Origin of the sequence: Streptomyces sp. NPDC058045, from assembly GCF_042885635.1 — a bacterium.
Lineage (GTDB): Bacteria > Actinomycetota > Actinomycetes > Streptomycetales > Streptomycetaceae > Streptomyces.
The window spans coordinates 55,229-111,292 of record NZ_JBHVRR010000012.1 but is presented as its reverse complement, the minus strand read 5'-3'; the positions used below and the strand labels follow the sequence as shown (position 1 = coordinate 111,292).

At 71.0% G+C, this 56,064-nt stretch carries 55 protein-coding genes and 1 pseudogene (2 of these 56 only partly in view); 25 read left to right on the top strand and 31 right to left on the bottom strand.

Annotated features, from left to right (window positions below; all coding sequences use genetic code 11):
- The 6 genes from ACFVST_RS10700 to ACFVST_RS10675 form a co-directional block, all read left to right on the top strand.
- On the top strand, positions 1–849 hold the 3' portion of the coding sequence (locus tag ACFVST_RS10700) for a fumarate hydratase (protein WP_390148959.1). The gene continues 819 nt to the left of window position 1, outside the view; 849 of the gene's 1,668 nt are visible here — the last part of the coding sequence; the start codon falls outside the window, past its left edge; its stop codon occupies positions 847–849.
- 103 nt (positions 850–952) lie between these two features.
- Positions 953–2,347, top strand: coding sequence for a class II fumarate hydratase (locus ACFVST_RS10695; RefSeq protein WP_390148957.1), 1,395 nt, complete (start codon positions 953–955; stop codon positions 2,345–2,347).
- A 92-nt stretch (positions 2,348–2,439) separates the two neighbouring features.
- Positions 2,440–3,126: a DUF402 domain-containing protein gene (locus ACFVST_RS10690; RefSeq protein ID WP_390148955.1), complete on the top strand. Its 687-nt coding sequence runs from the start codon at positions 2,440–2,442 to the stop codon at positions 3,124–3,126.
- 117 nt (positions 3,127–3,243) lie between these two features.
- Positions 3,244–3,924 (top strand): class I SAM-dependent DNA methyltransferase, encoded by a 681-nt coding sequence (locus ACFVST_RS10685; protein WP_390148953.1) that lies wholly within the window; start codon positions 3,244–3,246, stop codon positions 3,922–3,924.
- A gap of 78 nt (positions 3,925–4,002) precedes the next feature.
- Positions 4,003–6,009, top strand: coding sequence for a SpoIIE family protein phosphatase (locus ACFVST_RS10680; RefSeq protein ID WP_390148951.1), 2,007 nt, complete (start codon positions 4,003–4,005; stop codon positions 6,007–6,009).
- A 163-nt stretch (positions 6,010–6,172) separates the two neighbouring features.
- Positions 6,173–7,636, top strand: coding sequence for a catalase (locus ACFVST_RS10675; protein WP_390148949.1), 1,464 nt, complete (start codon positions 6,173–6,175; stop codon positions 7,634–7,636).
- Here the strand turns inward: ACFVST_RS10675 and ACFVST_RS10670 are convergent.
- Positions 7,623–9,863, bottom strand: a complete 2,241-nt coding sequence (locus ACFVST_RS10670) for a transglycosylase domain-containing protein (protein ID WP_390148948.1) — start codon at positions 9,861–9,863, stop codon at positions 7,623–7,625. The genes ACFVST_RS10675 and ACFVST_RS10670 overlap by 14 nt on opposite strands.
- Before the next feature lie 338 nt (positions 9,864–10,201).
- Here ACFVST_RS10670 and ACFVST_RS10665 point away from each other — a divergent pair, with 338 nt between their 5' ends.
- The 5 genes from ACFVST_RS10665 to ACFVST_RS10645 all read left to right on the top strand — a co-directional run bounded on the left by ACFVST_RS10665 (position 10,202) and on the right by ACFVST_RS10645 (position 15,047).
- Positions 10,202–11,095, top strand: a complete 894-nt coding sequence (locus tag ACFVST_RS10665; protein ID WP_390149049.1) for an SPFH domain-containing protein — start codon at positions 10,202–10,204, stop codon at positions 11,093–11,095.
- Complete coding sequence (locus tag ACFVST_RS10660) at positions 11,092–11,343, top strand: hypothetical protein (RefSeq protein ID WP_390148946.1); 252 nt, start codon at positions 11,092–11,094, stop codon at positions 11,341–11,343. Before ACFVST_RS10665 ends, ACFVST_RS10660 begins: the two co-directional genes overlap by 4 nt.
- 91 nt (positions 11,344–11,434) lie before the next feature.
- Complete coding sequence (locus ACFVST_RS10655) at positions 11,435–11,968, top strand: PadR family transcriptional regulator (RefSeq protein WP_390148944.1); 534 nt, start codon at positions 11,435–11,437, stop codon at positions 11,966–11,968.
- Positions 11,965–12,651: an ABC transporter ATP-binding protein gene (locus ACFVST_RS10650; RefSeq protein ID WP_390148943.1), complete on the top strand. Its 687-nt coding sequence runs from the start codon at positions 11,965–11,967 to the stop codon at positions 12,649–12,651. The genes ACFVST_RS10655 and ACFVST_RS10650 overlap by 4 nt, the downstream gene beginning before the upstream one ends.
- A 92-nt stretch (positions 12,652–12,743) precedes the next feature.
- A complete protein-coding gene (locus tag ACFVST_RS10645) occupies positions 12,744–15,047 on the top strand; it encodes an FtsX-like permease family protein (RefSeq protein WP_390149047.1) in 2,304 nt (767 codons plus the stop codon).
- A 19-nt stretch (positions 15,048–15,066) separates the two neighbouring features.
- Here ACFVST_RS10645 and ACFVST_RS10640 read toward each other — a convergent pair whose 3' ends face one another.
- Positions 15,067–16,020: a hydrogen peroxide-inducible genes activator gene (locus ACFVST_RS10640; RefSeq protein ID WP_390148941.1), complete on the bottom strand. Its 954-nt coding sequence runs from the start codon at positions 16,018–16,020 to the stop codon at positions 15,067–15,069.
- A 192-nt stretch (positions 16,021–16,212) separates the two neighbouring features.
- Between ACFVST_RS10640 and ACFVST_RS10635 the strand changes: the two genes are divergently transcribed.
- Positions 16,213–16,767, top strand: a complete 555-nt coding sequence (locus ACFVST_RS10635; RefSeq protein WP_390148939.1) for a peroxiredoxin — start codon at positions 16,213–16,215, stop codon at positions 16,765–16,767.
- Between the two features lie 24 nt (positions 16,768–16,791).
- Complete coding sequence (locus ACFVST_RS10630; protein WP_390148937.1) at positions 16,792–17,325, top strand: alkyl hydroperoxide reductase; 534 nt, start codon at positions 16,792–16,794, stop codon at positions 17,323–17,325.
- Between the two features lie 81 nt (positions 17,326–17,406).
- Here the strand turns inward: ACFVST_RS10630 and ACFVST_RS10625 are convergent, their stop codons facing one another.
- The 4 genes from ACFVST_RS10625 to ACFVST_RS10610 form a co-directional block, all read right to left on the bottom strand.
- Positions 17,407–18,906, bottom strand: coding sequence for an AI-2E family transporter (locus tag ACFVST_RS10625; protein ID WP_390148935.1), 1,500 nt, complete (start codon positions 18,904–18,906; stop codon positions 17,407–17,409).
- Positions 18,907–19,063: 157 nt separating this feature from the next.
- Positions 19,064–19,813 carry a transglycosylase SLT domain-containing protein gene (locus ACFVST_RS10620; protein ID WP_390148933.1) on the bottom strand — a complete coding sequence of 250 codons (750 nt, stop codon included), beginning with the start codon at positions 19,811–19,813 and terminating at the stop codon, positions 19,064–19,066.
- Between the two features lie 447 nt (positions 19,814–20,260).
- On the bottom strand, positions 20,261–21,583 hold the full coding sequence (locus ACFVST_RS10615; RefSeq protein ID WP_390148931.1) for a PhoH family protein: 1,323 nt from the start codon (positions 21,581–21,583) through the stop codon (positions 20,261–20,263).
- 343 nt (positions 21,584–21,926) lie between these two features.
- Complete coding sequence (locus ACFVST_RS10610; RefSeq protein ID WP_390148929.1) at positions 21,927–22,688, bottom strand: isoprenyl transferase; 762 nt, start codon at positions 22,686–22,688, stop codon at positions 21,927–21,929.
- Positions 22,689–22,796: 108 nt separating this feature from the next.
- On the opposite strand from ACFVST_RS10610, the gene mgrA reads away from it, so the two are divergent.
- Positions 22,797–23,834 carry an L-glyceraldehyde 3-phosphate reductase gene (mgrA, locus tag ACFVST_RS10605; RefSeq protein ID WP_390148927.1) on the top strand — a complete coding sequence of 346 codons (1,038 nt, stop codon included), beginning with the start codon at positions 22,797–22,799 and terminating at the stop codon, positions 23,832–23,834.
- A 376-nt stretch (positions 23,835–24,210) separates the two neighbouring features.
- Here mgrA and ACFVST_RS10600 read toward each other — a convergent pair whose 3' ends face one another.
- The gene (locus ACFVST_RS10600) at positions 24,211–24,969 is read right to left on the bottom strand and encodes a prepilin peptidase (RefSeq protein WP_390148925.1); all 759 of its coding nucleotides are present in this window, start codon (positions 24,967–24,969) and stop codon (positions 24,211–24,213) included.
- Positions 24,970–25,176: 207 nt separating this feature from the next.
- On the opposite strand from ACFVST_RS10600, the gene ACFVST_RS10595 reads away from it, so the two are divergent.
- A complete protein-coding gene (locus ACFVST_RS10595; protein WP_390148923.1) occupies positions 25,177–25,557 on the top strand; it encodes a DUF192 domain-containing protein in 381 nt (126 codons plus the stop codon).
- Between the two features lie 20 nt (positions 25,558–25,577).
- On the opposite strand, the gene ACFVST_RS10590 is transcribed toward ACFVST_RS10595, so the two are convergent.
- From ACFVST_RS10590 to ACFVST_RS10490, 21 genes and pseudogenes are all read right to left on the bottom strand, one after another.
- A complete protein-coding gene (locus ACFVST_RS10590) occupies positions 25,578–26,861 on the bottom strand; it encodes an MFS transporter (RefSeq protein WP_390148921.1) in 1,284 nt (427 codons plus the stop codon).
- An 84-nt stretch (positions 26,862–26,945) separates the two neighbouring features.
- A complete protein-coding gene (locus ACFVST_RS10585) occupies positions 26,946–29,048 on the bottom strand; it encodes a serine/threonine protein kinase (protein ID WP_390148919.1) in 2,103 nt (700 codons plus the stop codon).
- Positions 29,049–29,149: 101 nt separating this feature from the next.
- A pseudogene (locus ACFVST_RS10580) lies at positions 29,150–29,424 on the bottom strand (MarR family transcriptional regulator); the annotation flags it as partial.
- Between the two features lie 81 nt (positions 29,425–29,505).
- Entirely contained in the window at positions 29,506–30,084 is a 579-nt protein-coding gene (locus ACFVST_RS10575; RefSeq protein WP_390148918.1) for a hypothetical protein, read from the bottom strand.
- A gap of 116 nt (positions 30,085–30,200) precedes the next feature.
- Complete coding sequence (locus ACFVST_RS10570) at positions 30,201–30,800, bottom strand: TetR/AcrR family transcriptional regulator (RefSeq protein WP_390148916.1); 600 nt, start codon at positions 30,798–30,800, stop codon at positions 30,201–30,203.
- Between the two features lie 324 nt (positions 30,801–31,124).
- Complete coding sequence (locus ACFVST_RS10565; protein ID WP_390148914.1) at positions 31,125–31,847, bottom strand: hypothetical protein; 723 nt, start codon at positions 31,845–31,847, stop codon at positions 31,125–31,127.
- 136 nt (positions 31,848–31,983) lie between these two features.
- Positions 31,984–32,451 carry a DUF4231 domain-containing protein gene (locus tag ACFVST_RS10560; protein ID WP_390148912.1) on the bottom strand — a complete coding sequence of 156 codons (468 nt, stop codon included), beginning with the start codon at positions 32,449–32,451 and terminating at the stop codon, positions 31,984–31,986.
- Positions 32,452–32,696: 245 nt separating this feature from the next.
- Entirely contained in the window at positions 32,697–33,299 is a 603-nt protein-coding gene (locus ACFVST_RS10555; protein ID WP_390148910.1) for an OmpA family protein, read from the bottom strand.
- Positions 33,300–33,366: 67 nt separating this feature from the next.
- Positions 33,367–33,939: a hypothetical protein gene (locus ACFVST_RS10550; protein ID WP_390148909.1), complete on the bottom strand. Its 573-nt coding sequence runs from the start codon at positions 33,937–33,939 to the stop codon at positions 33,367–33,369.
- A gap of 31 nt (positions 33,940–33,970) precedes the next feature.
- Complete coding sequence (locus tag ACFVST_RS10545) at positions 33,971–34,621, bottom strand: pilus assembly protein TadG-related protein (RefSeq protein ID WP_390148907.1); 651 nt, start codon at positions 34,619–34,621, stop codon at positions 33,971–33,973.
- Positions 34,621–34,854, bottom strand: a complete 234-nt coding sequence (locus ACFVST_RS10540) for a Flp family type IVb pilin (RefSeq protein ID WP_390148905.1) — start codon at positions 34,852–34,854, stop codon at positions 34,621–34,623. Before ACFVST_RS10540 ends, ACFVST_RS10545 begins: the two co-directional genes overlap by 1 nt.
- Before the next feature lie 230 nt (positions 34,855–35,084).
- The gene (locus ACFVST_RS10535; RefSeq protein WP_390148903.1) at positions 35,085–36,239 is read right to left on the bottom strand and encodes a response regulator; all 1,155 of its coding nucleotides are present in this window, start codon (positions 36,237–36,239) and stop codon (positions 35,085–35,087) included.
- A gap of 63 nt (positions 36,240–36,302) precedes the next feature.
- Positions 36,303–37,736, bottom strand: a complete 1,434-nt coding sequence (locus ACFVST_RS10530) for a sensor histidine kinase (protein ID WP_390148901.1) — start codon at positions 37,734–37,736, stop codon at positions 36,303–36,305.
- A 10-nt stretch (positions 37,737–37,746) separates the two neighbouring features.
- Positions 37,747–38,634 carry a DUF5936 domain-containing protein gene (locus tag ACFVST_RS10525; protein WP_390148899.1) on the bottom strand — a complete coding sequence of 296 codons (888 nt, stop codon included), beginning with the start codon at positions 38,632–38,634 and terminating at the stop codon, positions 37,747–37,749.
- A gap of 17 nt (positions 38,635–38,651) precedes the next feature.
- A complete protein-coding gene (locus ACFVST_RS10520; RefSeq protein ID WP_390148897.1) occupies positions 38,652–39,596 on the bottom strand; it encodes a type II secretion system F family protein in 945 nt (314 codons plus the stop codon).
- Between the two features lie 7 nt (positions 39,597–39,603).
- Positions 39,604–40,941 carry a CpaF family protein gene (locus tag ACFVST_RS10515; RefSeq protein WP_390148895.1) on the bottom strand — a complete coding sequence of 446 codons (1,338 nt, stop codon included), beginning with the start codon at positions 40,939–40,941 and terminating at the stop codon, positions 39,604–39,606.
- A gap of 60 nt (positions 40,942–41,001) precedes the next feature.
- Complete coding sequence (locus ACFVST_RS10510) at positions 41,002–41,433, bottom strand: TadE/TadG family type IV pilus assembly protein (protein ID WP_390148893.1); 432 nt, start codon at positions 41,431–41,433, stop codon at positions 41,002–41,004.
- A 3-nt stretch (positions 41,434–41,436) separates the two neighbouring features.
- Entirely contained in the window at positions 41,437–41,766 is a 330-nt protein-coding gene (locus ACFVST_RS10505; RefSeq protein WP_390149045.1) for a pilus assembly protein, read from the bottom strand.
- A gap of 143 nt (positions 41,767–41,909) precedes the next feature.
- A complete protein-coding gene (locus ACFVST_RS10500) occupies positions 41,910–43,181 on the bottom strand; it encodes a CpaE family protein (protein WP_390148891.1) in 1,272 nt (423 codons plus the stop codon).
- Between the two features lie 7 nt (positions 43,182–43,188).
- Positions 43,189–43,896: a Flp pilus assembly protein CpaB gene (cpaB, locus tag ACFVST_RS10495; RefSeq protein WP_390148889.1), complete on the bottom strand. Its 708-nt coding sequence runs from the start codon at positions 43,894–43,896 to the stop codon at positions 43,189–43,191.
- Between the two features lie 108 nt (positions 43,897–44,004).
- Positions 44,005–44,892 carry a hypothetical protein gene (locus tag ACFVST_RS10490; RefSeq protein WP_390148887.1) on the bottom strand — a complete coding sequence of 296 codons (888 nt, stop codon included), beginning with the start codon at positions 44,890–44,892 and terminating at the stop codon, positions 44,005–44,007.
- A 578-nt stretch (positions 44,893–45,470) separates the two neighbouring features.
- Here ACFVST_RS10490 and ACFVST_RS10485 point away from each other — a divergent pair.
- The 7 genes from ACFVST_RS10485 (at position 45,471) to ACFVST_RS10455 (ending at position 50,777) form a co-directional block, all read left to right on the top strand.
- Positions 45,471–47,030: a hypothetical protein gene (locus tag ACFVST_RS10485; RefSeq protein WP_390148886.1), complete on the top strand. Its 1,560-nt coding sequence runs from the start codon at positions 45,471–45,473 to the stop codon at positions 47,028–47,030.
- 62 nt (positions 47,031–47,092) lie between these two features.
- Positions 47,093–47,695, top strand: a complete 603-nt coding sequence (locus ACFVST_RS10480; protein WP_390148884.1) for a hypothetical protein — start codon at positions 47,093–47,095, stop codon at positions 47,693–47,695.
- A gap of 2 nt (positions 47,696–47,697) precedes the next feature.
- Positions 47,698–48,129 carry a DUF3592 domain-containing protein gene (locus ACFVST_RS10475; RefSeq protein ID WP_390148882.1) on the top strand — a complete coding sequence of 144 codons (432 nt, stop codon included), beginning with the start codon at positions 47,698–47,700 and terminating at the stop codon, positions 48,127–48,129.
- Complete coding sequence (locus ACFVST_RS10470) at positions 48,129–48,596, top strand: hypothetical protein (RefSeq protein ID WP_390148880.1); 468 nt, start codon at positions 48,129–48,131, stop codon at positions 48,594–48,596. Before ACFVST_RS10475 ends, ACFVST_RS10470 begins: the two co-directional genes overlap by 1 nt.
- A 177-nt stretch (positions 48,597–48,773) precedes the next feature.
- Positions 48,774–49,394: a DUF2975 domain-containing protein gene (locus ACFVST_RS10465; protein WP_390148878.1), complete on the top strand. Its 621-nt coding sequence runs from the start codon at positions 48,774–48,776 to the stop codon at positions 49,392–49,394.
- A complete protein-coding gene (locus tag ACFVST_RS10460; RefSeq protein ID WP_390148876.1) occupies positions 49,394–49,618 on the top strand; it encodes a helix-turn-helix domain-containing protein in 225 nt (74 codons plus the stop codon). The genes ACFVST_RS10465 and ACFVST_RS10460 overlap by 1 nt, the downstream gene beginning before the upstream one ends.
- Positions 49,619–49,754: 136 nt before the next feature.
- Positions 49,755–50,777, top strand: coding sequence for a chitinase (locus ACFVST_RS10455; RefSeq protein WP_390148874.1), 1,023 nt, complete (start codon positions 49,755–49,757; stop codon positions 50,775–50,777).
- A gap of 91 nt (positions 50,778–50,868) precedes the next feature.
- Here ACFVST_RS10455 and ACFVST_RS10450 read toward each other — a convergent pair whose 3' ends face one another.
- Positions 50,869–51,543, bottom strand: a complete 675-nt coding sequence (locus tag ACFVST_RS10450) for a hypothetical protein (protein ID WP_390148872.1) — start codon at positions 51,541–51,543, stop codon at positions 50,869–50,871.
- 222 nt (positions 51,544–51,765) lie between these two features.
- On the opposite strand from ACFVST_RS10450, the gene ACFVST_RS10445 reads away from it, so the two are divergent.
- Entirely contained in the window at positions 51,766–53,097 is a 1,332-nt protein-coding gene (locus tag ACFVST_RS10445; RefSeq protein ID WP_390148870.1) for an amino acid deaminase, read from the top strand.
- Positions 53,098–53,146: 49 nt separating this feature from the next.
- Here ACFVST_RS10445 and ACFVST_RS10440 read toward each other — a convergent pair whose 3' ends face one another.
- Both ACFVST_RS10440 and ACFVST_RS10435 read right to left on the bottom strand, forming a co-directional pair.
- Entirely contained in the window at positions 53,147–53,773 is a 627-nt protein-coding gene (locus ACFVST_RS10440; RefSeq protein ID WP_390148868.1) for an alpha-ketoglutarate-dependent dioxygenase AlkB family protein, read from the bottom strand.
- Positions 53,774–53,888: 115 nt separating this feature from the next.
- A complete protein-coding gene (locus tag ACFVST_RS10435; protein ID WP_390148866.1) occupies positions 53,889–54,017 on the bottom strand; it encodes a hypothetical protein in 129 nt (42 codons plus the stop codon).
- A gap of 343 nt (positions 54,018–54,360) precedes the next feature.
- Here ACFVST_RS10435 and ACFVST_RS10430 point away from each other — a divergent pair, with 343 nt between their 5' ends.
- Both ACFVST_RS10430 and ACFVST_RS10425 read left to right on the top strand, forming a co-directional pair.
- The gene (locus ACFVST_RS10430) at positions 54,361–55,572 is read left to right on the top strand and encodes a pyridoxal phosphate-dependent aminotransferase (protein WP_390148864.1); all 1,212 of its coding nucleotides are present in this window, start codon (positions 54,361–54,363) and stop codon (positions 55,570–55,572) included.
- Positions 55,573–55,682: 110 nt separating this feature from the next.
- A protein-coding gene (locus ACFVST_RS10425) for a hypothetical protein (protein WP_390148862.1) crosses the window boundary here: on the top strand, positions 55,683–56,064 show its 5' portion. Its footprint extends 26 nt past the window's final position; only the first 382 of its 408 coding nucleotides appear in the window; its start codon is at positions 55,683–55,685; its stop codon lies off the right edge, out of view.

Sequence of the window (56,064 nt, the reverse complement as noted above, 5' to 3'; positions counted from 1 at the left end):
GTCTTCGAGCTGACCCAGAAGATCGGTATCGGCGCGCAGTTCGGCGGCAAGTACTTCTGCCACGACGTGCGGGTGGTGCGGCTGCCGCGGCACGGCGCCTCCTGCCCGGTGGCCATCGCCGTGTCCTGCTCCGCGGACCGCCAGGCGGTGGCGAAGATCACCGCCGAGGGCGTCTTCCTGGAGCAGTTGGAGACCGACCCGGCACGCTTCCTCCCCGAGACCACGGACGAGCACCTGGACGCGGAGGACAACGCCGTCCGGATCGACCTCAACCAGCCGATGGACGCGATCCTCGCCGAGCTGACCAAGTACCCGGTGAAGACCCGGCTCTCGCTGACCGGACCGCTGGTGGTGGCGCGGGACATCGCCCACGCCAAGATCAAGGAACGGCTGGACGCGGGCGAGGAGATGCCGCAGTACCTGAAGGACCACCCGGTCTACTACGCGGGCCCGGCGAAGACGCCCGAGGGCTATGCCTCCGGTTCCTTCGGGCCGACGACCGCGGGCCGGATGGACTCCTATGTGGAGCAGTTCCAGGCGGCCGGCGGCTCCCGGGTGATGCTCGCCAAGGGCAACCGCAGCAAGCAGGTCACCGACGCCTGCGCCGGGCACGGCGGCTTCTACCTGGGCTCCATCGGCGGCCCCGCGGCCCGCCTCGCCCAGGACTGCATCAAGAAGGTCGAGGCGGTCGAGTACGAGGAGCTGGGCATGGAGGCGGTCTGGAAGATCGAGGTGGAGGACTTCCCGGCGTTCGTCGTCGTCGACGACAAGGGCAACGACTTCTTCACCGAGCCGGCTCCCAGCCCCACCTTCACCAGCATCCCGGTACGCGGCCCCGGCCTGGGCTGATCCCGGTTCCGCGGCGGCCCCGGGGAGTGTCTCGACGGGCCGCCGCGGAACAGCCGCGGTGCCGGCGGCGTTCCCGTCAACAGCGACAGGAAGGGCGATCACCATGGCGACCGACGGCGGATTCCGGATCGAGCACGACTCGATGGGCGAGGTACGGGTGCCCGTGGACGCGAAGTGGCGGGCGCAGACCCAGCGGGCGGTGGAGAACTTCCCGGTCTCCGGGCAGCGCCTGGAGCGCGCCCATATCGAGGCCCTGGCCCGGATCAAGGCGGCCGCGGCCAAGGTCAACGCCGAGCTCGGGGTGATCGACGCGGAGGTCGCCGCGGCGATCCGGGAGGCGGCGGAGGAGGTCGCGGAGGGCCGCTGGGACGAGCAGTTCCCGGTGGACGTCTTCCAGACCGGTTCCGGCACCTCGTCCAACATGAACACCAACGAGGTGCTGGCCACCCTGGCGAGCGAGCGCCTGGGCCGCCCCGTCCACCCCAACGACGAGGTCAACGCCTCGCAGAGCTCCAACGACGTCTTCCCGTCCAGCATCCATATCGCCGCGACGGCCGCCGTCACCCGCGATCTGCTGCCCGCTCTGGACCACCTGGCGGCGGCCCTGGAGCGGAAGTCGGCGGAGTTCGCCGAGGTGGTGAAGTCGGGGCGGACGCATCTGATGGACGCCACCCCGGTCACCCTGGGCCAGGAGTTCGGCGGGTACGCGGCGCAGGTGCGGTACGCGCAGGAGCGGCTGGCGGCCTCGCTGCCGCGGCTGGCCGAACTGCCGCTGGGCGGTACCGCGGTGGGCACCGGCATCAACACCCCGCCCGGCTTCCCGGCGGCGGTGATCGCCGAGGTCGCGCGGGACACCGGGCTGCCGCTGACCGAGGCGCGCAACCACTTCGAGGCGCAGGGCGCGCGGGACGGCGTGGTGGAGACCTCGGGGCAGTTGCGCACCCTCGCCGTCTCCCTCACCAAGATCGCCAACGATCTGCGCTGGATGGCCTCGGGCCCCCGTACCGGCCTGGCCGAGATCAGCCTGCCCGACCTCCAGCCCGGGTCCTCGATCATGCCGGGCAAGGTCAACCCGGTGATCCCGGAGGCGGTGCTCCAGGTCGCCGCGCAGGTCACCGGGAACGACGCGGCGGTCGCGGCGGCGGGCGCGGCCGGCAACTTCGAGCTGAACGTGATGCTCCCGGTGATCGCCCGCAACGTACTGGAGTCGGTGCGGCTGCTGGCCAATGTGTCCCGGCTGCTCGCGGACCGCACGGTGGACGGGATCACGGCGCATGTGGAGCGGGCCCGCGAGTACGCCGAGTCCTCCCCGTCGGTGGTCACCCCGCTCAACCGGTACCTCGGCTACGAGGAGGCCGCGAAGGTCGCCAAGCGGTCCCTGGCGGAGCGGAAGACCATCCGCGAGGTGGTCCTGGAGTCCGGCTATGTGGAACGCGGCGACCTCACCCTGCAACAGCTCGACGAGGCCCTGGACGTGCTGCGGATGACCCGGCCCTGAGACGGCGGGCACCACGGGCCACCCTCCCGCCGAATGTCCGGTTTTCGACTTGTCTCACAGCGGCTGTCACCCACGGCACCTAAAATCAGCCCATGCCAGCCGACGACGGAACGACCACCCCGGCCCCGGACCCGGACCGCTGGGCCCCCGGCACGCCCATCCTGTGGCGGTACCGCGAGAACGCCGGCGAGCAGATCCACATCTGCCGCCCGGTGACCGTCGTCCAGGACACCGCGGACCTGCTCGCCGTCTGGCTGGCCCCCGGCACCGAGTGCGTCCACCCCGTCATCGCCGACGGCACCCCGCTGAACGCCGAACCCCTCGCCACCCGCTACACCCGCCCCCGCGCCCTGCGCCACGCCCCCTGGTACGGGACCGGCCTGCTCAAGCTGGCGCGACCCGGCGAGCCGTGGTCGGTCTGGCTGTTCTGGCGGCCGGACTGGGAGTTCAAGAACTGGTACGTGAACCTGGAGGAACCGCTGGCCCGCACCGCGTACGGGGTCGACTCCGAGGATCACTTCCTGGACATCTCCGTTGCCCAGGACCGGAGTTGGCGGTGGCTGGACGAGGACGAGTTCGCCGCGGCGCAGCAGGCCGGGCTGATGGGCGCGGAGCAGGCCGCGGCGGTCCGCCGGGCCGGGGAGGACGCGGTACGGAGCATCCGCTCCTGGGGTGCGCCGTTCTGTGACGGATGGCAGTGGTTTCGGCCGGATCCTGACTGGCCCAGACCGCTGCTGCCGGATGACTGGGACCGTACGCCCGCGCATGTGTCGTCATGAGACCCTTGATGCGCCCCCATGGTTCAAACGTAGGATCGTCCTCCGCAAGAGCGCACAGCAGCAACTCCCTTGGCTTGCGCGAGGCCTGACACGAACTCATCGAGGAGCGGCAGGGACGTGAGCGAAGGTAGCGAGGCATTTCTGGAGTACGGCACGCTGGTGCCGGACCGCACCGGCCAGGCGGACGCGTTCGACGCCATCGGAGAGCGCTACGACGACGCCTTCCCGCACAAGGAAGGCCAGATCGCGGCGGCGAAATGGCTGGCGGAGGAGCTGGCGCCGGGTTCCCGGGTCCTGGACCTGGGCTGCGGCACCGGCCTGCCCACCGCCCGTCAACTGGTCGCCGCCGGCCACCGGGTGCTGGGCGTCGACCTCTCCCCCGGCATGGTGGAGCAGGCCCGGCGGAACGTGCCGGAGGCCGAGTTCCGTGCTGTGGACCTGGCCGAACTGCGGCCCGGCGGCCCTGACGGCGTCGGCGAGTTCGACGGGGTGGCCGCCTTCTTCTCCCTGCTGATGCTGCCGCGGGACGAGATCCCGTACGCGCTGCGGCTGGTGCACCGACTGCTGCGCCCGGGTGGCTTGTTCGCGCTGTCCATGGTCGAGGCCGACCTGGACGACGAGGAGATCCCGTTCCTGGGCCACCCGATCCGGGTATCGGGATTCCTACGGGACGACCTGCTCCGGGTCGTGCGCGACGCGGGGTTCGAGGTGGTCGGGGAGGACGCTTTCGCGTACGCTCCGGCAACCACCGGCGCCCCACCCGAGCACCAGTTGTTCCTCAACTGCCGACGCGCCTGACCCGCTGGCCTGACGCACCCTGGTGACGCACGAACGGCGCGCTCGGCGCGCCGCCCCGGACGGACGGATTCGACTCGCGTGACGGAGCACCCCACCTCCCACGACGGACCGCAGCCCAGCACCGCGCGGCCCGGCACCCCCGCTGACCCGCGGGGGTCGCTGCTGCGCGCCCAGGGCGCCGTACCGCAGGGTGAAGGCCCCGCCAGGGCACGCCCGGCCGCCCACCCGCAGCCCCCGGCCGTGCAGGACCCGCCGCCGGCCCCCGCCGCGGCAGCCGACGGAGCCGCGCCCGCCCCGCATCCCGACGGGGCGGCACCGCACCCGGGGGCCGGGCAGAGCGCGGCGCAGGCCGCGATGCGCCGGGACGGGGACCGGCTGAGGTTCGTCGGCGCCGCCACCCGGCGTATCGCCCGCGGGATGGACCTGGACGAGATCGTGATGGGCCTGTGCCGGGCCACCGTCCCCACCTTCGCGGACGCGATCCTGGTGTATCTGCGCGATCCGCTGCCGGTCGGCGACGAGCGCACCAGCAACGGCCCGGTGGTGCTGCGGCTGCGCCGTACCGACCGGCTGCGGATGCTCACCGAGGGCGGGGAGCCGGACGCGGAGGGCAATCCGCTGCTGGTACCGCAGTTGCCGCCGCTGCCGGCGGATCTGGCCGCCACCGCCGAGCTGTGCGAGGTGGAGCCCGGCGGCGCCCTCGCCGAGGTGCTGCGCGGGGTGCGGCCCGTCTTCGCGGACTCCCCCGCGGCGCACGAGGCGCTGCCCGAACTGCTGGGCGAGACACGGGCGTTGCCCGGCGGGCGGCGCGCCGTCCTGGCGCCGCTGCGGGGCCGGCGCCGGGTGATCGGCGCGGCGCTCTTCCTGCGCCGCCCGGACCGCCCGGCCTTCGAGACCGAGGACCTGCTGGTCGCCGCCCAGTTGGCCACCCACAGCGCCCTCGGTATCGACAAGGCGATGCTGTACGGCCGCGAGGCCTATATCGCCGACGAGTTGCAGCGCACCATGCTGCCCGAGACCCTGCCCCGGCCCACCGGGGTCCGCCTCGCCTCCCGCTATCTGCCCGCCGCGGAGACCGCCCGGGTCGGCGGCGACTGGTACGACGCGATCCCGCTGCCGGGCAGCCGGGTCGCCCTGGTCGTGGGCGATGTGATGGGGCACTCCATGACCTCGGCCGCGATCATGGGCCAGCTTCGGACCACCGCGCAGACCCTGGCCGGGCTCGACCTGCCGCCGCAGGAGGTGCTGCACCACCTGGACGAGCAGGCCCAGCGGCTCGGCTCGGACCGCATGGCGACCTGCCTCTACGCGGTCTACGACCCGGTGTCGCACCGCATCACCGTCGCCAACGCGGGGCATCCGCCGCCGGTGCTGCTGCACCTGGGCGGCCGCGCCGAGGTGCTGCGGGTGCCGGCGGGGGCGCCGATCGGGGTGGGCGGGGTGGACTTCGAGGCGGTGGAACTGGACGCGCCGGCCGGGGCCACGCTTCTGCTGTACACCGACGGGCTGGTGGAGTCCCGGCTGCGGGACGTCTGGTCCGGGATAGAGCAGTTGCGGGAGCGGCTCGCCGCGACCGCGCAGCTCACCGGCCCGGATCACGCCCCTCCGCTGGAAGCGCTCTGCGACGAGGTGCTGGACATGCTGGGCCCGGGCGACCGGGACGACGACATCGCGCTGCTCGCCGCCCGCTTCGACGGGATCGCGCCCAGCGATGTCGCGTACTGGTTCCTGGAGCCGGAGGACGCGGCGCCCGGGCGGGCCCGGCGGCTGACCCGCAGCGCGCTCGCCCGCTGGGATCTGGAGGAGCTGTCCGACTCGGTGGAGCTGCTGGTCAGCGAGGTGGTGACCAATGCGGTGCGGTACACCTCGCGGCCGGTGACACTGCGGCTGCTGCGGACCGATGTACTGCGCTGCGAGGTCGGGGACGATGTGCCGCAGTTGCCGCGGCTGCGGCAGGCGCGGGCCACCGACGAGGGCGGGCGCGGGCTCTATCTGGTGAACAAGCTGGCCCGCCGCTGGGGCGCGACCCGGCTCTCCACCGGCAAGGTCGTCTGGTTCGAGGTGCCCCGCCCGGACGCTCCGTAGCCGTTCCCCCGCCCCGGATCACCCCGCCCCGGAATGCGACTTTCGTCCCGGATTCGGTGGCGGACGCCCTCCCTCGGTTGCTGACCGGAGGGGGTCGGAGTTGACTCGTGCAGTGACGTAGCGACCTGACCCCACCCCCTCACGCACGACGGGAGGCTCGCTCGTGAGCCAGGCATCGCCGAAGTATCCGCGGACCACCACCAACGCCGGGATTCCGGTGGAGAGCGACGAGCATTCGCTGACGGTGGGCCCCGACGGCCCGATCCTGCTGCACGACCACTACGTGGTCGAGAAGATGGCCCAGTTCAACCGGGAGCGCGTCCCGGAGCGTGTGGTGCACGCCAAGGGCAGCGGCGCGTACGGCTTCTTCCAAGTGACCAATGACGTCAGCCAGTTCACCAAGGCCGACCTGTTCCAGCCGGGGCGGCGGACCGAGATGCTGGCGCGGTTCTCGACCGTGGCCGGGGAGCAGGGCTCGCCCGACACCTGGCGCGACCCGCGCGGTTTCGCGCTGAAGTTCTACACCGAGCAGGGCAACTACGACCTGGTCGGCAACAACACCCCGGTCTTCTTCGTCCGCGACACCATCAAGTTCCAGGACTTCATCCGCTCCCAGAAGCGCCGCCCCGACAACGGGCTGCGCGACAACGACATGCAGTGGGACTTCTGGACGCTGTCGCCGGAGTCGGCCCACCAGGTCACCTGGCTGATGGGCGACCGCGGCATCCCCAAGACGTACCGGCACATGAACGGCTACAGCTCGCACACCTATATGTGGATCAACGCGGGCGGCGAGCGGTTCTGGGTCAAGTACCACATGAAGACCGACCAGGGCATCGACTTCCTGACCCAGTCGGAGGCCGACGAACTCGCCGGTACCGACGGCGATCTGCACCGGCGGGACCTCTACGACTCGATCGCCACCGGCAGCGCGCCCTCCTGGACGATGCATGTGCAGGTGATGCCGTTCGAGGACGCGGCGGACTACCGGTTCAACCCGTTCGACCTGACCAAGGTGTGGCCGCACAGCGACTACCCGCTGATCGAGGTCGGCCGGATGACCCTGGACCGCAATCCGGAGGACTACTTCGTCCATATCGAGCAGGCCGCGTTCGAGCCGTCCAACATGGTGCCCGGAATCGGCCCCTCCCCGGACAAGATGCTGCTCGGCCGGATCTTCTCCTACCCGGACACCCATCGGTACCGGATCGGCCCCAACTACATGCAGCTCCCGCCCAACAGGCCGCAGGTACAGGTGAATTCATACGCCAAGGACGGCCCGATGCGCTTCGAGCCGGCCCGGGTGGGCGCCCCGTACGCGCCCAACTCCTACGGCGGCCCGGCCGCGGACACGGCGCACTTCGGCGAGCCGGCGAGCTGGCACACCGCGGGTGAGCTGGTGCGCGAGGCGTACGCGCCGCACCGGGAGGACGACGACTTCGGGCAGGCCGGCACCATGGTGCGCCAGGTCCTGGACGACGCGGCGCGGGACCGGCTGGTGTCCAACATCAGCGGCCATCTGAAGGCCGGCGTCTCCCGCCCGGTGCTGGACCGCGCGGTGCAGTACTGGCGCAGTGTCGACAAGGAGTTGGGCGACCGGGTGGGCCGCGAGGTCAACGGGGGCTGACCGACCGCGACGGGGCCACCCCAGCCGCCGCACCGGGCGGCCGGGCCGCGACGCCACCGGTTCTGTTGGGACCGGGCTCCTCCGGGGGCCGCTGGGTGCTGGGCCCGCCGGACGGGAGGTCCGCCGAGGGGCTCGGCGGCCCGGTCTCGGACGGCGGCGGTGAGGACGGCGGCTGACTGGACGGCTGCTCCGACGGGGGCGGCGAGTGGTCCGGAGTGGCGCTGTTCTCCGGGGTGCTGGTGGCGGGCGGCGGGGTGATCGCGGCGCCCATGTCGGTGTCCAGCTCGAAGGTGCTGGGCGCGCCCATCGCGGCGAAGGTGTACTCGGCCCAGATCGAGGCGGGGATGCCGCCGCCGTTGACCCGGCCGCCGCCGGTGGCGCCCGTCAGCGACACCTGCTTGCCGGTCTTGGGCTGCTCGCCGAAGAGGCCGACGGAGGTGACCAGGTTCGGTGTGTAGCCGGTGAACCAGGCGGACTTGTTGTCGTCGGAGGTGCCGGTCTTGCCGGCGACCTGCTGACCGGCGCGCTGCGGCGAGTTGCGTACCGACTCGCGGGCGGTGCCGTCGTCGACGACGCCGGTGAGGACGGAGGTCACCGAGTCGGCGGCCTGCCGGGAGATCGCCTGGTCGCCGACGGCCTCGGGCAGTTCGATGGGGGCGCCGCCCTCCTTGCTGGCGGACTTGACGATCTGCGGGGTGACCAGCTTGCCGTGGTGGTCGAGGGTGGCGTAGACGCCGGCCATCTCCATCGGGCTGGCGCCCATCGAGCCGAGCGTCATCGCGGGTACCGCCTCGGTGTTCTTGACGTCCATGCCGAGCTTTCCGGCGGTCTCGATCACCTTGTCCATGCCGACGTCGGCGCCCATCTGCGCGAAGACCGAGTTGACCGACTTGTTCATGGCGGTCTGCACGGTGACCGGGCCGTAGTCGACGTGGTCCTCGTTGGGCGGGGCGTAGGGGACGGGGCTGCCCTTGATGGGGCGGTCGCTGGTCCCGTCGTAGACCGTGTTGGCGGTGATGGGGGCGCCGTTCTGGGTGACGGCGGCGCGGTCCAGGGCGGCGGCGAGGATGACCGGCTTGAAGGTGGAGGCGGGCTGGTAGTCGGCGCGGGTGGCGTTGGACGTCCAGTGCTCGGCGAGGCCCGGACCGCCGTAGAGCGCCTTCACCGCACCGGAGCCGGGGTCGACGGAGACGGCGCCGGCCTGGACGTCCCGGTCGACGCCGCGGGCCTTGGGGTCGAGCCGGTCCGTCAGCCGGGTACGGACGGCCTGCTCCAGCTTCTGCTGCTGCCTGCGGTCGATGGTGACGGTGATGGTCCAGCCGCCGCGCTCGAACTGCTCGCGGGTGAGGTGCTGTTGCTTCATCACCATGGCGCGGGCGGCCTCCACGATGTAGCCCTTCTGCCCCTCCAGGCCGCGGTCCGGCTTGGGCCGGTGCGGCACCGGGAAGCTGAGGCCGCGGCGCTTGCCGGCGTCCAGCCAGTGCTGGCCGACCATGTTGTCCAGCACGTAGTTCCAGCGGGCCTTGGCGAGCCGCTTGCCCTCGGGGGAGGCGATGGCCCAGTCGTACTGGTTGGGGGCCTGGAGCAGGGCGGCGAGATAGGCGCCCTCGGCGACGTCGAGTTCCTTGGCGTCCTTGCCGTAGTAGGCCTGGGCGGCGGCCTGGATGCCGTACGCGCCGCGGCCGTAGTAGCTGGTGTTGATGTAGCCGGCGAGTATCTCGTCCTTGCTCTTGCGCTGGTCCACCTTGAGCGAGATGACCAGTTCCTTGAGCTTGCGGGTGACGGTCTGGTCCTGGTCCAGGTAGTAGTTCTTCACGTACTGCTGGGTGATGGTGGAGCCGCCCTGCTTGCCGCGTCCGGAGAGGGTGTTGAACACCCCGCGGGCGGTGCCCTTGAGGTCGATGCCCTTGTCCGTGTAGAAGCTCTTGTTCTCCGCGGCGACGAAGGTGCGCTGGACGTCCTTGGGCACCTCGGCCAGGTCCACGATCTCCCGGTTGACGGTGCCGGTACGGGCGAGCAGGGTGCCGTCGCTGTACCGGTAGACGTTGGACTGGCGGGTGGCGTCGGCCTTGCCCTCGGGGACGTCGACCACCATGTACAGGACGGCGAATCCGGCCATGCCCAGCAGGCAGAGGCCGAAGAAGGTGCCGAGGATCTTCCGCCAGCCGAAGAAGCGGCGTATGCCGCGGGGCGAGCCGCGCTGTGCCTGCCTTGCTGCTCGTCCCATGGGCCCGATCGCTCCGCTTCCTTCGAGGTCGTGTGCCACCGGTCGGAGCCCGGCGGCCCAGCAAGCTAACACCGCACTCGGGGACAAAGCTCACCCGATCCGGTCGTATGGGGCGTGACAATCAGCACCGCCCCTATGGGAACCGACGATCAGACGGCCGGGAAGGTTGCCGCCACCACCCTTCCGGGTTTAATCTGCTATCACTTAGATAAAATCCAGCTAGACGGGGGACCGACATGTCCGAACAAACTCCTGGCTCCGTAGACACCACGGGCGGCACCGACACCGCGGGTACTCCCACCGTCCCGCCGCCCCCCGCACCCGACGGCGGCCCGGAGATGCCGCGGCCGCAGGTGCGGGAGTTCACCGCGCACAGCATCGGCGGCGGGCTCGCCCTGCTGCTCGGGCTGGTGGGGCTGGTGATCGGGGCGGGACTGCTCGCGGTGGCCACGGTGAGCGACTCGAACGGGACCAAGGCGGTGCTGATCATCCTGGGCGTCCTGGTGGCGCTCGGCTCGGGGCTGTCGATGTCCGGGCTGAACATGGTGGCGCCCGGCGAGGCCCGCGTGCTCCAGCTCTTCGGGCGGTACCGCGGCACCATCCGCCACGACGGCCTGCGCTGGGTCAACCCCCTCACCACCCGCACCAAGGTCTCCACCCGGGTGCGGAACCACGAGACGGCCGTACTCAAGGTCAACGACGCCTACGGCAATCCGATCGAGCTGGCCGCGGTCGTGGTGTGGAAGGTGGAGGACACCGCGCAGGCCACCTTCGAGGTGGACGACTTCCTGGAGTTCGTCTCCACCCAGACCGAGGCCGCCGTCCGCCATATCGCCATCGAGTACCCCTATGACGCACACGACGAGGACGGCCTCTCGCTGCGCGGCAACGCCCAGGAGATCACCGAGAAGCTGGCCGTGGAGCTGTACGCCCGGGTCGAGGCGGCCGGGGTGCAGATCATCGAGTCCCGCTTCACCCACCTCGCCTACGCGCCGGAGATCGCCTCCGCGATGCTCCAGCGGCAGCAGGCCGGTGCGGTGGTCGCGGCCCGGCGGCAGATCGTGGACGGGGCGGTCGGCATGGTGGAGGCGGCGCTCGCCCGGATCGCCGAGCAGGACATCGTGGAGCTGGACAGCGACCGCAAGGCCGCGATGGTCTCCAACCTGATGGTGGTGCTCTGCGGTGACCGGGCGGCGCAGCCCGTACTCAACACCGGGACGCTCTACCAGTGAGCGCGGAGGAGGCCGGCGCCGTGCCTCGGCGCCGGCCGCAGCAGCGCAAGCAGGTCCTGCTGCGCCTCGACCCGCTGGTCCACGAGGCGCTGGCGCGCTGGGCGGGCGAGGAACTGCGCAGCACCAACGCGCAGATCGAGTTCCTGCTGCGCCGCGCCCTCGGTGAGACGGGCCGGCTGCCGGGCGCGGCCGGCCCCATCCCCCGCCGCGGCCGCCCCCCGCGGGACGGGGCCGAGGAGCGCGACTGAGAAGCCCGAACAGGGCCTGGGAGAAGGCGAGTTCACCGACCGGGACCCGAGCTATACACGCCGCGTATACGCCACGTGTATAGTGCTCGGCATGTCCAGTGGTTCCATCAGTCACACCCTCCTCGGCCTGCTCGAAGCAGGCCCCCGCCACGGCTACGACCTCAAGCGGGCCTTCGACGAACGCTTCGGCCACGACCGGCCGTTGCACTACGGCCAGGTCTACTCGACCATGTCCCGGCTGCTGAAGCACGGGCTCGTCGAGGTCGACGGCGTCGAAGCCGGCGGCGGCCCCGAACGCAAGCGGTACGCCATCACCGACGCCGGTGTCACCGACGTCAACGAGTGGCTCGCCACCCCCGAGAAGCCCGAGCCGTACCTCCAGTCCACCCTCTACACGAAGATCGTCCTCGCGCTGCTCACCGAGCGGGACGCCGCGGGGATACTCGACACCCAGCGCTCCGAGCACCTGCGGCTGATGCGCATCCTCACCGACCGCAAACGCAAGGGCGACCTCGCCGACCAACTCATCTGCGACCACGCCCTGTTCCACCTCGACGCCGATCTGCGCTGGCTGGAAGTCACCGCCGCCCGCCTCGACCGCCTCGCCGGGGAGGTCCGCCGATGACCCCCGCCGGCGCCCTCCTCAGTGCCGAGGACCTGCACAAGGCCTACGGACCGACCAAAGCCCTCGACGGCGCGTCCTTCTCCGTCCACCGCGGTGAGATCGTCGCCGTGATGGGCCCGTCCGGCTCCGGCAAGTCCACCCTGCTGCACTGCCTCGCCGGGATCGTCCTCCCCGACTCCGGCACCCTCACCTACGACGGCCGCTCCCTGGAGTCGGCGAGCGACGCGGAGCGCAGCGCGCTGCGCCGTAGCGAGTTCGGCTTCGTCTTCCAATTCGGCCAACTGGTACCGGAGTTGAGCTGCCTGGAGAATGTGGCGCTGCCGCTGCGGCTGAACGGCACCGGGCGCCGCCCGGCCGAGCGGACCGCGCGGTCCTGGCTGGAGCGCCTGGAGGTGGACGACCTCGCGGACAAGCGGCCCGGCGAGGTGTCCGGCGGGCAGGGGCAGCGGGTCGCCGTGGCCCGCGCCCTCGTCACCGGCCCCCGCGTCCTCTTCGCCGACGAACCCACCGGCGCCCTCGACTCCCTCAACGGCGAGCACGTCATGGAACTCCTCACCGAGGCCGCCCGCTCCGCCGACTCCGCGGTGGTGCTGGTCACCCACGAGCCCCGGGTCGCCGCCTACTCGGACCGGGAGGTCGTGGTCCGCGACGGCCGCTCCCGCGACATGGAGCGCCTGGTATGAGCGCCCGCACCGAACAGCCCGCACCGCAGGCACCCGCCGCGCCCCTCCCCCCGGCCAGCGCTCCAGGCCGCCTCGGCTGGTGGGGCGAGCTGATGATGGGCGCCCGCTTCGCCGTCACCGGCGGCCGGGCGGGCTGGACCCGGGCCCTGCTCACCGGCGTCGGCGTCGGCCTCGGCGTGGGCCTGCTGCTGCTCGCCACGGCGCTGCCCGACGCCCTGACCCAACGCGACCAGCGCCAGCACGCCCGCGACGACAACTCCACCGCCACCAACGTCCAGCACCGCGACGACCGCACCCTGCGCGTCGCGGACACCGACACCGTCTACCGGAACACCGACGTACGCGGCCGGCTCCTCCAGCCCGACGGCGAGCACCCGCCCGTACCGCCCGGCCTCCAACGGCTGCCCCGGCCCGGCGAGATGGCGGTCTCCCCCGCCCTCGGACGCCTCCTCGACTCGGCGGACGGCGCCCTGCTCCGCGCCCGGCTGCCGTACCGCGTCACGGCCACCATCGCCGCCCCCGGCCTCGTCACCCCCGGCGAACTCAGCTACTACGCCGCCACCGACGACCTGCCCCCGAGCGGCGAGGGCCAGTTGTCCCGGCTGCGGCGGATCGACAGGTTCGGCACCGGCCAGCGCGCCACGGACCTCGACCCGGTACTGCTGCTGCTGGTGGTCGTCATCCTGGTCGTGCTGCTGCTGCCGGTCGGCGTCTTCATCGCGGCCGCCGTGCGCTTCGGCGGGGAGCGGCGCGACCAGCGGCTCGCCGCACTGCGGCTGGTCGGGGCCGACGCCGCCACCACCCGCCGGATCGCCGCCGGAGAGGCCCTCACCGGCACCCTCCTCGGGCTGGCCTTCGGCACCGGTTTCTTCCTCCTCGGGCGCTCCCTCGCCGGCCGCGTCACCGTCTTCGGCACCGGCGTCTTCCCCTCCGACCTCAACCCCTCACCCGCGCTGGCCGCGCTGGTGGCCGCGGCGGTGGCGGTGGCCGCCGTGGTGGTCACCCTGCTCGCGCTGCGCGGCGTGGCGATCGAACCGCTGGGCGTGGTCCGCGCCGCACGCCCCGCCCGGCGCCGCCTCTGGTGGCGGCTGCTGCCACCGGTCGCCGGTCTCGCCCTGCTGTACCCGATGGTCGGCCAGGGCGCGCGGAACGGGGACTTCAACGAGTGGCTGGTGGTCAGTGGCACCGTACTGCTGCTGATCGGGGTGACCGCCCTGCTGCCGTGGCTGGTGGAAGCCGTCGTCTCCCGGTTGCACGGCGGCGATGTCGCCTGGCAACTGGCGGTGCGGCGGCTCCAGTTGAGCAGTGGCAGCGCCGCCCGGATGGTCAACGGCATCGCGGTGGCGGTGGCCGGCGCCATCGCCCTCCAGATGTTCTTCTCCTCCGTCCAGAACGACTACACGGAGGAGGCTGGAAGCTTCGCGACCCGCGCCCAGATGAACGTCCTGCTGTCACCCGGCACGTCCCGGGAGCACGCCGACCGGACCCTGCGCGCCACCCCCGGCGTCCGCGGCACGGTGCCGCTCGGCAACCTCAGCGCCGGGGAGAAGGCCAGGGACCCGGACGCCATCATCTCGGTGACCGTCGGCACCTGCGCCGACCTGACCGAGGTGGCCCGACTGCGCTCCTGCCGTGACGGCGACGTGTTCGTGGTCCGGGGCGCGCCCTACGACGCGGCGAACGTCCGCCACGCCAAGCCGGGCGCGCTGCTGCGGGTGGATCCCACCTACGGCAGCGACAAGGGGGCCGCGGTCCCCTGGCGGCTGCCGCGAACGCTGCACCGTGCCACCAGCCGGCACGACCCCATGGGCATGGAACGCGGCGGCGTCCTGGTCACTCCGTCCGCCCTCCCAAGGGAGTTGGAGAGGTTCGTCGAGCAGGACATCTACGTCCGCACCGACCCCGGCGTGGCCAAGGCCGCCGACGAGGTCCGCACCGTCGCCGCCCGGATCGATCCGCTCGGCGAGGTCATCTCCGCCTCCTCGCCCGGGTTCACCAGCACCTTCACCACCGTCCGCACCGGCCTGTTCGTGGGCGCGAGCTGCGTACTGGGGCTGATCGGGCTGAGCCTGCTGGTGGCGCAACTGGAGCAACTACGGGAGCGGCGGCGGCTGTTGTCGGCGCTGGTGGCCTGCGGCACCCGGCGGCGCACCCTCGGCCTTTCCGTGCTGTGGCAGACGGCCGTCCCGGTGGCGCTCGGGCTGCTGCTGGCTATCGCGGTGGGGGTGGCCCTCGGCTCGATCCTGCTGGGCATGGCGGACATCCCGTTCTCGGTGGACTGGGGAAGCGTGGCGGCCATGGCGGGCGTCGGCGCGGGAGTCGTCCTGCTGGTGACGGCCCTCAGCCTCCCTCTCCTCTGGCGGCTGATGCGCCCGGACGGACTCCGTACGGAGTAGGCCGACGGGCCGCCGGGGGTCACAGCGGGCGGACCGGGAGCGGGGTGAGGGCCTGCTTGAGGGCGGCGGCCAACTCCCCGTACTCGGCGGCGTGGGCCGCCCCGGAGCGCATCGCCAGCGCCACCCGGCGGGTCGGGGCCGGCTCGGCGAAGGAGCCGGTGAGGAGTTGGCTGCTGCGGCTGGTCTCCACCCGAACCGCGGTCCGCGGCAGCAGCGTCACCCCGAGCCCGCCGGCCACCAGTTGCACCAGTGTGGACAGCCCGGCCGCGGTGGTGGTGACCGGCGCGTCCCGGCGGCCGGCCTCCCGGCAGATGTCCAGGGCCTGGTCCCGCAGGCAGTGTCCCTCGTCCAGCAGCAGCAGCCGCTGCTCGCGCAGCGCCTCGACCGCGATGCCCTCCCGGCCGCCCAGCGGATGGTCCAGCGGGGTCACCAGGACGAAGTCCTCGTCGAAGAGCGGGAGTTCGACCACCCAGGGCACCCCCAGCGGCACGGCGAGCAGCAGCAGGTCGAGGCGCCCGCCGCCGAGCCCGTCCAGCAGCGAGGCGGTCTGCTCCTCGTGCACCTCCAGATCGAGCTGCGGATACCGCTCATGCACCAGCCGCAGCACGGTCGGCAGCAGATACGGCGCCACGGTGGGGATGGTGCCGAGCCGCAGCACCCCGGTGAACGGGGCGCGGACCGCCGCCGCCTCCGCCAGCAGCGCCCCGACCTCGTCCAGGACCCCGCCGGCCCGTACCGCGAGGCGTTCGCCGGCGGGTGAGAGCAGCACCTTGCGGGTGGTGCGCTCCAGCAACCGCACCCCCAGCACCTCCTCCAGCGCCGAGACCGCCCCGGAGAGCGCGGGCTGGCTCACACCGAGGGCGGCGGCCGCGTCCCGGAAGTGCAGATGCTCGGCGACGGCGGCGAAGGCCCGCAGTTGGGAGAGGGTGGGCTGGCGTCCACGCCCGGCCCGGCGGTCCCTTCCGACGATCACGGGCGCTCACTCACCGCCCGTCGACCGGGGCGCACTGATAGGGACTGCTGATCAACCCCGGCGAGTATAGCTATTTCACTGATCAATCCACTCCGTGTCACGATCACGCTCGTCCAACCCGAGGGGACTCCCACCGGCCCACACCCCGGACCGGGAGGTTTCCCCCTGCGCAAGCCCGAACAAGGAGAGCGTGTGCTCACTGTCGGTGACAAGTTCCCCGCGTACGACCTGACCGCCTGTGTGTCGCTGGAGAGCGGCAGGGAGTTCGCGCAGATCGACCACAAGTCCTACGAGGGCAAGTGGCGTGTGGTGTTCTTCTGGCCGAAGGACTTCACCTTCGTCTGCCCCACCGAGATCGCCGCCTTCGGCAAGCTGAACGACGAGTTCGCCGACCGCGACACCCAGGTCCTCGGCGCCTCCGGCGACTCCGAGTTCGTGCACCACGCCTGGCGCAAGGACCACCCCGACCTGCGCGACCTGCCGTTCCCGATGCTGGCGGACTCCCGGCACGACCTGATGCGGGAGTGCGGCGTGGAGGGCGAGGACGGCTTCGCGCAGCGCGCCGTCTTCATCGTCGACCCGAACAACGAGATCCAGTTCACCATGGTGACCGCGGGCTCCGTCGGCCGTAACCCGAAGGAGGTCCTCCGGGTCCTCGACGCGCTCCAGACCGACGAGCTGTGCCCCTGCAACTGGACGCAGGGCGAAGACACCCTCGACCCGGTCAAGCTGCTCTCCGGCGAGTGACCGGAATCCAAGGAGAGCACTGATATGGCACTCGACGAACTCAAGGCAGCCGTACCGGACTTCGCGAAGGACCTGCGCCTCAACCTCGGCTCGGTCATCGGCAACTCCGACCTCCCCGAGCAGCAGCTCTGGGGGACGGTACTGGTGTGCGCCATCGCCTCCCGCTCGCCGATCGTGCTGCGCGAGCTGGAGCCGGAGGCCAGGTCCCGGCTGACGCCCGAGGCGTACCGGGCGGCCAAGTCCGCGGCCGCCGTGATGGCGATGAACAACGTCTTCTACCGCACCCGGCATCTGCTCTCCGACCCGGAGTACGGCCATCTCCGTGCCGGTCTGCGGATGAACGTCATCGGCAACCCGGGCGTGGAGAAGGCCGACTTCGAGCTGTGGTCGCTGGCGGTGTCCGCGATCAACGGCTGCGGTCAGTGCCTCGACTCGCATGAACAGGTGCTGCGCAAGGCCGGCGTGGACCGGGAGACCGTACAGGAGGCCGTCAGGATCGCCGCGGTGATCCAGGCCGTCGGCACCACCCTGGATGCGGAGTCCGTCCTGGCCGACTGACGCCGCCCGCACCCGCAGGTGCCCCCGCCCGGTCACTTCCGGACGGGGGCGCCCCGGCGTCAACTGCCGTACGGGCCAGGGCTATTCGTCCCGCCCCGAGTCCCCGTCCGCTGCGCCGCTCTGCGGTGGCAGGACGGGGCGTTCGGTGCCCGCGGAGGCCGAGCCCAGCGCGGTGGCACCGTGCGGCGCGGGCGAGGTCCGCAGCAGCGACTCCCGCGAGTACGCCCGCAGATAGCCGACGACCGTATTGGCCACCGCGACCAGCGGCACCGCGACCACCGCACCCCCGATCCCGGCCACCATGCCGCCGGCGGCCACCGAGAGCACCACCGCCAGCGGGTGCACCCGGACCGCCCGGCCCAGGATGAACGGCTGGAGCACATGCCCCTCTATCTGCTGCACCAGCAGCACCACCACCAGCGTCATCAGCCCGGTGAACACGCCCTGGGTGACCAGCGCCACCACCACCGCCAGCGCCCCCGACATCACCGCGCCGACCAGCGGGATGAACGCGAACAGGAAGATGAACACGGCGAGCGGCACCGCCATCGGCACCCCGAGCCCGTAGATGCCGAGGCCGATGCAGACGGCGTCGATGAGGGCGACGATGACGGTGCCGCGGACATAGGCGGTGAGGGTGCGCCAGGCGCGCGGCCCGGCGCCCGCGATACCGGGGCGGGCCTGCGCCGGCACCAGCTTCAGCGTCCACTCCCAGATGCGGCGGCCGTCGTAGAGCAGGAAGAGGGTGGAGAACATCGCCAGCAGGATGCCGGTGAGGGCCTCCACGATGACGGTGACGCCTTCCAGTCCGGCGGAGGTGATCTCCTCGGTGTTGGCACCGATGGCGTCCCGCAGCGACTTGGCGATCTTGTTGATCTGGTCCTCGGTGACATGGAACGGGCTGTTGAGCAGCCAGCGCCTCAACTCGTCGATACCGTCCTGGACTTGGCCGGCCAGATTGTCCAGGTTGTCCATGACCTGCCACACCACGAACCAGCCCATCAGGCCCATGATGACGAAGCCGCAGATCGCGGTGAGCGCGGTGGCGAGCCCGCGGGGCACCCCGTAGCGCTTCAGCCGGGCCACGGTCGGTTGCAGCAGGGCGGTGACGAGCAGCGCGGCGACAAAGGCCAGCACCACCAGTTGGACGGCGCTGATCACCTTCATCAGCACCCAGACCGTGCCCGCCAGCACCAGCAGCCGCCAGCCCGCCGCGGCCGCGACCCGTACGCCCCACGGCATCGCCTCCGCCGGATCCGGCTTGGCGGCGACGGCCGGGGCGTAGGCGGGCGGCGCGGGGACCGGGCGGTCCTTGGCGGGCGGCGCGTCCTGCGGGCCGCCGACCGGGGCCGCGGCTGTGTGGGCACCGTACTCCTCGTGCTCGCCAGGGAGGCTGTGCGAGCCCTGCTCGCCGGGGAGGCCGTGCTCGCTGTGGTGTCCGTGGTGGGCGAAGAGGCCGTGATGCCCGTGGGCATGGTCCTCTTCGCGTTCCGCTGCGGCGCGGCGCTCCTCCAGCCGCTCCCCCATGGCCGTCAGCCGGTCCCCCATACGGCTGATCCAGCCCGGCAGTCCTCGCTCCATCTCGCCCTCTCCCCCGTCCCGAGTGCACCCCCGAACGTCGTCCGCACGCGCTCCCGCGTCACATTCTGCTGACACGACGGTACATGCCCGGGGAAACTGCGAAACCCCCCACCGTCAGAACGGTGAGGGGCCGCGTGGAGTCGAGCGGGGAGCCGGCTCAGTACCAGTGGTTGGCCTGCCAGAAGGACCAGGCGCCGCACGGGCTGCCGTAGCGGCCGTCCATGTAGCTGAGGCCCCACTTGATCTGGGTGGCCGGGTTGGTCTGCCAGTCGGAGCCGGCGGAGGACATCTTGGAGCCGGGGAGGGCCTGGAAGAGACCGTAGGCACCGGAAGAGGCGTTCACCGCACGGTAGTTCCAGCTCGACTCGTGGTTCACGATGTTGCTGAAGCACTGGAACTGGTCGCCGGGCACCATCGAGCGAGCCATCGCCTGGATCTGCCCCACGGAGTACGAGCCCTGGACCGGGAAGTCGGAGGGATCGCGGTTCTCGGAGCGGCTGGCCTTCTCCCTGGCCTTGCGCTCCTTGGCCTCCTTCTCGGCCCTGGCCTTGGCCTCCTTCTCCGCCTTCGCCTGCTTCTCGGCCGCGTCGCGCTTGGCGACGGCGGTCTCGGCGGCAGCCTTGCGGGCCGACTCCTCGGCGGACTTCTTCGCCGCGGAGTCCGCGGCGTTGAGCTGTGCGTCCGCCTGCTGAGTCAGTGAGGAGGTCTGAACCTGGGCCTGCTGGCCTGTGGGAATGTCGGCGAGAAGCGTGGCGTCGTTGGCCGTTGCCTCGAAGTCGTTCGAGTCATGCTGCTGGGGCGCGCCCGAGGCAACACCCACGACGGCGCCTACAGTGGTGACCGCCGTGGCCGAGGCCACTGCGAATCCCCGGACCGAGATCCGGCTCACACGGTTTCCTTCCAGCATCGCCCGCTTAGCTGACCCTCGCGGACGCAATCTTGCCCCTGGCACTGGCCTCCCAACTGCGGGTCACGGGAGACACGGGCCCGGTGGGCAACTCCCCTGCGGGAGCGCCGCGTGGTGCTCGGGCGGCATACGACGGCCGGTATGGAGTTCTGTGTTTCTGACTGGCTGCGTACCGCTGGCGGGACGCAAGTGTCGTATGCGGGGCCTGACAGGACTGAGACTCTGCCGTAGCGAGACGCCGCAAGGCAATTCTGCGTTGCGTGGGAAAGCTCACACCCCGTTTGGCCCTACAGATTCCCGGAAAGACGCGCACACGCCGACGCCGCCCCGCTAGGCTCTTCGCCTTCGCCGGGCGGCGCCAACTCCCGTGCACCACAAGGGCCTAGGGCACTCGCGGAGGAGTGCGTGCGAATCGGGCCCATCGCCCGAATCCGCGTCAGATCCGGATCAGAGCTGGCCCTCCTCCAGCATCTCGGTCACCAGTGCGGCGATCTGGCTGCGCTCTGAACGAGTGAGCGTGACATGGGCGAAGAGCGGATGCCCCTTCAGTTTCTCGACCACGGCCACGACTCCGTCGTAGCGGCCGACGCGCAGATTGTCCCGTTGCGCCACGTCGTGGGTGAGAACGACCCGTGAGTCGGCCCCGATCCGGGAGAGCACGGTGAGCAGGACGTTCCGCTCCAGCGACTGGGCCTCGTCCACGACGACGAACGCGTCGTGCAGGGAGCGCCCCCGGATATGGGTGAGCGGCAGCACCTCCAACATGCCGCGGGCGGTGACCTCCTCGATGACCTCGCGTGAGGTGACCGCGGACAGGGTGTCGAAGACGGCCTGTGCCCAGGGGCTCATCTTCTCCGACTCGCTGCCCGGCAGATACCCCAGCTCCTGCCCGCCCACCGCGTACAGCGGCCGGAAGACCATCACCTTCTGGTGCTGCCGCCGCTCCAGTACGGACTCCAGGCCCGCGCAGAGTGCCAGCGCCGACTTGCCGGTACCGGCCCGGCCGCCCAGCGAGACGATGCCGACCGCCGGATCCAGCAGCAGGTCCAGTGCGATGCGCTGCTCGGCGCTGCGGCCCTTGATGCCGAACGCCTCCCGGTCGCCGCGCACCAGCCGGACGTTGCCGTCCGCGGTGATCCGGCCGAGCGCCTTGCCGCGTTCCGACTGGATGGTGAGGCCGGTGTGCACGGGCAGGTCGGACGCCTCGGGCAGATGGAGCGTCTCCTCTTCGAAGAGGAGGTCCACCTGCTCGCCGGGGAGGGCTAGTTCGGACATTCCGGTCCAGCCGGAGTCCGTGATGGCGAGCTCCGCCCGGTACTCCTCCGCGAGCAGCCCCACCGAGGACGCCTTGATGCGCAGCGGCAGGTCCTTCGACACGACGGTGACGTCGAACCCCTCGGCCTGGAGGTTGCGGGCCACGGCGAGGATGCGCGAGTCGTTGTCGCCGAGACGGTAGCCCGCGGGCAGCACCGCCTGGTCGGAGTGGTTCAGCTCGACCCGCAGGGTGCCGCCCATCTCGCCGGTGGGCAGCGGGGCGTCGAGGCGGCCGAATCTGACCCGGTAGTCGTCCAGCAGGCGCAGGGCCTGCCGGGCGAAGTAGCCCAGCTCCGGGTGGTGCCGTTTCGCCTCCAGTTCCGTGACGACGACGAGCGGGAGCACCACCTCGTGCTCGTCGAAGCGGGACAGGGCTCCTGGATCGGCCAGCAGGACGCTGGTGTCCAGGACGTAGGTGCGCCGGTCGGGCATTCGGCGCTTGATGCTGGTCACCACGGAAGGACGTACCCCCTCGGCTGAGAAGGGACCGGGTCGGGACGGTGCCAGGGTCCTCTCGGTCTGGCTGTCCCGGGGCCGCGTTGCGGGGCCGGGTGCCGGCCGGCCGCTTCGTCCGTGTGACCCGCAGGTGCTGTCCTGCGGACGGTGCGGTGGTCCATCTGATGCAACGGGCCTCCCGGGCGGACGGCCCGATGCCGTCCGCTGAGACGCGGCACCCTCCTGGGACCGGGTGCCGACCTGGGATTGTTATTCCCTGCATCCTGCGCCGCCATGCCCGACCGCGGGACCACGGCTGTGTGAACTCCCGGTGGCGCGCCGGGGGATCAGGAGGTACCGGCGGTCAGCCGCCGTAACGGCGGTGCCGGGCGGCGTAGTCGCGCAGGGCCCGCAGGAAGTCGACCTTGCGGAAGGCCGGCCAGAAGACCTCGCAGAAGTAGTACTCGGAGTGGGCCGACTGCCAGAGCATGAAGCCGGAGAGGCGCTGCTCGCCGCTGGTGCGGATGACGAGGTCCGGGTCGGGCTGGCCGCGGGTGTAGAGGTGCTCGGAGATGACGTCGACGTCGACCACTTCGGCGAGTTCCTCGAAGCTGGTGCCGCGCTCGGCGTGGTCGAGGAGGAGGGAGCGGACCGCGTCGGCGATCTCCTGGCGGCCGCCGTAGCCGACGGCGACGTTGACCAGTATCCCGGGGTTGTCCGCGGTGGCCTCCGCGGCTTCCTTGAGGACGGTCTGGGTGCGGGCGGGCAGCAGGTCGAGGGTGCCCACGTGGTGGACGCGCCAGCGGCCGTCGGCGGCGAGGCCGCGTACCGAGTCCTCGATGATGCCGAGGAGGGGGATGAGTTCTTCCTCGGGCCGGTCGAAGTTGTCCGTGGAGAGCATCCACAGGGTGACCACCTCGACGTCGGTCTCGGCGCACCAGCCGAGGAACTCGGTGATCTTGTCGGCTCCGGCCCGGTGGCCCTGTGCGGTGGTGCCGCCAGAGGCCTTGGCCCAGCGGCGGTTGCCGTCGAGGATGACGCCGATGTGCTTGGGGATCTGGTCGTGGTCGAGACGGCCTTCCACCCGGCGTGCGTACAGCCCGTACACCAGGTCGCGCAGGTTCACCTTCGTCAGCCCCTCCGTGGAATCGCCATCTCCGAGGGCGAAAGCCTACCGCCGTCCGAACCCCCCGCCGCTGTCTGAGAGGCCCGCGACTGACGTATTTTCGGACACATGAACAGCACCTCCCCCTATAAGGCCACCCCTGACCGGTACGAGTCGATGGAGTACCGGCGCTCCGGACGCAGCGGTCTCAAGCTGCCCGCGATCTCCCTCGGCCTCTGGCACAACTTCGGCGACGACCGGGCGCTGAGCACCCAGCGGGCGATCCTGCGCCGCGCCTTCGACCTCGGCGTGACGCACTTCGACCTGGCCAACAACTACGGCCCGCCGCCCGGTTCGGCCGAGTTGAACTTCGGCAAGCTGTTCGCGCAGGACTTCGCCCCGTACCGGGATGAACTGGTCATCTCGACCAAGGCCGGCTATCTGATGCACCCGGGCCCGTACGGCGAGTGGGGCTCCCGCAAGTACCTGCTGTCCTCGCTGGACGCCTCGCTGAAGCGGATGGGCCTCGACTACGTCGACATCTTCTACTCGCACCGCTTCGACCCGCACACCCCGCTGGAGGAGACCATGGGCGCCCTGGCGTCAGCGGTCCAGCAGGGCAAGGCGCTCTACGTCGGCATCTCCTCGTACACCGCCGAGCAGTCGCGGGAGGCGGCGCGGATCCTCGAAGGGATGGGGGTGCGGCCGCTGATCCACCAGCCCTCGTACTCGATGATCAACCGCTGGACCGAGGAGGACGGGCTGCTGGATGTGCTGGAGTCGGCCGGTATGGGCTGTATCTCCTTTGTGCCGCTGGCCCAGGGCCTGCTGACGGACAAGTATCTGAAGGGCATTCCGGAGGGGTCGCGGGCCACGCAGGGCAAGTCGCTGGACCCGGGGCTGCTCTCCGAGGAGGTGCTGCGCCGGCTGCGCGGACTGCACGCGATCGCGGAGCGCCGCGGCCAGTCGCTGGCACAACTGGCGCTCTCCTGGGTGCTGCGCGATCCGCGGATGACCTCAGCGCTGATCGGTGCGTCCAGCACCCGGCAGGTGGAGGAGAACGTGGCCGCCCTGTCCGCCCCGCCGCTCACCACCGAGGAGCTGGCGGAGATCGACCAGTACGCGGTCTCCACGCCCGGCACCAACATCTGGGCGGGCCGCAGCTAGGGACCTTCTCCCCCGAGGCCGCGTCCGGAAAGCCGGAGGGCAAAAGAAATCGGGCCGGTCCATGGGGGGGGAGATGGACCGGCCCGAGGGGGGGTTTCCACCATAACCCTTTGTATGTGCCGACACATGCGACACGGCGAAACAACTACGCTCCGAAGTCGCCCGGGGCGGATGGGTGCGGACGCGCGGCGGGGATCCGATGCGGCTTCCGGCACCGCGCAGTCCCCTCCGGCTGCGCGGTGCCGCCCGCGTAGCCGGACAGACCTCCCGGGTCTTTGCTGACGCGAATTACCTTGGTCTGAACTTACGTGACGGAGTACGGAGAAGGCGAGCCGGGGCCGATAACGATGCGGACACCCGCCTGGCGGGCGGCCGTTCAGCCCGCGCCGATCCCGCCCAGCAGCAGCCCCAGGAAGGCGCCGCCCAGCATGAACGGGCCGAGCGGGATGCTGGAGCGGCGCCCCGCCTTGCGCAGCGCCATCAGACCGATCCCGTAGACCCCGCCCAGCAGCAGCCCCAGGGCCGCGCCGGTGACCAGGATCGACCAGCCGTACCAGCCGAGGGCGGCGCCGAGGGCGAGGGCGAGTTTCACATCGCCGAAGCCCATTCCGCTCGGGTTGATCAGGAAGAGCAGGAAGTAGGCGGCGCCGAGCACCAGGCCGCCGAGCAGGGCGAGCGGCCAGGAGCCGCCGCTGCCCGGGAGCAGCGCGGCAACACCGAGCAGTACGGCGACGGCGGCGGCCAGCGGCAGCGTCAGCAGATCGGGCAGCCGGTGCACGGACTTGTCGACCAGGGCCAGCAGTACGCCGACGGGCACCGCGAGCAGCCAGACCGCCAGTTCGGGGCGCGGCCCCACGGCGGCGGCCAGCGCCGCGGCGATCAGCGCACCGATCACGGCGACGCCCGCGGTGCCGGGGCCGAATCCGGAGCGGGCGGCGCAGGCGGGGGCGCCGGGGTCGGCGCAGCGGGAGCGGCCCAGCCAACCTCCCGCGGGCCCGGTGATGGGGTGGCCGGCGGGGCAGGCGCCGCGCCAGGGCTCCTCGGGTTCCACGGCGAGCCGGTACGCGGCGCGCGGCACGAGCAGCCCCGTCCCCGCGCCCCACAGGGCGGCCACCGCTGTCAGCAGTACGTGCACGCCGCGACCCTACGCAGCGCCGCGCACCCCGGCATAGGCCCCAGGACCCACAAGGGGACCCACCGGGGCATTCGGGATCCGCGGCCGGTGGCACCGCGGCGAGCCCTGGGACCCGTGCCGCCGGGCGGATACCGTCGTCCGGGGTCCGCGCCGCGGGCGCCGTACCCGGCCGTCGGTGGCCGGTCACCGTACGAGGGAGGGGGCGCCATGGGGCGCTGGCGCAACGGGCGGGGCAGGCTGCATATCGAGGGCGGCGGGGCGGACGGCACCGGGGGCGCGGTGCCGCTGGAGATCGCCACGTCCTACCGGGCCCGTACCCGGGGGCTGCTGGGACGGGACGGGATCGAGGGGGCGCTGCTGCTGTCCCCGGCAAGCAGTGTGCACACCTTCCGGATGCGGTTCCCGATCGATGTGGCGTATCTGGATGGGAAGTTGAGGGTGATCGGGGTGCACACCATGAAGCCGGGGCGGATGGGGGCGCCGCGGCTGCGGGCCCGGCATGTGCTGGAGTCGGAGGCCGGGACCATGGCCGGCTGGGGGCTGCGGCCGGGCACCCGCGTCCATGTGGAGGAGCGGAACTCGGGCTGATACGGCGGGAGTTGGACCGGTCAGGCGGCCGGGGTGAGGTCCTGCCGCGGGTCGATCCGGTTGATGCGGTACACCTGCGGCACACAGAGGTTGAGGACGGTGGTGGCGGCGATGGCCGCGGCGCACACCAGCAGTACGCCGGCGGGGTCCCAGCGGGACGCGGCGAAGCCGGTGACCAGATAGCCGAGCGGCAGCGCCAGCCGCTCCCCCACGTCGTTGAACGCGCCCATCCGCCCCAACTCGCCCTCGGGAACGTGCTGTTGGAAGGCCGTACTCCAGGTGACCACCGCCACGTCCAGGCCGATCCCGGCGAGCACCGCGGACCCGAGCACCCAGGGCAGTGCCAGGCCGAGGCCCATCGCCGTCAGCGGTAGCAGCAGGGCCGCGCCGGTGGTGACGGCGACGGCGAGCAGCCGGTAGGGCCGCAGCCGCAGGCACACCAGGGTGCCGACCAGCAGCCCCAGCGCGAACGCGCCCTGCACCAGGCCCCAGTCGCGGGCCCCCGCGTACTGCCGGTCGGCGATGACGGGACCGAGGAGCTGGTACCCGGCGAGCCAGGCCGCGACCACGGCGGTACCCGCGGCGGTGTACGTCCACAGCCAGGTGCGGGACCAGAACGCCCGCCAGCCGGACCGCAGTTGGGCCACGGCACTCTCGGCGGCGACCGGTGCCGGGAGCCGCATCCCGAGCAGCAGAAGAGCCGCGACGAGGAAGCTGATGGCGTCCCAGCCGAGCGCCCAGGCCGGTCCGGCGAACGCGACGATCAGTCCCGCGATGACCGGTCCGAGCACCTTCACCGCGTTGCCCGGTAGCCGCAGCAGCGCGTTGGCCTGCTGGAGGGCTTCGGCGGGGACCAGTTGGGGTACGGCGCCCCGGGCGGCGGGGACGGTGAGCGCGGTGGCCACCCCGGAGACGAAACCGCAGGCCGCGATGGTGGCCGTGGTGGCGTGCCCGGACCCCACCAGCACCGCGACCACACCCTGCGCGCCGGCCGCCAGCAGATTGCCGGCGAACAGCAGCCGGCTGCGGGAGAACCGGTCGGCGAGGACACCCCCGGCGAGGACGAAGACGATGGTGGGCACCGTGTTGGTGGCCAGCACCACCCCCAGCGAGCCCGCCCCGCCGCCCTCCCCCAGCACCGCGTACGCCAGTGCCAGCGGGGCCATGGCGGTGCCGGTGGCCGAGATCAGGCTGGCCAGTACATAGCGCCGGAACGCTGGGATCCGCAGTGGGTTCTGCCGTCGGCCCCCGTCCTCCCCCTGATCTGCGTCTTTCCCCTTGCCCGCCGCTGCCCCGCCCGCCATGCCCACCCGGTCCTCCCGTCGCCGAGTGCGTGAGGGTAGTGCAGCGGTGCCGGGGTACCGAACCCGCCTGGCCGGGTGGCGAGTTCAGATGCTGGGGAGTTCGGTGCGCTTCCACACCGGTCTGCCGCAGAACGTCCCGCCGTTGTCCGGGGTCCACACCCGGTCGCTGCCGCAGGCCCCGTCCGGAGCGCCGTTCGGGAAGACACGGGTGACCTGCACGATGTACTCGTACTTGTCGGGGAAGGAGGCGTGGCAGCCGGTGACCTGGTTCCAGTAGGTGTGCAGCCGGCCGCTGTCGCGTTTGGCGAACATGCACTGGCCGGGCTGGTAGTTGCGGTCCAGGCAGAGGTCGGTCTCGGAGCCGTCGGCGTTGTCGTGGTACCGGGTCAGGTCGGCGGAGTCGCAGTGGCCCGAGTCGGAGACGGAGACGACCCGGTAGTACGAGCCGGTGTCGGAGCAGGAGGCGACGCTGGGGGTGTCGGAGGTCCAGTCGCCGTCCCGGCCGTTCCGGTCGCTCAGGCAGTCGTCGACGGCGATCGCGGCGAACGCCTCGTCCTCGGGGCTCGGCGGGGTGGACGTGGGCTCCTCGCTGTCGCCGGTGGTGTCCTCTGTGGTGTCGTTCGTGGTGTCCTCGGTGGGGTCGTCCGTCGCGGTGTCAGTGGGTTCGGTGGTGGCGACGGCGGGCGGGGTGCCGGAGGACTTCGCGTCCTCGTGCTTCGCCCCGTCCTCGATCAACGTACCCACGACCAGGATCACGGCCATCACCACAATGATGAAGGCCGTGACCCCCGCCGCCGCCTGCCAGGAGACGTTCGATCCGCTTCCGCCGGTCGCCTTCCTGGGCGTGACCCCGGGCCGCTCGACGTACAACTGCCCTTTCCGCGCGCTTACTTCGAGTGCCAGGGTCTGGTCCCGCCGCAGTCCGTAGATACGGAAGGCGTCCTGGTGGTCAGGCGCGGTCACCTGGAGGTTCCGGGAGCCGGGTGCGAGGGGGAAGTCCTTGCTCTCCCCGGGGTCGAGCGCGCCGAGCGCGTTCCCGCCGGAGAGGACGCGCACCGTCACGGTGGCACGACTGGTGAGCCGGACGACGGCCTTCGGCCCTTGTGTCTTCGGCCCCTGCGTCTCCGAACTCTGTTGCTTCTCGGGCGTCTTCGGTTTCTTCGGTTTCTTCTCGGGCTGGCGCTGTCCGGCCGGGGTCTCGGTGAGGACGCGGGTGGGCGGGGTCGTCCAGTCGCGGACCACGGTCTCCGCTTCGGAGAGGCCGCCGGCGTTCTGGAGGCGCCGGCCCTCCGCCTCGTAGGTGCCGATCAGGGTGGACCAGTCGGCGGGCAGGACGGTGGTGCCACCGGCGAGGACATCGAGGAGTTCCCGGGCCGTCGGACGGTCGCCGGGGCTGCGGGCGAGGCAGGCGCCGATCGGCTCGGCCAGCCCGTCCGGCAGCCCGCCCAGGTCGATCTCCGCCCGCCGTACGTAGTTGAGTTGCTGGAGCGGTTCGACGGTCTCCGGGTACGGGAGGTGGCCGGCGGCGATGTAGTAGAGGGTCACGCCGAGCGAGTAGACGTCGGAGGCGGGGGTGCAGGACTCGCCCTCGGCCTGCTCCGGTGCGGCGAACGCGATGGTGCTGAGGGTGAGCCGGGTGCTGGTGAGGTCGCCGGCGTGCGAGATGCCGAAGTCGATGACCTTGGGGCCGTCCCGGGTGAGCAGGATGTTGAGCGGTTTGACGTCGCGGTGCACGATCTTGCGGCGGTGGAGCTCGACCAGGGCCTCCGCGGTGCCCCGGCCGACGCCGCGCACCCCTGCCCCGTCCGCGAGCGCCCCGGACCGCACCACCAGCGCCTCCAGTGAGGGCGCCGGGATGTACTCCATCGCCATCCACGGTCTGGTCTCGTCGGCGTCGGAGGCGAGTACCCGGACGGTGCGGGGGCTGGTGACGCGGCCGGCGAGTTCGACCTCGCGGCGGAAGCGCCTACGGGCCTCGGCGCTGACTCCACCGGGCGCCAACACCGTTTTGAGAGCGGCGAGTTGACCGGTCCGCTGGTCCCGGCCCAGATAGATCAGTCCCATCCCGCCGGTGGCCAACTGCCCGAGCAGCCGGTACGGGCCGAGGGCGCGCTCCTCGCCGCTCAGCTCGACGAGCCCCATGGTGAACCGCTCCGTCACAGGCTCCGCCTCCTCGCGCTCAGGCATCACCGGGAGGGTGACGCGGCCCCCGGCAGGCCGGTTCCGCGCCGCCGGGAATCTCCGCAACACCCTCTCAACACCCGATACAGGGAGGGAAGTTGGCATCGGGGGCGGCCCCAGGGGCGGCCGCCCGGGCGTTCGATATCGGCGTTGAAGCGACGCAGACAGGCGGCGAAGGCGGCGATGTCCTCGTCGTCCCAGTCGACCGTCACCCGGTCCAGGCCCGCCACGATGCCCTCGCGCTCCGCGTCCAACTGCCGGGCCCCTCCTCGGTGATGCGGAACTTGCGTGCCATTTCGCCGGCCAGGTCGGGGATGCGTTCGACCAGTCCGGCGCGCAGGGTGGCGGTCTGCCGGTCGAGGGTGGAGGTGTCGAGACCGAAGCATGTCCTGTCCCAGATGACCATCGACCTCGGCGGGCGTCGAGTCCTGAGCCGGACCGCCGGGGAGTACGGGGGCGGCTGTCAGACGAGCCCCAGTCCTGCGAGGTCGGTGAAGAGGGCGTCCAGGGCGCCCTTGCTCCGGCCCCAGTCGAGGAGTTGACCGGGAATCTCCGCCGCCGCGTGCACCGCCGAGGCCCCGCCCGCGCCCCGGCGGACGGCCACCCGCAGGACACCGCCGAAGGTCCTGGCGTCGGAGGGGATCTCCGCGATCAGCACACAGCCGTCCCCGTACTGCTCCACCCCGCGCACCGGCTGCCCGTGCAGCGCCAGAGAGCACAGTACGGAGGCGATGGCCCGCCCCACCGGCAACTGCACTGCCACCTCACGGGACTTGCCACTGCGTACGCCCAACTTCGTGGCCAGCCGCCGCCCTTGGGCTGCGCTGCTGGGCAGGGAGTGCCCCACCAGGGGTGTCAGCGAGGCCGCCAGGGAGAGGAACTCCTCGGCGCTCAGGCGGCTTTGAGACCGTGCGGTATGTCCGGCGATCGCCTGCCGTACGGCCGGTTCGGCGATGACCGCCTCGAAACGGTGCTCCTCCGACCAGCCGCCCCCGCCACCCGGTCCCGCCCCGTACCCGCCGCCGTACACCCCGTCCGACATCGTCTCCCCGCCTTCGTGCCGTGGCCGACCGGGCAACCAGTCAAACACCGGGTCCAGTGAAGGCTCAACGCCCCCTAGCGGCAAGGCAGTTGTGGGAAGCTCCCCCGAAGGGTCACTCAGGCGTCGGGGCTGACAGACCGCCAGACATGGTCCGGCAGTGTCCGCAGCGCCTCGTCCAGGTCGATGTCGCCGATCGAGATCCAGCGGCGCGCGATGGCCGTCACCGGGCCGAGTACCAGTGACTCCAGTACGGGCACGGGGAGTTGGGCCAGTTGACCGGCCTCGCGCCGGGCGTGCAGCCAGTTGGCGAGGGGGGCCAGCCGCGCCTCCTGGTTGCTCCGGAGCTGCCGTCCGTGCTCCATCGCATGGCGGTCCACGGCCACCGAGTGCATCAGCCGGGACGCCTCCGGGTGGTGCCGGACGAAGCCCAGATAGGCGCGGATCACCGCCTCGACACCGCCGCGCGCATCCTCGTCGGCCCGCCCGAGCGCCGCGGTCATCTCCGTCAGCATCCGGCCCAGCCAGCGTTCCGCGAGCGCGGCCAACACGCCCTGGAGACTGCCGAAATGGTGGTAGACACTGCCCGCGCTGACGCCGCTGGCGGAGGTGATGGCGCCCACGGTGAGACCGGCCTCGCCCGAGGCGGCGTACAGCTCCAGAGCGCAGTCCAGCACCTGTGCGACGGTCGCCTCACCGCGTTGCTGCTTCGGCCCCATGCCTCCGACGCCCTCACTCCCGCTCGCGGCCGGTCCCCTTCAGGGTGCGCGGCTCGCCTGGTTCGCCGCTCGTCGTTCATCTTCCGGGAGGGCAACGATGTCATGGCCCGGGCGGCACGAGCGGCACCGCATCCCAATGTGACCGATATCCGCAACTATGGACGTAAGTGCACCCTGGTCGCTGAAATTTTTTCTGGAAAAAATTCCGGAATCAGATGGATCATGCCGCAGACTGAGCACACACTGGGGACAACGACCGGGTCGCGTACGGGACGGGGGGCCGTACGCGACCGGACGTTCGGGGTCGATCGCCTCGGGCGCCGGTCAAGTGTCCCGGACGGGGCCGGGGTTGGCGCGGCCGGTGGGGTCGAGGGTGAGGCGGCCGGCGGTGAGGTAGGTGATGCCGGCGGCCACCTTGTCCCACTGTTCGTCGGTGAACGCCCTTGCGTCCACCACGTGTTGGCGGGTTCCGTCTGCCGGGACCGCGTACAGGGCGACGACCGAGTCATGGGTGCCGTAGTCGAAGGAGAGGCCGTCGATGGCCTCCCACCGCTCCTCGAACCAGAGCCGCCAGCGGGCACCCCCGGCCGGGCTGGGCCACTTGTGGCGGACCCGCACCCCCTCCGCGCGCACCGCCAACTCGACGTCCTCCCGCCCGCCGACCACCGTGACCGGCCCCCGTACCTCCGAAGCCCCTGCCTCGGCCTTCGTCCGGGGCCCGGGGGCAGGCCTGTCGGGACGTTCGGCGACGGTGACCAGGAAGGCGTCGTCCTTCACCGACCGGTACCGGCCACCCCGGATCCGCGTGTCCCGGGAGGCCTTTCCGGACGCTGACCCATCCTTGCCCGGAGTCCCCCGGTGGCCGCTCCCCCGCCCGCGCGACAGCATCACCGCGGCGCACACCGCGAGGCACCCGCAGCCACCCGCGACCACCGCACCCGTACCCCGGCCGCCGCCCGCACCCTCCAGCAGCAGCACCACCCCGGCGGCGACCCCGAGGAGCCCGACGGACAGTGCCGCCCGCCACCACCCCCGCCCGCTCCCCATACCCTCAGCCTCCGCTCCCGGCTCCAAGTACGGCCAGTATCAAGGCACTTCACCGCCCGCGACCAGACGTGCTCCCCCAGCGACCAGGCCTCCATCCATCGACAGCAGCCTGCTGGCGGTTCCGCGGAGGCGATCGCTACACCTGCCCGGCGCCCTCCCCCGGCACCGCCGCCGGATCACTCCGGTACGAGGCTGCCGGGCCGCGCTGATAGGCGGCCCAGCCCCGTAGTTCGCTGTCGGCGGTGGCCTCGACCGCGTCCAGCAACCGCCGCCGCGCCTCCTCGTCCCGCTCCGCCTCGGGCAGCAGCTCATAGCGGCGTATCGCCTGCCGTAGCCGCATCCAGGCCTCCGCGGCCAGGACATAGCGCTCGGTGTGGTTGAAGACCTGCCGGAATCCGCCGATGAGTACGGCGACCCCGGCGAGGGTGGCGGTCAGATAGGCGGGGGCGCGGACCCCGGCGGTGATGATGGTCGCCGCCCCGACGAGGAGCGCGCCCAGCTCCGTGGCCCGGTGCCAGCGGCGGGCGCGGTCCCGGGTCCGCGCGTACCAGTCCAGGTCGGCCAGGGCCTGCGCCAGCAGCGCGTCCTCACTGGTCGTGGGCATCAGTGTCTCCGTCCATGTCCGTCCGGCCGCCGCGCGGCACTGCCACCGATGAGTCTGCCCAGGGGCGGGGCCGGCCGGTAGACGTACGGCGGGGACGGCAGGCCCTGCCTCTATCTGGTGCCCCACCAAGACCTCCGCCCCGGGCACCGTCACCGTCCACCGACCGACCGCCCGAGGCCGCGAGCGCGCACGCCGGTGGGGCCGGCCCCTGGAACGGGACCGGCCCCACTCGGAGCGGTAGAGCGTCAGCCCTGGTTGCCGCGGGGGAAGGAGACCTCCACACGGCGGTTCTTCTTACGGCCGTCCTCGGTCGCGTTGTCGGCGATCGGGAACTTCTCCCCGTAGCCGCGGACCTCGAAGGTGATGCCGCTGTCGCCGAGCTCCCGCTCCAGGACGTCGTCCACGGCCCGGGCGCGCTGCTTGGACAGCACATCGCCGTGCGCGGCGGAACCCAGATTGTCGGTGAAGCCGAAGACACGCACGGTCCTCGACCCCTCCTTCTTGATCTCCTGGGCGACCCCATGGATACGGGCCTTGGCCCCGCTGCCCAGCTTGGCACTGTCCTTGCCGAAGAGGACCTCGGCCTGAAGGGCGTACTTCACATCGGAGTTGGTGTCCTCACGACGTTCCTCACCGCCCTCGTCGCCGATGACCGCCTTGATGTCGAGCACCTTCGGGTCCCCGAGGGTCGCCCCCTCCGGCAGCTTCAGGTCGGGGTCCTTGGGGTCGATCTTGACCGGGGCGGACGCGGACGGCGCAGTGCCGGGCGGCTGGCTCGGGCCGTCGTCCGCGGACGCCGTGGTGGCCGCTGTCAGGACGCCGGCCGCGAGCACGACCGAAGTGGCCATCGCCACGACGGCGGGACGCACTCCCGGAACACGGGAACCGAATCGGGTGTGGTTCATGAGTCCCGCCTCAGCCCGAGATCTTGATGGACGCGGACGAGAAGGTCGGAATCTGGAAAGTCACCTCGGAGGTGCTCGCCGGCGGGGCGGGGAACTGCATGAAGACGGGGACGCTCTCGCCCGCTTTGACAGCAGGGAATCCCGTAGTGGTCAGCGGCCTGCCTTCGGTGTCCCGCAGCACGTAGTAGCGCTTCTTTCCCTTGGAGTCCACCAGGGTGGCCCCTCCAAGAGAGACACCGTGCCGGAGGATTTCGGTTTCATCACCGCTCAACTGGGCCGGAACATTAACCGACTTGCCGCCATCGTTTTTCATCGAGCCATTGACAGTGACGAACCCACCACTGTCGCGCTTAGCCGAATTGATGGAAAGCAACAATCCTTCTTGCCCCTTGAGTTCGGCCAGTTTCTCACCCGGGTCGTCCGTCTGCGTGCCCGGACCGGAGTCGCTCTTGGATGCGGAGGACGACGGCGGATCCTTCTTGTCGTCGTCACTGCTGCAGGCGGCCGCCCCGAAGGTCAGACCGGCCACAACGGCCACTGCGACCATCCCCCTACGGGCTTTCGTAGCGAACCGCTTGCTCATGAGTACGTTTCCTTTGTTCGTCGATCGCTTGTCAGTCGGCCAGATGAACGTCGAAGAGGTCTTCAGGGCCGGGCAGGTTCACCAGGTGGTCCGGGTCAAGGTTCCAGTGCTTGCCCTTGCAGATCAGCTCCGGAAGGGGCGTCTTGTCTTTGCCCTTTCCGTTGCCGCCACCGTTCCCCTTGCCCTTGCCGTTCCCGTTGTCGGGGAGGGGGTTGAAGGAGCATCGGGGTTCGATCACCGCGCGGGCGGTGGCCGTGGCGTACTTGTGCTCCGTGCCGGGCACGATGCTCTCGCCCACGGGCTTGTCAGTCTTGACCTTGACCGTGTAGCTGAGGGGCCACCAGCCCTTGTCGCAGTACCCGTTGTCCAGGTGTGCACCATTACGGGCGGCGAACTGCTGGGCGCGCCAGCAGGACGGGTTCAGCCCGGTCGTGGTGCCATCGAGGATCGACTCCCAGAGGCTGGGGTCGAGGATGTTCTTCAGCCACACACCTGCGAGTTGGTCACGCTGGTCCTGCGCTGCCGCGAGGGCCGCCGAGTCGGCCGCCGTCTGAGCCCCGTTCTTCGTCGCTGCGGCCTGGCCGACCGCAAGATACGCGAACGCGAGAAAGAGCAGGCCCGCCACCACCGTGATGTAGATGGGGAAGGCCTGCCCTGAATCGCCGTGCTGACGGAGCCTCATCAGCCGCCGGTGACCTCGGTGATCTTGTCCTTGATCGCGTTGAAGATGTTCTGGCCGATGTCCGTGCCGGCGATCGCCAGGACGATCGCCACGACCACCGCGATGATGCCCAGGTACTCGACTGCGGTCTGACCCTTGTCGCTGCGGCGCTCGATGGCCTCGACCGTGGTGTTCTTCCAACCGTTCACGCGGACCTTGGTGTCGACGGCGGCCTTCAGCATCGGGTTGCTCATGATGTTCCCCTCCAGGTTCGGCCGACCCCTGTTCGGCCGACGCGCAAGTTCTTGTGGTGTCGTCCGTGGAACCGGCTTCCTCCTGGCCGGTGCCGCTTTCGACACGAGAAACGTACGCCCCTCGGGGGGTCCCAAAGCAGGGCCCGAGGGCCCATTCCCGGGCCCAAAGGGTGCTTTGGGCCCTGCTGCCGTGCGGGTGGGCCCCGTGGCCCGCTGCCCTGATCCCCCGTTCAGCCACGGCTGCCGCTCCCCCTTCCGGCGCCCGGGCCGCCGCCGTGGCCGGGCGCGGTGCCGAGCCACTTGGCGGCGGCCTCGCTGCGGCTGGTGCTGTGCAGCTTGGCGAAGATCCGGTTGATGTGGTTCTTGACGGTCTTTTCGCTGATGAAGCAGGTGGCGGCGATCTGCTGGTTGTTCATGCCGGACGCGATGAGGTCCATGATCTCCGCCTCCCTCGAACTCAACTGGTACTGCGCCCTGTTGACGCCTTCGTGGGGCGCGTTGTCCGCCCTTGCCCATCCAGACGCAGACTGTGCCATATGCGGTTGCTGTCGTGAAACCCCCTCCGCCGCATAGCCCGCGGGCGGGTGTCGGTGCAGGTGGGAGCCGTCGTATCCGGGGGTTTCCGGCGGTGTCCGGGGTGTTGCGGGTGGAATGTTTCCGGGGTGGCGGGTGTCCGGGGCCAGATGGGAGGCGGTCGCCGTGCCGAGGCCGTCGGGCAGCGGCGGGGGCTGCGGGCTGGCCGGGTCCTGCCGTACATGGGCGAGGAGGGCGCCGGCCGCGGTGTGGGTGAAGTGCGGGCGGCCCTCCTTGATGCCGCGGACGGCGGCGACGAGCTGGTCGGCGGTGAACTCGCCGTGCACCAGATAGCCCCCGGCGCCGAGCCGCAGCGCCTCCCGGACGATCTCGCTCTCCCTGCTGTACGTCAGCATCATCACCGGCGCGATCCGCACCAGGTACGGCAGGGCGGAGATGCCGTCGACGCCGGGCATCCGCACATCGAGCAGGACCACATCGGGCCGGTGCTGTTCGGCCGCCTGGTAGGCCTGGTGGCCGTCGGCGGCCTCGCCGACGACCTGGATGTCGTCGCGGCCGGAGAGCAGCACGGTGAGCCCGGCGCGTACCACCGGGTTGTCGTCGGCGACCACGACCCGCAGCGGCGCGGCGGTGGGCGGTGCGGGTGGGGCGGGGAAGGCGGTGGCGGGCGGCGGGCCCTCGGGCGGGACGGGGCCGGGCGGGGCCGGGGAGCCGTCCGGCGGGGTGTTCTGCGAGGGCAGGCCCTGGGCCGGGGTGTGCTCTGAGCGGGCTACCGAGTGCGCAGAGGTCTGCTGGGTCACATTGTTCGGCGGGTACGGGAATCCGCCCGAGTGTGGTGTGTCTGCCGGCATTCTGCGGCCTCCTCTCGGGGAGTCGGGTGGCGGGGAGAGCGGCGGGGGCGACCGTGCGGCGGATCAGTGGGGCGGCGGGTCGGGCTGGGTGAGCGGGGTGCGGGGGCTGGGGATGCCGTCCGCGGTGGGTACGGCGATGTCGGGGGTGACCGCGGCCAGCGGCAGGTCCACCCGCACCTCCGTCCCCTGGGCGGCACGCCCGCGGCCGATCCGGATGCGGGCGCCGACGGAGGCGGCGCGCTCCACCATGCCGACCAGGCCGAAGTGCCCCGCTTTGCGCAGGTCGTCGAGGCTGGTGCCGGGCGGCAGACCACGGCCGTCGTCGTAGACGCTGATGCGGTACTGGTCGCCGTGGACGCCGCCGCGGACCGCGAGGCGGGTGGGGTGGGCGTGCCGGTGGGCGTTCTCCATGGCTTCGGAGGCGATGGTGAGGAGCTGCCGGGCCACGGCGTGCGGGACGGGCGGGGCGGGGGTGTCGCCGAGGGGCCGGTAGGTGGCGGGGAGTCCGGTGCGGCGGCCGAAGTCGGCGGTGCGGGCGGCGAGTTCACCCAGTACGTCGACTCCGTCGCCGTCCAGGCCGGATTCGCGGCGCAGGTCGGAGAGGAGTTCGCGGGATTCGGAGGCGGCCCGGCGGGCGGAGCGGGCGACCAGTTCGGCCTGGTGGCGGACGGTGAGCGGGTCCATCCGGTCGGCGGTGCCGGCGAGACCGTCCGCGGCGAGGGCGAGGCCGTGCAGGGTCTTGGCGACGGAGTCGTGCATCTCCCGGGCGAGGCGGGCGCGTTCGGAGTCGACGGCCTCGGTGACGGCGAGGCGGGCCCGGACCGCGGTGAGGGCTTCGGTGGCGGCGCCGAACCGCAGCAGCAGATTCCGCAGGGTCACACCGACAACGCCGATGAGGAGGCAGAGCCCGGGCAGCAGGACCCGTTCGGCGATCGACCGGTTGCTGTGAGCGGCGGACTCGACGAGGACGAGGATGCAGGCCTGGAGGGAGGCGAAGAAGGCGGCGCCGCGCCAGCCGTAGACGATGCCGGCGAGCAGGGGGGTGCAGACGCTGACATAGGCGAGGGTCGACTGGGGGCCGGCGGCGGCGAGGAGGAGGGCGCCGAAGAGCACGTCGACGGCGAGGAGCGAGGGGTGCCGCAGCAGCATCGGCCCGAAGCGCTCCCAGTCCCGGAAGAGGACGTAGGAGACCATGAACGTCACCAGGACGGAGGCGGCGACGAGTTGGGAGGCGACGCCCGGGGCGGCGTTGAGGAGGGCGACGGGTGCGGCCAGCGCGATCATCGCGAGGCGGAAGCCGAAGACCTGGCGGCACATCGCCTGGAGGGCGCTCACCTGGATGGTGAGGGCGGGCCCGGCCGAGGCGGCACCGGCACCGGGCCGCAGGGGGCGGGCGCCCGGCCGCTGCCCGGGGATCCGCCCGTCGGACGGCGGAGTGGTGATCTCCGCCGCGCCGCGGGCGGAGCCCCGGCGGCGCGGCTTCAGGGAGATGGCCATGGCTGGTGCCTCACTTGCCCGCGATGGAGCCGAAGTCGGTACCGGAGCCGAGCAGCAGGCCCGCGCCGAGAAGGATCATGGTGGCCGGCACCATAAAGGTGGTGATCATCATGGTGGCCTTGGGGACGGCACGGGCAGCCTTGCGGCGAGCGTTCTGGGCGTCGGTGCGGCGCATGTCGGTGGCGATGGCGACGAGGGTGTCGACGATGGGCGCGCCGAGTTCCTCGCCCTGCTGGAGTGCCGTGACGAACATGGCGACCTGTTCCGAGTCGTTGCGCTTGCGCAGCTCGGCGAAGGCCTGGCGGCGGCTCATGCCCATGTCCATCTGCCGCAGGGTGATACGGAGTTCGTCCGACCACGGGCCCTCATACTTGGAGGCAACGCGGTCCAGGGCCTGACGGAAGCCGAGGCCGGCACTGACCACGACGGCGAGGACGTCGAGGAAGTCGGGCAGGGTGCGTTCGATCTCGTCCTTGCGGATGCGCATCGCGGACCAGATGCCGACCTCGGTCCAGAAGGCGCCGAACGCGAAGAGCATCAGCGCGACGAAGACGCTGCCCTTTGACAGCATGACGAGGCCGCCCACGCCGCCGAGGACGCCATAGACGGCGCGGCGGGCGGCGTAGCGGTCGATGGTGAGGCCACCGGGGTTGCCCGCGAGGTCGATCTTGCGGCGGACCTTGTTGACCTGCTTGGGCCCCATCATCCGCAGTACGGCGGGGGCGTAGCGCATACCGAGGCGGTCCACCAATGAGTTGGCGGCGCCGGTGCGGGTGGCGCCGACCTCCAGGGCGACGGCGAGGTCGCCGGGGAGTTTGGCGTCCCTGCGGTACATCCGGATGCCGGCGAAGAAGCCCCAGACGCTGAGGCCCATGACGAGTGCGAGGATCAGTTCCATGCCGGTGCCTCCTTGCCTCAGATGTCGATGCGGGACATGCGGCGGATGAGTACAAAGCCGAGGGCGTAGAGGCCGAAGGCGATGATGACGCAGGCCTGTCCGATGGTGGAGCTGGTCATCCGGTCGAGTGCACCGTCCTTGACGCCGTTCATCAGCAGCAGGGCGCCGACGCCCATCACGGGCACCGCGTACGCGGTCATGTTCACCTGAGAGAGCTGGGTGCGGACCTCGCGCCGGGTCTCCTTACGTTCCTCAAGGGTCTCGGTGAGGTTCCGCAGGGCGCCGACGACGGTGCCGCCTGCCTTGTTGGAGAGGACCAGGGTGGTGACGAGGACGACGAGTTCGCGGGACGGGAGGCGTTCGGCGAGTTCGGCGAGGGCGTCGTCGATGGTGTGCCCGACGGCCAACTGGCTGGCGACCTTGGAGAGTTCCTCTCCGGCGGGGGCTTCCAGCTCGTCGGCGGCCATGGACAGGGCGGTGCGCAGGGCGAGTCCGGCCTGGGTGGCGTTGGCGAGGATGCGGGCCAGTTCGGGGAGTTGGTTGATGAAGCGTTCGATGCGCTTCTGCCGCTGCCAGTTGAGGAACTGCATCGCCGCATAGACGCCGAGCAGGCCGGCGATGGGTCCGAAGAAGGACGCCAGGGCGGCCTGCCCGATGATCCACAGGGCGGCGACGGTGGCGAGCATGTAGACGAAGAACTCGCCCGGTGTCACGTCGAGTCCGGTGGCGGCGAGTTTGAACTCGATGCGTTTGCCGAAGCGGGTGCGGCGGATGCGGCGGTCGAGTTTGCGGAAGCGGCGGTGCCGGCCGACGGGGATCTGACCGGTGTGGGAGAGCCGGTCCACCATGGCGTCGCGCTGGGCGCGTCCCGAGGCGTAGGCGTGGATGCCCATGACGACGAGGACGCAGGTGAGCAGCGTGACGCCGATCGTCAGCGGAACGAGTTGGTCCTTGTCGAGCATGGGGCTTCTACCTGGCCTCTCGGGTGGCGAGTTGATCTGCCGAGGTGGCGACTCCGTAGGCCTGTGGGATGGGCTGCCCGGCCATGTAGAGCCGCTCGGCGGTGCGTCGGGGGAGGGGAAAGTACTGGAAGGCGCCGTGGATGAGGCCGTCGCTGCCCATCGGCTGCGCGTTGAAGCGGGCCACGGAGACGATGCGGTACGGGTCGCTGCCGTGGCTGTCCAGCATGGCGATCTCGGTGATCTTGCGGGCGCCGTCGGCGTTGCGGGTGAGCTGCACGATGCAGTCGACGGCGCTGTTGATCTGGTCGTGGAGCGCTTCGAAGGGGATTTCCACCTCGGACATGGACGCCAGGGTCTGGAGCCGCATCAGGGCGTCCTCGGCGCTGTTGGCGTGCACGGTGGCGAGGGAGCCGTCGTGGCCGGTGGACATGGCCTGGAGCATGTCGAGGGACTCGCCGCCGCGGACCTCGCCGACGACGATGCGGTCGGGGCGCATCCGGAGGGAGTTGCGGACCAGGTCGCGGATGGTGATCTGGCCGCGGCCCTCCACGTTGGGCGGGCGGGACTCCAGCCGGATCACATGGGCCTGCTGGAGCTGGAGTTCGGCGGAGTCCTCGATGGTGATGATGCGTTCCGCCTCGGGGATGAGGCCGGAGAGCGCGTTGAGCAGGGTGGTCTTTCCGGTGCCGGTGGCGCCGGACACGATCACGTTGAAGCGGGCCTGCACCAGTCCGGCGAGCAGCATCAGCATGTGCTCGTCGAGGGAGCCGAAGGCGATCATCTCCTGGAGGGTGAAGGAGCGGGGGAAGCGGCGGATGGTGAGGGTGGCGCCGGTGAGGGCCAGCGGCGGGATGATCACGTTGACGCGCTCGCCGGACGGCAGCCGGGCGTCGACCATCGGATTGGACTCGTCCACGCGGCGGTTGACGGTGGAGACGATGCGTTCGATGGTCTGCATGAGCTGGTCGTGGGAGGCGAAGCGCATATTGAGCTGCTCGACCCGGCCGGCCCGCTCCACGAAGATGGCGTCGGGCCCGTTGACCATGATCTCGGTGATGGAGGCGTCTTCGAGGAGCGGTTCGAGGATGCCGAGGCCGAGGGCTTCGTCGACGACGCGGCGGATCAGCTGGGAGCGTTCCACGGTCGAGAGGACCGGGCCCTCGCGGCTGATGATGTGCCCGAGTACGCGTTCCAGGCGGGCGCGGCGCTCGGCGGCGGCGAGGCCGGACATCTCCGCGAGGTCGATCTCCTCCAGCAGCTTGGCGCGGTAGCTGGCGACCAGATGGCCGTCCTCGCCCTGTACGCCGCTCTCCTCCGGGGAGTTGATGCGTGCCCGCAGGCTCATGGGTGGATGCTCCTCGTTCGTGCGTGTGCCGGCGGGGGCCGGCTGCCGGTGCGGCCCTGGTCAGAAGTCGCGCGGCATGGTGGCGGACTTGGTCGCCGGGTCGAAGTCCCAGAAGGGGACGATGGACGGGATCTTGACCGTGGCCGTCACCTTGACCTCCTTGCCGTAGTCGCCTCGGTCGAAGCGGGTGCCGTCGGCGACCCAGCCGCTGACGGCGCGGTAGCCGTCCTGCCGCCAGCCCGGGTTGTCGAGGGAGGCGCTGCGGGCGGCGGTGCGGGCGGCGGTGCCGGCCTGCTGCGCGGTGTACGCGACGAGGCCGACCTGGACGCCGGCCATGGCGACGAGCAGCAGGATCGGGATGAAGCCGAGGTACTCGACGGCGACCTGTCCGCGCTCGCCGAGCCGGCTGCGGAGGCGGCCCGCGGGGCGCGCGGCGGTGCTGTGTGCGGTGCTGTCCGCGGTGCGTCGCGGGGTGCGAGTGGCGGCGGGCATCGGTCAGTTCACCTCTTCCTCGACGGCGCCGGCGTGGCCGTTCATATGGAACGGGAAGGCGATGGAGCCGGGGAAGAGCACCGGGACCTTCAGGTGCACATCGGCGGTGACGTAGTTGCCGGAGGTGTGGCAGTTGATGTCGGCGGAGCCGGCCCAGGATCCGGGCAGGTCCTTGGAGCCGGCCTGCCGGCAGGCGGACTGCCGGTCCCAGTGGTGGGCGGCGGTGGCGGCGTTGACGGCCTTGTCGGCGGCGTTCCCGGCGAGCGTGTAGGTGTAGCCGACCAGCACGAACTGCCAGAGCAGCACCAGCGTCAGGATGATCAGCGGTGTCATGCCCAGGAACTCGACGGTGACCTGGCCGCGGTCCCGGCGGCGAACATGCTGGACCTGCCGCAGGTACCGGAGAGCGCCACCGGTGCCCACCGGGCGTCTCAGTGGGACGGGTGCCGGTGGTGCGGATATCTGCTGGGCTGTCATCAGCCCTCCCCCTCGTTGTGGTCGTCGCGGCCGCCGCGGCGCCGGACTCGCAGGGAGCCTCGGTCACCGCGGGCCTTGCCGCCCTTTGCGCCGGGGTCGGGCATCTGCACCAGGCCGAGTTCGCCCGCGAGGCCCCAAAGCGCCTGTTTCACCACGCTCTTGCTGTCCAGTTCATGGATGCGGCCGGCGTCGACCGCGCTCTGCAGGTCCTTGAAGTTGGCGGGCACGGCGATGGCCGTGACCCTGGTGCCGGTGATCTTCTGGATGAGCGGCGGCTGGATCTCGGTGTTGCGGGTGTAGCGGTTGACGACGATGAGGGACTCCTCCGCCTTGCGGATCTGGAGCCGGTCCCACAGCCGCACCATGCGTTTGGCGGCGCGCACCGCGACCACGTCGGGGGTGGTGACGAGCAGCGCGGTGTCGGCCATCTCGACGGCGGCCGCGTTGGCGCCGGTGACCTGGGTGCCGCAGTCGATGACGACCACGTCGTAGCGGGAGCGCAGGGCGCTGATGATCTGGCGGACGGAGCGGTCGGTGACCTCTTCGCCGCGTTCGCCCTCGCCGGGGGCGAGGAGCAGGGCGACCCCGGTGTCGTGGCCGAAGACCGCGTCGGCGAGGACGCGGGGCGAGATGTCGGTGATGGAGGCGAGGTCGACCACGGACCGGCGGAACTGCACATCGAGGTAGGACGCCACATCGCCGGACTGGAGGTCGAGGTCCACCAGGGCGGCCCGCTTGCCGGACGCCTGTGCGGCGAGGGCGAGTTGGACCGAGGCGAGGGTGGTGCCGACGCCGCCCTTGGCCCCGGTGACGGTGACGACGGTGCCGCCGGGGCCGGTGAAGACGTCGGAGCTGTGGCCGAGGTGCCGGCGGACGCCGACCGACCACTGGGCGACCGCCTGGACCCGGCTGACCAGTTCCTCGTAGCTGAGGGGCAGGGCGACCAGGCCGCGGGCGCCGGAGTCCATGGCCGCGGAGAACAGGCCGGGGCTGGCGTCGGCGGTGACGAGCACCACGCCGACCGCGGGGAAGCGCAGGGCGACCTCGCGGATCAGCTCCAGGGCGGGCACCGGGCCGATCCGCTCGTGCACCACCACGACCTCGGGCAGCTCGTCGAGCGACTCGGCGGCGAGGCGGCCGAGGGTGTCCATCAGCTGTGTGGAGTCGCTGACCGGCGCCGCTGGTTCGGCGTCGGGCAACTGGCTGAGCAGGGTGGTGATGGACCGGGCGGCGTCCGGGTCACCCACAGCCGGGAGGATCCTCGTGGGCATCAGAACCTCACTTGTCCTTGGTGAGCTCGTAGGTGCGCTCACTCGGCCGGACGGTGGTGTCACTGCCGGGCGCGACCAGGGCGAGCCGGACGTGCGCGGCGAAGGACTCGGCGTACGCGATGCGCTGTGCGTCGAGGGTGCTGAGCGCGAAGGTGATCGGCACGGCCTGGGTGGCGGAGGCGTTCTTGTCGTCCTCGTTGGGCTGGAGCGCGGTGAGCTTGCCGACGTCGATGACCTTGGCGTTGGAGACGATGATCTTCGACTGGGCGGCCGAGCCGTCCCCCTCGCCGGCGAAGGTGGCGAAAACGTTGACCGTGGACCCGGGGGTGATCTTGCCGGCGACGCCGGTGGCGGCGTCGATCATGATGGCGATCTCCTGCTCACCGGACTTGAGCGCGGGCCGCTTCACGATCATGTCGCTCTGGAGCAGCGAGCCCTGGCGGAGCCGGGTGACGGCGATCTTGCCGTTGATCTCGGAGATGTCGGTGACGGCGTTGTCGGAGAGCCACCGCTTCGGCATCGAGACCTTCTCGAACTGGCCGGTGTTGAGCGATGTGTAGGGCGCCACGTCCGACTTGAGCCGGTAGGCGGAGACCTCCGGGCCGACCTTGGAGTTGACGTCGCTGATGACCGAGATGACCCCGGCGAAGGCGCCGAAGGCACACAGGACGGAAAGGAGCAGGAGTATCACGCCGCGGCGCTGGCGGGAGTTCATGGGCCGGACTACCTCGTTGGGGACGTCGGTGCGGGCGGTCTGGGTCGGTGCGGTCGTGCGGTCGGTGGGTGGCCGTCGGCGGCGGATGCGGGCCGGCGGCGGTTCGCGTCAGTGCCGGTGCGGCGACTCTTGGGCGTGCCTACCCACAGGGACACCCGCGGCGGCGGTTCGGTTCTCGCGCTCGGGCGGCGCGGCGGAGCAGAACACGCACTGCTCTCCGATGAGTTCGAGGCCGCACCAGTGGCAGCGGTCCCGGCGCACCGAGGTCACGAGCTGGTAGAGCACGGAGGTGTCAGGCAGATAGGTGGCGAACTCGACGAGTCTGCCGGTGCCCCACCACCGCTGGGAGTCGGCGGGCAGCGGAGTCTCCCGCAGCCCCTGGACCTGCCAGGCGTTGGCGAGGGTGCCGGTGACCCAGTCGGTCTGCAACTGCCCCTTGGCGACCAGCAGCCAGGTGCCGAACTCGGGGCCGGCGAGCTGTGCTTCGGGGCCGAGTTTCACGAGTTGCGGTTGCGGATTCGCGATGACGCCGAACTGGGAGCCCGGCATCCAGGACTTGGCATGGGATTTAAGGCTGACCGGTACATGATCAAGCCGGGCGACCGAATTGAGGACGGCTCCCGCGTGGATGTAGTGCGTGAGCAGATACCCGGCGGAAGCGACGACTCCGGGGCTCAGGTCGCATATCGAGAGTTGGCGCAGTTTGCGAACGAGTACGGCCAGGCCGAGCGGCGGGAGATCAGATCTGAGCAGCGCGATCCGATCCGACTCCAGAATCGAGCGCATGGTGTGCAGACGCCGTTCGACGGCGAGTGGAACCGCGGAGGAATACACCACGATCACATAGCCGTGCTGGTCGATCAGGGTCTGGAGTTCGGCCAGTGCCGCTTCGAGCGGCTGGGCGTCCGGACCCTGGACGGCGGTGGCCGGCGGCGTCTGCTGGTCGTTCGGCGGCAGCACGAGATCCGCGCTGGTCACGGCGATAGCGGTCGGCACTTCGGTTCCCCCGGTTCCCTGCGGCCGCCGACCGTCGTCGGTGACCCGTGGGTCGTTCAGCAAGCTGCACAGCTACCGATGCACTTTATCCACGCCATACGCACCGGAGAACACCCCATCTTCCGGACAAGACCCAGGGATTGACCTCGCATTCTTGGGCGTAACCGGGCAAAGCGGACGGGAATTGTGGTGGCGGAGCCTCCGCTTTGTGACCTAGCAGATATCCGGCGGCGGGTGACGGCCCGGATTCGATCTTGACGCGGGTTCCCGGCCGCCGACACGGGCTTTTGCACACTGCCCCGCACTCGTAAAGCACGCACCCGTAAAGATCGCGAAGTCCGCCGAGTTCGCCAAGTTCGCCAAGTTCGCCAAGGTCCTTGAAAAACAAGGCGGATGGGAACTCCACCGGAAGCGGGGCCCAGCCCGCGCGGAAAACGGGTGGGCCCGGGTTTGGGCCCTGGGGCCCACGCTTTGACCTGCACAGACGCCCTACGATCGCGGCTCGGCGAGCGGTCCGCTCGCTGTTTCGCAGTACCCGCAGGGGCGAGTACACGCAGGAGCGACAGGAGAGGCCTGCCATGGCTCAGGGGGACGTCAACAGCACGCCGAGGGCGCGCAGACGCTGGGACGACCGGGGCGCCAGCCCGGTCGAGTACCTCGGCATGGTGGTCGTCGTGGTCGGCATCGCACTCGGCCTCAACGGCACCCAGGTGGGCCAGAACGTCGCCGACAGCATCTCGGCGCAGATCTGCAAGCTCACCGGCGGCTCCAACTGCGGGAGCAGCGGCAAGCCCACCGCCGACAAGCCCGTCACCGACAAGGACTTCGAGCCTCCGCTGTGCCAGATATCGTCCGTGACGGACAAGGCGGGCTCCAAGGCCAAGATCCTCTTCTTTGAGATCGGCAACGAGTACGGCTTCGAGGAGAAGCACCTCAAGGCCAACTACGACGTCAACAAGGACGGCAAGGTCGACGACAAGGACGAGTTGGTCTACGTCACCTTCACCGACGCCGCCTCCGTGGGCGTGAAGAAGGACTTCAAGCCCGGCGCCAAGGTCGGCAAAATGGGCGAGAACAAACTGGAGTTGGGCGCCGGCGTCAAGGTCACCAACGGCGACACCTGGGTCTTCGAGAGCCCCGAGGAAGCCGCGAAGTTCCGCGACGACATCGAGAAGCTCCAGATGTACGACATGCAGCAGAAGATGCCCGGCGGCGCCGAGGCCAGCATGGGCAACAGCCTCCTCTACCTCATCGGCAAGGGCCCGCTGAAGGAGCAGGAGGAGATCCAGGACCGGGTCGACAAGGCCCTCGGCAGCAACCGCCAGATCAACTACGGCAAGGTCGGCCTGGACCTCTCGGCCTCCGGCGGGATGAAGCTGTCCGCCGGTGACGAGGAGGGCATCAGCGCCACCCTCGGCGGCCACTTCAAGTTCTCCCCCGAGGTGACCTGGACCGACAACAAGTACAGCGACACCAAGTCCTACACCTACTCCGCCGCGATCGACTACGGCGCCGAGGCCGGGGTGGAGGCCGGACCGGCCAAGGCCAAGGTCTCCAAGGACCGCTCCCAGACCGGCAGCATCACGGTCACCAAGGACAAGAAGACCGGGAAGATCACCCGGATCGACATGACCCAGACCATCGAGGACAAGGCCGCCAAGGGCAGCGTCGAGGTCGGCGGCGACAACGGCAAGGAAGGCAAGGACAAGAAGGGCGGCAGCGGCAAGGGCTCCGGCACCGACGGCGAGAGCGGCATCGACGTCGTCACCAACAGCATCACCTTCCCGCCCGGTCCCGAGGGCGACGCGGACCGCGCCATCGCCGAGAAGTGGCTGGACGGCTCGGGTGACATGGGCGCGCCCTTCGCCTACATGTTCGGCGACCACGCGCCGACCACCCGCCCCGGCGACGACGACCCCTTCGGCCAACTCCTCTTCGACAAGGGCCAGTCCAGCAAGACCAAGTACACCGGCGAGACCAACGCCGCCGAGTACGGCTTCGAGCTGAACCTGGGCCTGAGCCTCGGCTTCTCCGTGAGCACGGAGAAGAAGGAGGAGATCCTCAACGACGCCCAGTTCCTCGGGGCCCCGCACGACGGCAAGCGTTCGTACGTTCCCTACAGCTACTGTGCGAACTGATGCGCCCCGGGACCGGCCGCATCTGTCGGGCACACGACGTACGAAGAGAAAGGCACGCAGAGGTGACGAAGAACCGGAGCATCCTCAGCGCGGGACGCCGCAGGGCCGCGGTCGCCGGCGTGTGCGCCGCGCTCGCCCTGGGCGGACTCACCGCCTGCGGCGACGACCAGGCCTCCGGCGCGGCCTCCGTGCCGGACGGCTGGGGCACCCTCAAGACCAAGGGCGCCGACGTCTCCTACCCGAAGGGCGCCGACGGGTACACCCCGCAGAGCGCCGCCGACCGCAGCAAGTACAACGCGGCGGCCGCACAGCGCGAGCAGAACGGCTCGCTGGTCTCGCTGATCACCGTGCAGTTGGACTTCACCAACGCGGACTCCGCGGCCGAGGCCGCGATCGGCGCCGAGGCCGGTGTCCAGCTCGGCTCCACCGTCAAGTCCACCAAGGACATCGCGCTTTCGGGTGCGAAGGACGCCAAGCGCATCGACTTCGAGTTCGGCTCCTCCGGTGAGCAGAACACCCCGCCGAAGGGCACCCGGGTCACCGGCGTGATCCTCACCGGCCTCGACTCGCACCAGAAGACCTTCGCGGTGCGCATCGACGCCAAGAAGGGCCTGCTGTCCGCCTCGGAGCTGGACAAGATCATCGACTCCGTCGAGGTGCACTGACCATGGGCGGGGGTGCCGGGTTCCTGATCGCCGGTGTGCTGGCGGTCTTCTTCGGCACCTTCACCTGGAAGTACCTCCGGCGCCTCGGCACCGTCGTCCGCACCCTGCGCGGCGGTGCCCGGGCACCGGGGCGCTGTGTGCGGGTGGAGACCGAGCCGTACAACCGCTCGGACGCCAAGCGGCACTGGTTCGCCTTCCGCACCGAGCAGGGCGAGGACGTCGAGTTCGAGGACCTCGCCGGCTGGCTGATGAACCCGGGCGACGAGGTGACCGTCGCCTACGACCCGCACGACCCCGCGCGTACCGCGACCATCGCGGGCCGCGGCAGCTCCTGGTCGCCGGTCCTGCAGTGCGTGGCACTGGTCGGCGGCTGCGGTCTCGCCACCGCCGGATTCGCCACCCTCTTCTTCTACCAGCTCCTCGGAGGCAACTGATGGCACGCTACGGCTCGACCGGCTACCGGCCCGCCGGTGCCGAACGAGGGGAACGAAGCGCCGGAGTGTTCGCCTTCATCCGCGCCTGGGCCGTCGGCATCCTCGTCCTCCTGATCACCGAGTACATCCAGATGAACGCCCTCTACGGGCCGGTGACCGGCGACAAGGGCCCCGAGTCCTTCGGCTCGGCCCTGCTGCTGGTGCATCTGCCGAACCTGGTCTGCGTCACCCTCGCCACCTGGGCCGCGGCCACCGTCCACCCGGAGCCGCAGTCCGAGCGGCCGCTCCAGCACGCCGTCGCGGCCTGCGCGGTGCCGGTCGCCGCGCAGTTCCTCTCGCTCTCGGTGCTCTGGGGCCGTCCCGGCTTCGACGCACTGGGCCTCTGGCTGTCCAACGGCGTCCTCCTCGCGGGCTGCGCCCTCGGTTGGACGGCTGACAAGCTGCGCCGCGACCGGTCGGAGGACTGACACCGACCGACGCAGCGCCAGGGGTTACGGGGGTACCCCTGAAAATGCAGCGCCCTCCGGCCAACTACGGCCGGAGGGCGCTGTGTTGTGCGGACACCGGACCCGGCTTGACAGAAGCCATATCGCTTATCGATAGTATCGATAAGCGATATGGCGCTACTGACAGCAGGGGGAATCATGGGTACGCAGTCCTGGTGGAGCCGGACCGACAACCGGTTTCTGGAGGGGGCGTTGGTGGTGGCGGCGGTACTGGCCGCGATCTTCGGGGTGCTGCTGCCGGCACTCGGGGTGGCCGGGGCCATCGACCCCATGGACACCCGCGAGGTCCAGATCGGCACCGCGACCCGGGTGCCGGGCAGCGTCACCGAGGGGACCGGCGGCCATGGGATGACCCTCACCGGCACCGACCACGCCGACCTCACCATCGCCCATCCCGGCCTGGGCGAACGGCTGCTGCTCGCCCTGCCGGAGGTGGTCGGCAGCCTGCTCCTGCTGGTGATCCTGGGCCTGCTGATCCAGATGGCCAGGACGCTGCGGGACGGCGATGTCTTCGTACCGAGGAACGCCCGGCGGCTGAGCGCCATCGGGATCATCGTGCTGGTGCAGGCGATCCTCTCCCCGATACTGCCGACGATCACCACGGCACTGCTGGTGCGCGGCACCCCCATGGCCGCTGAGATCCCCGTCTCGGCCACCTTCACCGGCGAGTTCGTCCTGCTCGCCTTCCTCATCCTGGCCCTGGGCGAGGTGTTCCGGCGGGGGACCCGGCTCCGGGCCGACACCGAGGGGCTGGTCTGATGCCGCCCGAGGAGGAGCACCGGGTCAGGGTCCATCTCGACCGGCTGCTGGCCGAGCGCGGGATGACCCTGTCGGAGCTGGCGGCCAGGGTCGAGGTGACGGTGGTCAACCTCTCCGTCCTCAAGAACGGCCGGGCCAAGGCGATCCGCTTCTCCACCCTCACCGCGATCTGCCGCGAACTGGACTGCCAGCCGGGCGAGCTGCTCAGCATCCGCGAGGACTGACACCGCCGGGCACCGGGTGGCCGGAGGGATCAACTGCCGTCTCCGGCAAGGGGCTTGACAACTCTATTGGTCTGGACCAGCTTGGAGTGCAGCGATCCGACCCCCCATCACAGCCGATCCCCCGGAGGCTGACGCAGTGGACCCCGCAACCGCCATCCCCCCACACCGGCGAGGCAGGAGGACCCGGGCCGCCGCCCTGGCCGCCGCCCTCACCGTGTCCGCACTCACCCTGACCGGCCTCGCCACCGGCGCTGAAGCCCAGGACACCCGGGACGTCCCGGCGCACGCCGTCACCGGCTACTGGCAGAACTTCGACAACGGCGCCACCGTGCAGAAGCTCTCCGACGTGCCCGGCGACTACGACATCATCGCCGTCGCCTTCGCCGACGCCACCACCACACCCGGCGCCGTCGACTTCACCCTCGACTCACAGGGCCTCGGCGGCTACACCGAGGAGCAGTTCAAGGCCGACATCAAGGCCAAGCAGGCCGAGGGCAAGAAGGTCGTCATCTCCATCGGCGGCCAGAACGGCACCGTCGCCGTCGGCGACTCCGCCTCCGCCGCCCACTTCGCCGACTCGGTCCACGCCCTGATGCAGGAGTACGGCTTCGACGGCGTGGACATCGACCTGGAGAACGGGCTCAACCCCACCTATATGTCAGAGGCGTTGCACTCCCTGTCCGAGAAGGCGGGCGACGGCCTGGTCCTCACCATGGCGCCGCAGACCATCGATATGCAGTCCCCCGAGGCCGGTTACTTCCAGACCGCGCTGAACGTCAAGGACATCCTCACCGTCGTCAATATGCAGTACTACAACAGCGGTTCGATGCTGGGCTGCGACGGCAAGGTGTACAGCCAGGGCACGGTGGACTTCCTCACCTCCCTCGCCTGCATCCAGCTCGAAGGCGGCCTCGACCCCTCCCAGGTGGGCCTGGGCCTGCCCGCCTCCCCACAGGCGGCGGGCGGCGGCCATGTGGAACCGGGTGTCGTCAACGACGCGCTGGACTGCCTCACCCAGGGCACCCACTGCGGTTCCTTCAAGCCGGACAAGACCTATCCGGGCATGCGCGGCGCGATGACCTGGTCCACCAACTGGGACGCCGCCTCGGGCAGCGCCTGGTCCAAGACGGTCGGCCCGCACGTACACGGGCTGCCGTAGCCCGCGCCGTCTGGGAACCCGCACGCCCGCAGCGCCGCCCCCTTCACTTCCGGGGCGGCGCTGCGGGTTTGCGGGCTGCGGGTGGGTGGTCCTAGGCCTTCGAGTCGGCAGTCTCGGTCTCGGCCTTGTCGTCAGCCTTGTCGTCAGCCTTCTCGTCCGCGGCGCTGTCCTCCGCCTTGGCCTCTGCCTTGGTCCCGTCGGCCTCGTCCGCCGCCTGGTCCTCCGCCTCGTCCCCGTCGTCGAAGTAGGCGTCGAGGGCTGCGTCCAGGGCGGTGGTCCAGCGGTCGAGGGTGGCCTTGTCGGGGGCCTGTACCTCGCCCGGGTACCAGCGGCGGTCGGCGGCGGTGTGCACGGTGACGGTGAGGCGGCGGCCGAAGCGGGAGGTCTCGTACTCGACCGCGCCGATCTCGTCCCAGCGGAAATCCGCCTCCTCGCCGTCCAGGCGGAAGCGGACACCGGTACGGTCCATCTCCACGGCACCGCGCCGGTCCGCCGCCTCGAAGGCGTGCTCGTCCGCCGACTCGTCCTCGCCGGCCTCCGCGCTCTCCTCGGCCGACTCCTCGTCAGCCGCCAACTCCCCTTCGTCCGTGGGCACTTCGGCCTTCGGGGACTCCGGTTCGGCCTCGGCGGCCGGGGCGGCTGCGTCCTTCGGCGCGGCGGTCTCCTCCTGCTCCTCGGGGCCCGAGGGCATCAGGCCGGAGATGAACGCAGGATCAGTCGAGGCTGCCTGCACGGGCTGGATCTTCAGATCTTTGCGCTGCTCCACGGCGGGAAGTATGGACGACGAACCTGTGCCCGCGACACCCGGGCCACCGAGTCGTCCCCAGAACGCAACCTGCGACCAGCCGAGAACGGCCGGCGCGTCGATCACGACCCAGGCCGTGTCCGGAAGTCCCGCCTGCCCCGGCCGGTAGCGCCGGTCGGACTGCCGGTGACCGTTGCATACGATGCCACGAACAGCCGTCCGCTTCTCCCGAGGAGACCGCTCATGGCAGCCGCACCGCACCCGCAGCAGGGATCCCGCCCCGGCCTCCCGGAGGAGCCGCTGGCCCGGCTCGCCGAGGAGCGGGTGGACCACCGCTTCAAGGGCCTGCCGCCGGACGCCGCCGGGAGCACCGTGGGCGGGCTGGCCGCCGAGCGCCGCAACCTCTTCACCGGTGGCTTCACCACCCCCGTACTGGCCCTCTCCGAGGAGCGCCTGGCGCACAACCTCGCCGTGATGGAGACCTACGCCACCCGCCACGGCCTGGCCTTCGCCCCGCACGGCAAGACGTCCATGGCGCCGCAGCTCTTCGACCGGCAACTGCGGCACGGCGCCTGGGGCATCACCCTCGCGGTACCGCACCAGGTGCGGGTTGCGCGTGCCTTCGGCCTCCAACGGGTCTTCCTGGCCAATGAGTTGGTCGACCCGGCCGCCCTGCGCTGGCTCGCCGCCGAACTCGCCGCCGACCCCGGCTTCCGACTCATCTGCTACGTGGACTCGGTGGAGGGCGTCGCCCTGATGGACGCGGCCCTCACCGAGGCCGCCGCCACCGAGGGCTTCCGCCCGGTGGACGTGGTGGTGGAGCTGGGCGCGGGCGAGGGCGCCCGTACCGGGGTGCGTACGGAGGCGGAGTGCGCGGCGGTCGCGGACGCGGTGGGCGCGACCCGGACCCTGCGGCTGGTGGGCGTCGCCGGGTACGAGGCGGAGGTGCCGGGCGCCGGACCGGAGTCGGTGCGTGCCTGGGTGCGTCAACTCACCGGGCTGGCCGCGGAGTTCGACGCGGCGGGCCGGTTCGCGGGGGCCGGGCGGGAGGAGATCGTGGTGAGTGCGGGCGGCAGCGCCTGGTTCGACGCGGTGGCCGACGTCTTCGCGGAGATCCCCGAACTCTCCCTGCCCGTACTGAAGTTGCTGCGTTCCGGCGCCTATGTCTCCCATGACTCCGGGCACTATCTGCGGATCACCCCGTTCAACCGGGTACCGCAGGAAGGGGCGTTGGAGCCCGCGTTCCGGCTGTGGGCACAGGTCGTCTCCCGGCCCGCCCCCGACCAGGCCTTCGTCAACGCGGGCAAGCGGGACGCCGCCCACGACCTGGACCTGCCCGAGGTGCAGACGGTGCGCGCGGCCGACGGCACCGAGCGGGACGCCACCGGTATCCGCGTCACCCGCCTGTCCGACCAGCACGCCTGGCTGCACACCGAGCCCGGCGCCGAACTACGGGTCGGGGACTGGGTGGGGCTCGGCCTCTCCCACCCGTGCACCTCCTTCGACAAGTGGCCGATGATCCCGCTGGTCGCCGCCGACGGCACCGTCTCGGACTACATCCGCACCTACTTCTGACCCCTGCCAACACCCGCCAGATCAGGGGCAGTTACCCGCGCCCGGTGCTTCAGCGCACCCCGTGCGGCCGGAACTGGATGCTGATCCGGGGCCCGGTGGCCCGCGTCGACTTGGGGATGGCGTGTTCCCAGGTGCGCTGGCAGGAGCCGCCCATCACGATCAGATCGCCGTGCCCCAGCGGCCGCCGCAGCGAGGGCCCGCCGCCGCGGGGCCGTAGCAGCAGATCGCGCGGGGCGCCCACGGAGAGGATCGCCACCATGGTGTCCTCACGCGAGCCTCTTCCGATGGTGTCGCCGTGCCAGGCGACGCTGTCCTGCCCGTCGCGGTAGTAGCAGAGGCCCGCGGTGGTGAAGGGTTCCCCGAGTTCCGTTCGGTAGCGGCGGCTCAACTCGGCCCGGGCGGTGTCCAGTACGGGGTGCGGGAGGGGATCGCAGGCCTGGTAGAAGCAGAGCAGGCGGGGCACGTCCACCGTGTGCTCGTACATGGTGCGGCGCTCCGCGTGCCAGGGGACGTCCTCGGCGAGCCGGGCGAAGAGGGCGTCGGCGCCGGTGAGCCAGCCGGGCAGCAGATCGATCCAGGCGCCCGCGCCGAGCAGGGTGCGGTGGAGGCCGTCGAGCGGGCCGAGCCGGATCTCGTCGTCCTGGTCGAAGAGCGAACCCTGGAGGTGCACGGACATGACCCCAGCCTACGCGCCCACTCGAACAGGTGATCTATTTGCCGAGCCGCGGGGGTGCGGGACGGGGGGGTGCGGCCCCGGCGCCTGGGGCCGCACCCGTCGCGCGTACGGCGCCTCAGTACCAGGCGGTGCGGGCGTGGACCGTGGAACCGCAGACCAGGGCGGCGCGCGAGACCCGGCCGTGCAGATTGCTCCCGACCTGGGTGCAGGCGTAGGCGTCACCCCGGTCGACGCTCTCCCCCACCCGCCGGTAACTTGCTCCCCGAAGACCCGGAATAATCCGTTCTGGCCATCACGGACGGTAGCGCTCGCATCACGCGCCAGGCGCTCGCCGCCGCCCCGCGCAACCGGTCCGACGAACGGGCCGCGCCGACCCCTGCCGGCCCTCGGGTGGCGCATCTCACGGGACCCGGACCCAACTCCCTCCCGAGCCCGCGATCCCAAGCCGGGCGCCGGGCCCGAGCCGCCGATTGCCGGGGCCCGCCCCGGTGCACGCTTTGCGATGAAAGTGTCGATCACCACCCCCGCCCCACCCCCGGCCCCGCGGCCACCGGCGCCCCGCCGAGCGCCCCCGTAAGCTCCGTTTCATGCAGGTCATCCAGTCAACGAAGCTCGCCAACGTCTGCTACGAGATCCGGGGTCCGGTTCTGGAGGAGGCGATGCGGCTTGAGGCGGCCGGCCACCGCATCCTCAAGCTGAACACGGGCAATCCGGCGGCCTTCGGCTTCGACTGCCCGCCCGAGATCCTGGAGGACATCCTCCGCAACCTCGGCCAGGCGCACGGCTACGGGGACGCCAAGGGCCTGCTGGCCGCACGCCGCGCGGTGGTCATGCACAACCAGACCCTCGGCATCGAGACCGACGTCGAGCATGTCTTCATCGGCAACGGCGTCTCCGAGCTGATCGTGATGGCCATGCAGGGCCTGCTGGACGACGGCGACGAGGTCCTCGTCCCGGCGCCCGACTATCCGCTGTGGTCGGCGGCGGTCTCCCTGGCCGGTGGCACCGCGGTGCACTACCGCTGCGACGAGCAGGCGGACTGGATGCCGGACCTCGCCGACGTGGAGCGGAAGATCACCGACCGCACCAAGGCCCTGGTGATCATCAACCCCAACAACCCCACCGGCGCCGTCTACGGCGAGGAGCTGCTCCGCGGCCTCACCGACCTGGCCCGCCGGCACAACCTGCTGGTCTGCTCCGACGAGATCTACGACAAGATCCTCTACGACGGCGCCACCCACACCCCCACCGCGGCCATCGCCCCCGACCTGCTCACCCTCACCTTCAACGGCATGTCCAAGGCGTACCGGGTGGCCGGCTACCGGGTGGGCTGGATGTCGATCTCCGGGCCGAAGGCGCACGCCGACTCCTACATCGAGGGCCTCACCGTCCTGGCCAATATGCGGCTCTGCGCCAATATGCCGGGGCAGCACGGGGTGGTGGCCGCGCTCAGCGGGCGCCAGACCATCAATGAACTGGTGCTGCCCGGCGGCCGGTTGAAGGAGCAGCGGGACACCGCGCACGAACTGCTGACCCGGATCCCCGGGGTGAGCTGTGTGAAGCCCAAGGGCGCGCTGTACCTCTTCCCGCGGCTGGACCCGAAGGTGTTCAAGATCCGGGACGACCGGCAGATGGTGCTGGACCTGCTCCGCCGCGAGAAGATCATGGTCGTCCAGGGCACCGGCTTCAACTGGCCGGAGCCGGACCACTTCCGCGTGGTGACCCTGCCCTCCAAGGCGGATCTGCGGGACGCGGTGACCCGTATCGGCGACTTCCTCGACGGCTACGGGCAGCCCTGACCGGGCCGGCGCACCCGCAGCGTCAGCACCGGAACGCATTCCGCGACTCGGCTCAACTTTAGACGAAATCCAATGTAGGATGGCTTCTGTCGACCCAGGAGGCCATCCCCATGTACGAGCCGATCCGCAGCAAGTCGGTCCACACGATGGCCGGCTCCGCCGACTTCCCCCACCGCTCCCGCGAGGAGGAGCTGGACATCCAGCTCGCCGGGCACCTGGCCGCACTGCTCGCCGTCACCGACGAGCTGCGCGCCACCACCGCCAGCACCGAACTGGACAACGCCGCCGAAGAGTTGGCCGCCCAGATCGCCCGGCTCCGCGGCGGTCACCCTCCGGTACGGGCCTCGGTGGCCACCGCCGTCCATGAGCCGCACCTCACGGCCCTGCACGGCCGGGCACACGCGCTCGCCGGCCGCGCCCTGGTCGTCGCCGCCTCCCGCGCGGACACCTCGGCGGCGATCCTCGCGGCCCGGCAGATGGAATACCACTCCG

Excerpts from the sequence above, each read along its gene's own strand:
- ACFVST_RS10695 (WP_390148957.1), top strand. The coding sequence starts at position 953 with ATGGCGACCGACGGCGGATTCCGGATCGAGCACGACTCGATGGGCGAG.
- ACFVST_RS10690 (WP_390148955.1), top strand. The coding sequence starts at position 2,440 with ATGCCAGCCGACGACGGAACGACCACCCCGGCCCCGGACCCGGACCGC.
- ACFVST_RS10670 (WP_390148948.1), bottom strand. The coding sequence starts at position 9,863 with ATGGGACGAGCAGCAAGGCAGGCACAGCGCGGCTCGCCCCGCGGCATA.
- ACFVST_RS10665 (WP_390149049.1), top strand. The coding sequence starts at position 10,202 with ATGCCGCGGCCGCAGGTGCGGGAGTTCACCGCGCACAGCATCGGCGGC.
- ACFVST_RS10655 (WP_390148944.1), top strand. The coding sequence starts at position 11,435 with ATGTCCAGTGGTTCCATCAGTCACACCCTCCTCGGCCTGCTCGAAGCA.
- ACFVST_RS10650 (WP_390148943.1), top strand. The coding sequence starts at position 11,965 with ATGACCCCCGCCGGCGCCCTCCTCAGTGCCGAGGACCTGCACAAGGCC.
- ACFVST_RS10645 (WP_390149047.1), top strand. The coding sequence starts at position 12,744 with ATGATGGGCGCCCGCTTCGCCGTCACCGGCGGCCGGGCGGGCTGGACC.
- ACFVST_RS10630 (WP_390148937.1), top strand. The coding sequence starts at position 16,792 with ATGGCACTCGACGAACTCAAGGCAGCCGTACCGGACTTCGCGAAGGAC.
- ACFVST_RS10625 (WP_390148935.1), bottom strand. The coding sequence starts at position 18,906 with ATGGAGCGAGGACTGCCGGGCTGGATCAGCCGTATGGGGGACCGGCTG.
- ACFVST_RS10620 (WP_390148933.1), bottom strand. The coding sequence starts at position 19,813 with ATGCTGGAAGGAAACCGTGTGAGCCGGATCTCGGTCCGGGGATTCGCA.
- mgrA (WP_390148927.1), top strand. The coding sequence starts at position 22,797 with ATGAACAGCACCTCCCCCTATAAGGCCACCCCTGACCGGTACGAGTCG.
- ACFVST_RS10595 (WP_390148923.1), top strand. The coding sequence starts at position 25,177 with ATGGGGCGCTGGCGCAACGGGCGGGGCAGGCTGCATATCGAGGGCGGC.
- ACFVST_RS10590 (WP_390148921.1), bottom strand. The coding sequence starts at position 26,861 with ATGGCGGGCGGGGCAGCGGCGGGCAAGGGGAAAGACGCAGATCAGGGG.
- ACFVST_RS10585 (WP_390148919.1), bottom strand. The coding sequence starts at position 29,048 with ATGCCTGAGCGCGAGGAGGCGGAGCCTGTGACGGAGCGGTTCACCATG.
- ACFVST_RS10575 (WP_390148918.1), bottom strand. The coding sequence starts at position 30,084 with ATGTCGGACGGGGTGTACGGCGGCGGGTACGGGGCGGGACCGGGTGGC.
- ACFVST_RS10570 (WP_390148916.1), bottom strand. The coding sequence starts at position 30,800 with ATGGGGCCGAAGCAGCAACGCGGTGAGGCGACCGTCGCACAGGTGCTG.
- ACFVST_RS10565 (WP_390148914.1), bottom strand. The coding sequence starts at position 31,847 with ATGGGGAGCGGGCGGGGGTGGTGGCGGGCGGCACTGTCCGTCGGGCTC.
- ACFVST_RS10560 (WP_390148912.1), bottom strand. The coding sequence starts at position 32,451 with ATGCCCACGACCAGTGAGGACGCGCTGCTGGCGCAGGCCCTGGCCGAC.
- ACFVST_RS10555 (WP_390148910.1), bottom strand. The coding sequence starts at position 33,299 with ATGGCCACTTCGGTCGTGCTCGCGGCCGGCGTCCTGACAGCGGCCACC.
- ACFVST_RS10550 (WP_390148909.1), bottom strand. The coding sequence starts at position 33,939 with ATGAGCAAGCGGTTCGCTACGAAAGCCCGTAGGGGGATGGTCGCAGTG.
- ACFVST_RS10545 (WP_390148907.1), bottom strand. The coding sequence starts at position 34,621 with ATGAGGCTCCGTCAGCACGGCGATTCAGGGCAGGCCTTCCCCATCTAC.
- ACFVST_RS10540 (WP_390148905.1), bottom strand. The coding sequence starts at position 34,854 with ATGAGCAACCCGATGCTGAAGGCCGCCGTCGACACCAAGGTCCGCGTG.
- ACFVST_RS10535 (WP_390148903.1), bottom strand. The coding sequence starts at position 36,239 with ATGCCGGCAGACACACCACACTCGGGCGGATTCCCGTACCCGCCGAAC.
- ACFVST_RS10530 (WP_390148901.1), bottom strand. The coding sequence starts at position 37,736 with ATGGCCATCTCCCTGAAGCCGCGCCGCCGGGGCTCCGCCCGCGGCGCG.
- ACFVST_RS10525 (WP_390148899.1), bottom strand. The coding sequence starts at position 38,634 with ATGGAACTGATCCTCGCACTCGTCATGGGCCTCAGCGTCTGGGGCTTC.
- ACFVST_RS10520 (WP_390148897.1), bottom strand. The coding sequence starts at position 39,596 with ATGCTCGACAAGGACCAACTCGTTCCGCTGACGATCGGCGTCACGCTG.
- ACFVST_RS10515 (WP_390148895.1), bottom strand. The coding sequence starts at position 40,941 with ATGAGCCTGCGGGCACGCATCAACTCCCCGGAGGAGAGCGGCGTACAG.
- ACFVST_RS10510 (WP_390148893.1), bottom strand. The coding sequence starts at position 41,433 with ATGCCCGCCGCCACTCGCACCCCGCGACGCACCGCGGACAGCACCGCA.
- ACFVST_RS10505 (WP_390149045.1), bottom strand. The coding sequence starts at position 41,766 with ATGACACCGCTGATCATCCTGACGCTGGTGCTGCTCTGGCAGTTCGTG.
- ACFVST_RS10500 (WP_390148891.1), bottom strand. The coding sequence starts at position 43,181 with ATGCCCACGAGGATCCTCCCGGCTGTGGGTGACCCGGACGCCGCCCGG.
- cpaB (WP_390148889.1), bottom strand. The coding sequence starts at position 43,896 with ATGAACTCCCGCCAGCGCCGCGGCGTGATACTCCTGCTCCTTTCCGTC.
- ACFVST_RS10485 (WP_390148886.1), top strand. The coding sequence starts at position 45,471 with ATGGCTCAGGGGGACGTCAACAGCACGCCGAGGGCGCGCAGACGCTGG.
- ACFVST_RS10475 (WP_390148882.1), top strand. The coding sequence starts at position 47,698 with ATGGGCGGGGGTGCCGGGTTCCTGATCGCCGGTGTGCTGGCGGTCTTC.
- ACFVST_RS10470 (WP_390148880.1), top strand. The coding sequence starts at position 48,129 with ATGGCACGCTACGGCTCGACCGGCTACCGGCCCGCCGGTGCCGAACGA.
- ACFVST_RS10465 (WP_390148878.1), top strand. The coding sequence starts at position 48,774 with ATGGGTACGCAGTCCTGGTGGAGCCGGACCGACAACCGGTTTCTGGAG.
- ACFVST_RS10460 (WP_390148876.1), top strand. The coding sequence starts at position 49,394 with ATGCCGCCCGAGGAGGAGCACCGGGTCAGGGTCCATCTCGACCGGCTG.
- ACFVST_RS10445 (WP_390148870.1), top strand. The coding sequence starts at position 51,766 with ATGGCAGCCGCACCGCACCCGCAGCAGGGATCCCGCCCCGGCCTCCCG.
- ACFVST_RS10440 (WP_390148868.1), bottom strand. The coding sequence starts at position 53,773 with ATGTCCGTGCACCTCCAGGGTTCGCTCTTCGACCAGGACGACGAGATC.
- ACFVST_RS10430 (WP_390148864.1), top strand. The coding sequence starts at position 54,361 with ATGCAGGTCATCCAGTCAACGAAGCTCGCCAACGTCTGCTACGAGATC.